The organism is Luteimonas endophytica, from assembly GCF_029887875.1.
Lineage (GTDB): Bacteria > Pseudomonadota > Gammaproteobacteria > Xanthomonadales > Xanthomonadaceae > Luteimonas > Luteimonas endophytica.
On the sequence record NZ_JARXRM010000035.1, the window covers coordinates 1 to 54677 of the forward strand.

Here is a 54677-nt window from a genome sequence, read left to right on the forward strand (position 1 = left end):
GGAAGCGTATGGCGAGGCGATGCTGGAGCTGCGCGCCCGAAAAAAATTGGCGTCCCTGTTGGGCAAGGACGAGACCTGATGGTCGCGATCCAGCATTACAGGCAGGTGCTATATAGGGTCGTGGACGCGGGTTCGGGTTTGGCTATGAACGGGGTGCCGGCCGCGATGTGGCCCACAGCCGCGTGTTCAGCTTCTTGGGCTACGCCAAACGACCGAGTCCACCGCGACCGCACTAACTAGGCAGTCCGGTGAGCGGGTCGACCGGCGGAGGCTAGGCTTGTCAAAAAAAGCACTGTGATTGCGGGCACATCATGACGGACTCTGCGGCGTTAGCCTTCTCGGTGAAGTGCGAACGAACATCTCGCACTTCTCTGGTCAATGAGAACGCTCACAGGCATCCTTTGGCGGCTACCCAATTCAGGTAGCAAGTACGCAGGAAGCTAAAAAGGAGATGGATTGATGAAAAGTCTATTTCTACTACTGATTATGGTTGTGGGCTACGGAATGGCGGGCGGGCTCCAAGCGCAAGATCCCTCCGCACCGAGACTGCTGGACGTCCTGGTGAAAACGGATGCTCTTTCGGCATCGGACAAAGCTTTCTTGGATAGACGGCGCAGTGACCACTCGATCCAGTGGGCGATACCGGTTACCGTCGAGCCAGACGCACTGAATCACAGTCAGCTTGACGTCTTTCTATACGACCGGCATGTCCGCATCATAAAGATCGAGGGCGCGGGCAACAGCAGGACAGGGAACGTGGAATGGCAAGGTTGTCTTGCCAGGAGATCCGCCGGGGTTTGATCCAGGGACCTTGCGTGAGGTACGTATCGTGCCTCTTAAAAGAGGAGGAATCTTCGCGACCATTCGGGTTGATGATTTCGTCTATCAGGTGGCTAGACTTTCTTCCGGCACTCAGGTTCTAAGCAAGCAGGATCTGTCGAAGCTACATCAGCCGCCAAACGACATTCTTTTCCCAGAACTGCGTATCGAGCCGAAAGCGGGGGCTCGACAGCGCAATGAGAAGTCCCCCGACAAGATTCGTCTGGTGATTGGATTCACAGCTGCGGCCGAGTCCGGAGCGGGCGGATATGCTGCTCTTGTTGATGAAGTCAGCGATGCCATCGCGAATGCTCATACGAGCTATGGCTCAAGCGACATAGATCTGGAACTTGAGATTGCCGCATTTGCGCGGCCCGCATATACGGAAAGCTCAGTTCATCAGGCTTTGTCGGATCTGTACTATGTCCAGGGTGGAATGTGGTTGCCTCATCAGGCTCGTGAATCTGAGTACGCTGATGTAATCGCCCTTGTGGTGGAGGCACCAGGTGACCCCGTATGTGGGCTGGCGGCTTCGCTCGGTTCGGTCAAAGAGACTGCCATGTTCGTGGTGCGGCGCGGTTGTTTTGCATCGCACGTGTTTGCGCACGAGCTCGGGCATCTCATTTGGGCCGACCACAATCCTGAAGATGCTTCCATCCCAGAGCCGATTATTCCCTTCGCGCATGGATATCGCCGAGAGGCGGAACCTGGTGTTGCTGGTTGGAGTACTGTGATGTCCGTTACTCAGAGCTGTCAGAGCTCTTGTCCCCGCCAGAACAAATGGTCGAGCCCGGTACATGAGCACAACGGCGAGCCGAGGGGTACGGCGCAAACGCATGACAACGCGCGTGTGCTAATCCAACAGAAGTCTGTCGTAGCCGGCTTCTATCCCGATCCTCCAGCTACCCAAATGGAACACACCTCTGGTACGCCAAAACTCTACACACCACACGGCCGCTTGGAGACCGCTCACTGGTGATGTCTATTGCTGCTAGAACGAGTCTGCATAATTCGCTTAACGATTAAAGAGGCTAGCGCGATTAGTAGGCTTGAGTACGCCGGACGATGGGTTCATCCGAATGAGGATTTTTGAAGAACGGCGTCAACTGTCGCCGTTTGTCCTTTATGCTGCGGTTCTCAGAAGCGTGCCGGGCGCGAGACCTTCGCAACGGCTGACAAGCTTGGCAGCACTGAAAGGCTGCTAGCGTTTAGCTAGTCGATCGCCGGCCAAACGCGGTGCCAATCGCTGGCCGAGGGCACGCTGACGATGCTGGGCGATGCGATCTTCGAAGAGGCCGAAACCGCAAGCGATCTCATGGACAAGGTGGCCGGTCAGACGCTTCCCGATGCGTCCAGGCGGCGAAACCGCGTACGCGAGGAGCGGGTCGTTTACGGCTCGCCAGCCGGGCGGAGTTTGCGTTAGATGCGGCCATTCCGATGCTGCCGTCGCCCACGGATGCGGGCTGGCGCCCGCAGGCGGCCACTCGCCACTGATCGAGCAGGGCGCGGTGCCGGGCTCGGTCACGATCCCTGGCACCGCGTCCGCGCGGATCGGTGTCCGTTTCAGCGGGGCAGGTTCATGGCCTCCAGGCGCCAACACAACGTGCGGAGATCAGTCGCCGCCGGTCCCGGAATGCCCGCGGACCATCGATCAAGACCGCAATAGCTGGTGCAGCAGCTTGCGGTGCGTTTCTTTCATCCGGTCCACGTCTTCGGCGGCGGCCTCGCCGAAGACCAGTCTTGCGACCGCCGCGTACACGACCGGGGTCATGGCGAAATGGAAGTGATCGGTGAGCGGACCGCGCTTCATCCGGCCCGCCGCCACCTGTTCGTCGATGGCGGCCTGCCGATTGGCCCGGCCGCTAAGATTGGCTTCCTGCCATTTGGCCAGGATGCCCGGAACGCGGTGCCCTTCCGCGATCGTCATCCGCAGGACGGCCAGCGCCTCGGGCGTCAACGATGCGTAGCTCGCATCGATCAGGTTGTCGATGAATGCCGGGACATCCTGCGCGGTCTCCAGCCGGGACCAGTTTCCCTGCGCTTTTCCCACCGAGGATAGCGACTCGAGCAAGGTCTCGAAGATCTCGTTCTTGCTGGAGAAATGAACGTAAACGTTGCCCTTCGAGATCCCAACACGCTCCGCGATCATGGCAATGCTGGTGGCGGCAAAGCCCTGCCTGCTGAACTCGACCAGCGCCGCTTCAAGTATCTGCTTGCGGCGGACCTCGGGGGACAAGCGGGTTCTTTTCCTCGTCTCGCTCCCGGCTTGCGGCTTCTTCTTTGCTTTTTTTGCCGTCATGGCTGCCTCTTTCGTTCTGGCGGTTACAGGCGGTTTCGGGCCCGGCCCGACGGAACCACGCCGTGCCGGCGTTCCGCTGCCGAGTGTATCGCCGGCATCGCCGGTGCATGCCGCCGTGCCCCCGGGACCTGATCCCCCGAGCCACGCTCGGTACGGTCGGCTCAGCACCGGTGACCATGAACGGCGACTTACCACTGCCAGATCTGTAATGACCGTACGGTCATTATAGCGATAGGATCGTGCTGTCCGGCGGCTCAGTAGCGCTCTCCCCACTCCGGACACAGCAGCCGGCGGCCGCCTGCGTCGGGACAACGACATCAACTTGCCGGTTGGTTCGCGACCGGCCCTACGAGGATCTTGAAGATGCTTCAGAAGGAATTTCAGCGTCGGTCGCCGAATGCGGTTTTAGCGTGGGTCGGAGCACTTTCCGTCGGCCTGGCGGCTACGCTGCCGGTCCGGGCCCAGGAGGCCGAGGTTCCGGAGGCGGAAACGTCGCGGTGGGGAATCGGCCTGGGTGCCGCGGTGATCGATCGGCCGTATCGCGACTACGACAACGAAACCAAGGGGCTGCCGATCCTCTATTTCGGGAACCGCTGGATCGAGATCAACGCCGGCCGGGTCGATTTCAAGATCAACGACAGCGACGTCCTCGACTTTCGGGTCCGGGCGCGCTACGCGCTGGATGGCTACGATCCCGATGACTCCGATTACCTGCAGGGAATGCAGGAACGCGACGACAGCGCTTGGGCCGGTGCGGCGGTTGCCTGGAACACGTCGATTGCCGAGGTCTCTGCCGAATACTTGGTGGACGTCATGGACAACAGCGAAGGCGCTCGTGGGCGGGTCCAGGCCGAGCGTCGCTTCGGCATGGGCCGCTTCGGGCTAAGTCCGCGCATCGCCGCGGAATGGGTCGACGACAAGTACGTCAGCTACTACTACGGCGTTCGCCCTGAGGAAGCCACGCTGGACCGCCCCGCCTACGCCGGCGACGCCACGGTCAATATCGAGGCGGGCCTGCGCCTGGACTACAGTCCCGCGCAACGGCACATGTTCTTTCTGGATGTCGCGGCAACCGAGTTTGGAGACGAGATCGAGCAAAGCCCGCTGGTCGAACAATCCCGGCAGACCAGAGTCTCAGCCGGCTATCTGTTCCGCTTCTGACGGCGCATGCCCCACGCACGTGCAGCTGTTCCCCGTCCGGGGATCAGCTCGCGTGCGTGGTCTTCAATCGCTGAATGCTCACTGGGCGGGATTCGCGCTCGATGCGGCCATGCCGAGGCTGCCGCCGCCCGCAAATGCGGGCTGGCGCCCGCAGGCGGCCACCCGCCACTGAGGGGCAAGACGTGGCACCGGGCTCGGTCGCGATCCCCGGCGCCGCGTCCGTGCGATCCGTATGCGTTGGTGCAGGTGCAGTTGGAGCGGGGCCGGAGCCGTCAACGCCTTCGCCACCGCTGGCGGCGGTTGTAGGGCCGATCCGGAGGAGAGGGGTAGGATGGCCGCAGATCCAGCGCAGACACCGTCCCCATCGGAAGGCAAGGTCATGTCCCAGCGCATCCTGGTGTTCTACGGTTCCTATCGCTCCGACCGCATGGGCATCCGCCTGGCGGCCTATTGCGTGCGCACGCTGCAGGCGCGCGGCATCGACGCCGAGTTGATCGACGCCAGGGCGGTCGGCCTGCCGATGCTGGACCGCATGTACAAGGAGTATCCGCAGGGCCACGCACCGGAGGCAATGGAGGCGCTGGCCGGCAAGATCCGCGGCGCCGATGGCTTTGTGTTCGTCACCGGCGAATACAACTGGGGCATGCAGCCGGGCCTGAAGAACCTGACCGATCACTTTCTGGAGGAGTGGTTCTGGCGTCCCGCCGGTATCGTCAGCTATTCAGCCGGGCGCCTGGGCGGTGCGCGCGCGAATGTCGCCTGGCACGGCACCCTGTCGGAGATGGGCATGGTGGTGATCTCCAGCACGGTGGAAGCCGGGCCGATTGCAAAGACCCTGGACGACCAGGGCCAACCCCTGGAAGCGGCCGGCAAGTCGCTCGAACGCAGCTTTGCCCGCTTCGCCGATGACCTGACGTGGTGGGCCGAAGCCGCGCGTTTGCAGAAGGCGCGGCGGGCGCCACCGTATTGAGTAGGAAAAACCGGGGTCGGGTTCGCTTTTCGGACGGCCTCGCCTGGCGAGGGGGAGGGCGCGCGGCCGCGCAGTACGCGGCGCCCTGGGGCTGACCCGTTTTGGCCACTTCGATCGGCCGTCCCGCGGCGGCGCGCGACCTCCTCGGCCAAGTGGAGGGCGGGCGCCCCAGGGGAGGATAGAAAGCCTCGCCGCCGCCGGTCGATCCGGTGGGGTGGTAGGGGCGCCAGATTTCGGATAATTTCAAGTGCGGCTGGAAGCCGGACTCAGGGAGAGGGCGATGGCAAGGATGTGGATCGTGGTTGGGGACGCGACCTCCAGCGGTGGGCGGGTCATCACGGGCTCGCCCTTCACCGATATCGACGGCAAGCCCGTTGCCCGCGTCAATGATCAGGCCATCTGCCCGCTCCACAAGGGCGCATTCCCGATCGTCGACGGCGATAGCACCACTATCATCGATGGACAGCCAGTCGCGCTGCATGGCAGTTCGCTTGCCTGCGGGTGCAAGGTGCTTGCCGTGCAGCAGAGTCGCGTTTTCATCGACACCGGCGCCTCCGGCGCGGCCGCTGTGGCACAGGTGCCGCAAGCGGTGCCCTTGCGTGCGGCTACCGACACGGCAGCAGACTACGACGAGGGGTTCGTGCTGCGCTCGTCGTTGACCGGTCAGCCCCTGGCCAACCGAAACTATAGGGTCTTCCACGCTGACGGGCGCTGTGAGACGGGTACCACAGACGCAGAGAGCGCTACCCACATCGTCAAATCGAATTGCTGCGAGACGCTGCGGATCGAACTCGAGGAGGAAGGCCCATGAGCGCTGCCACGCAGCGGTTCGTCGAGGTTGGTAGCAGCCAGACGTCAGACGTCGCCAACACCCGGCGCGCCGAGGTTTCAGTCGACCCGTACGTTGGCGAGAATGGCTACGTGCAGAACGCGGGGTTTGTGCACCGGTCCATTGCAGCGCTGGAGAAGGGTGACATGACCGGTCCGGTGGCAATCGTGCTGCATAGAACTGAGGGCGCAAGCGTCGAGGGTGCGTTCAGTACCGCAAGATCTGGGTTCGGCACCCACTTCTATGTTGATAAGGACGGTACTGTGTACCAGGCCGCAAGCCTCCACAAACGCACTTCGCACATCGGACGTATTCGCTCCCGCTGTTACGAGGCTGGTGATTGCCCCGTGGATGAGATGGAAACGATTCGTGGATTCGGCTGGGCGCCCAAGCGCGTCTACGACCATGAGAAGGTCAAGTCGTATCCCGCGCGATATCCGCTCAACGAAGACAGCGTCGGCATTGAGACGGTCTCGCGGTGCATTAAGAACTGCGGGCCGGAGGACAAGGGAGTGCCAGAGTGGGAACCGGCGACTGCGGAGCAGATCGAATCGATCGCAAACATCATCACGATACTGCAATCGGCCTATTCCATCGGCGATGCCGACGTCTACGAGCACGACCTGATTTCCTACAAGACTGAGGGCGAGGGTGCTGGCCTGTGGGCCGGTTCCGGGAATGAATGATATGACTTCCTGCCGTTGCAGTTGTGCTGGTTCAACTATTCCCGCGCTGATCGTCGCGATTTCGCTGACGGCTGCCTGCGCCGGGGTTCCTGCTGGCACCCCAGGTGACGGAGCTTTACGGGTGACAGACGTGGCGCCTGCCGAGTATCACGGCGCAGCGGGGCATCCGCTCGAGGAAGCCTGCCGCACTTGGGGATTGTCGCCTTCTCAAGTGCAGGCGTTCTTCCGTTTCGCCGATGCGTACGAAGACAGGCCTTACCAGCGTTTCTACCAGGTGGGCTGCAGCATCAGCGGCCATTTGCAAGCCGAGGGGCGCGACTGGCGTTTCGCGATCAATGGCGGTGGTGTCGCCACTTGGCAGGATGGCAGCACGACCCGGCACTTCGGCTGCTCGGCCAAGGAGTGCGAAACATTGGTGTTGCTGCCGACAGACGGGATGGAACCCGAGTGACCGCTGGCCTCGGACTGGACCATACCCTGCCCATGCTAGGTCTGGCGACGATGGCGCTCCTCAGCTCCGCATGCCATGGCAGCGAGATACGCATCCAAGATTTCCAGATTACGGAAACGACCGGTGTCGAGATCGAGCGGGCGTCTTCCGCGCCGGAATATGCCGAACAATGCAAGCAATGGGCGTTGGACGCGGAATCTGCCGCGGCGTTTTTCTCGATGAGTACCCGACTCACGCCGCGTGAGTATCATCATGACTTCGATACGGCGCCATGCAGTGTGGAAGGTGTCGTTCGATATGACGGGATCGATTGGCGCTTCGAGATCAACGGCGCGGCGAAGGGTACGTGGACACACGACGCAGAGACCATCTACTTCGGATGCAATCAGGAGGCGTGCGCCCGGCTCGTCATGTGGGAGCATGTGCCGATCGATTCGGTCGATTGATCCGGCATGCCCTGCCCATGCTGGGGCAGGCGATATCGCGGTCAGTTCAGCTCAATTCAATCAAACCGGGTCAGGTTGGGCTTTCTCAGGTCTCGTTGAGTATCGCCGCCGCTCTCCTCGGTCGCCCCATCTTCCCCGGTACTGAATGGTCCCGTACGCGCGTACGGGAGAACCAACCCGAATCTGTTGCCTAGCGACCCGTGTCTTCCTGGCTGGCGACGATGCGGCAGGCATCGCCGCCGACCACGGCTTGCGCCTCGGCATCGGTGGCGACAACCCGTGGGCGCCGCGCGGGGTCGAGGGACGTGAGGTCGAGCACGCCGTCGGGATCGACCAGCACCACCGTGCGGCGGTCTGCGTGCAGGCGTCGCAGGTTCTCCAGCAGCATGCGCGTGGCGACATCGTTGAGCGAATGGGTGTGCAACTGGGAGAGGATCACCGCGGTGGCTTCGCGATGGTGGCCGGCACCGGCATCGTTGGCATCGCCGAGGTCGTGCGCCAGTGTGCGCGTCAACAGTTCGGCGCCGCCAAACAGCACAGCGCCACGCAGTTCGTAGACCGGCACGATGGCATCGCCCGTGCGCCCCTTGCCGCCGGCCAGCGTCACCACCAGCTTGCGCACGACCGCGCGGCCGATCTGGCTGACATCCATCATGTGCAGGCCCATGTCGCGCGAGAGGCGTTCGCAGACAGCCACGCCACGTGCGCTGTTGCCGTGCGCATCGAGTTTCGGCGAGAACACGGCGAGCCCCAGCTGGCCGGGCAGGGCACCGATGATGCCCCCCGCCACGCCGCTCTTGGCCGGGATGCCGACGTTGGAAACCCAGTCGCCCGCGGCGTCGTACATGCCGCAGGTGGTCATCACCGACAGCACCTGGCGTACGCCATCGCGATGGATCACCTGGCGGCCTGTAAGCGGCTGCACGCCGCCGTTGGCCAGGGTGGCGGCCATCAGGGCGAGATCGCGCACGGTGACGTCGACCGAGCACTGTCGCACGTAGCCATCGACGATGGTCTCGGCCTCGGCGGTGATGATGCCGCCGGCGCGCAGCATGTGCGCCAGCCCGCGGTTGCGGTGCGCGTCACGCAGTTCCGCCTCGTACACGGCTTCGTCGTAGCCGAGTTCGCGACCGGCCATCGCCGACATCAGCGTGCGCAGGCGCTCCACGCGCTGCGGGCCGCTGGCATCGGGGCCGGCGACCAGTGCATGCGTGGCGAGCGCGCCGGCGTTGATCATCGGATTCATCGGCCGATGCGTGCCGTCCTCGAGCGAGAGCTCATTGAAGGCATTGCCCGACGGTTCCACGCCGATCCGCGCCAGCACCGCGTCCAGGCCCACGTCTTCGATGGCGGCCGCATAGGCGAACGGCTTGGAGATTGACTGGATCGAGAACGCCACATCGCTGTCGCCCGCCGCATAGACTTCGCCATCGACGGTGGCCAGCGCCACGGCGAGCCGTGAAGTGTCGGCCTTGGCCAGCACTTCGATGTAGTCGGCGGGCGCGCCATCGTCGATCGAGCGCACGGCGTCGAGCACGTCGACGAGGTAGTCGGGGACGGGAGAGCGCATGGGGTGGTCCGGATCATGGGGCTGCCATCCAACCGCAGCCTGGGTGCGGATTCAACCCCCTGGCAGAGCAGGGGTCAGGTTCGACTCGACCCATACGTTGGCGAGAATGGCTACGTGCAGAATGCGGGGTTCGTGCACCAGCCCATCGCAGCGCTGGAGAAGGGGGCGATCTCCGGTCCGGTAGCGGTCGTCCTGCATCGAACGGTGTCTGCCGCGCCGGTCAGCGCCCTCGCCCCCCTTTCAGGCGACATCGGCACCCATTTCCTGATCGACAAGGATGGAACGACCTACCAGACGGCAAGCCTGCGCAAATACACTGCCCACGTGGGTCCGATCAAGTCCAGGTGTTTGGCTGAGGGCACTTGCGAGGCCGAAGAGGCCAAGCGGCTGCGCCATGGGGCCGCGCGCTGGTCACGACCATGAGAAGGCAGAGCCCTATCCTGACCATTACCCCAAGAACGAGGACAGTGCCGGTATCGAGGTCGTCGCGATGTACCACGAGAGCTCGGAGTCGTGGGACGCACCTACGCCAGAGCGAACGAGTTCCGTTCGTACCTTGATTAGCTTGTTGAAGCGTTCTACAGCTTTGGAGACACAGATGTCTGTGCTCATGGCACCATCTCCAGAAAGACTGCTGGCGAAGGCCAAGGTCTCTATGTTGGCGATGGCGCTCCTCAGCTCCGCATGTCATGGCAGCGGGATACACATCCATGATTTCGAGATCACGGAAGTTGGCGCTGTCGAAACTGAGCCGAAGTCTTCTGCGCAGGAGTTTGCCGCGCAATGCGATGACTGGGCTCTGGACCGCGTATCACGGCGAACCCGGGCATCCGCTCGAGGAGGCCTGCCGGACTTGGAAATTGTCGTCTTCGCAGGTCCAGGCGTTCTTCCATTCGGCCGATGCCTACGAAGACAGGCCCTACCAGCGTTTCTACCAAATGGGCTGCAGCATCAGCGGCCATTTGCAAGCTGAGGGGCGCAACTGGCGTTTCGCGATCAATGGCGGTGGTGTCGCCACATGGCAGGAAGGCGGCACGACCCGGCACTTCGGCTGCTCGGCCAAGAAATGCGAGTCATTGCTGTTGCTGCCGACCGACGGGATGGGGCCCGAGTGAGCGCTGCCCCTGAGCTGGCGAGCATACCCAGCCCATGCCGCGGCAGGCGACTACCATGCCGGACGGATGAATATCAGGGCGATGGGCCCTCTGCGCAGGCGCACGCATGGGCGCCCGAGGTGGGCCTGGGGCGAGCTGGCCGATTGCCTGGCGGGCAGGCCACCATGGAGAGCCGGGGTTTGGTTTCTAGCGCCTCACCAGATCACCGAACGAGATTCCATCGGAATCGCAGATCCACATGTCGTTGGCATCTCCAGAGAACACGACCATTGCTCTGCATCTTTTTCCCGGGAAGATGTCAAGCGCTTCGATTTCGATAGATGCGATCTCAGAGCGCCACTGCGGGTACATGATGAAGCCCTGCTCTTTGAGTTGTACGTACGCCCGGTCGAATCGCTCCGGATCTGAGGAGACTCTTGCCATGATCAGATCGAAGCACTCGCTCACAGCGGGCTTCTCTCCAAAGGCGCGAATCTTCAAAGCCTCCACGCTTCCCCAACCTCTATGGTCGTCTGAAAGATGGGGGCGGGATCATCTTCGCTGGTTGGCAGCTCGGACTCGGCTGGGAGGGAATATCGCTTGGCCGTACTCCGGTGATGAATGTAGCTGAGCAAGAAGTGACCAGCGACGACCAGCAGCATGCCCGGGATCCATACTGATCCAAAGCCGAAAGCAACTGCTGCCGCTAGCGCGCATAGAACAGAATACCTGCCGTTCGCGGCAGCCAGGTCCAGCTCCTCTTGTTGCAGCTTCCGCGAGGTTTCGATCTTCATGGTTGGAATACCCTGCGTTCAGCTTAGTCGGCGACTCGGAACCAACCAAAGACTGCTGGGTCAGGTATCCGCTGTAGATGGATCTGTAGCTGATTCCGGAGCAGGCGCCCCTTCGTCCACAGGCCCGGACCACCAGACCCAGCCATCCTCGCGCAGTGGGATCGCCACCTCGCGGGTCTCGATGCCCTCGACATCACGAGCCGCGCCGGTGCTATCCCAGTCGCGAAGTAGCTTTTCTACCGAATGCCGGCTCTGTGCAGCGATGCCCAGATTGCGGTGGGGCTGCCAGCTTTTCCCGGTGCCCGCCTGGTGCCGGTGCGGCGTGCCATAGCTGCACCGCATGCAATAGTGGTGCACGGTTTGTGTCCAGTCTTCCACGTAGCCGATCCCCGGGGCGGTCGCCTCGAGCAGTGGCCGAAGCGCCTCTGGTCCATTGCAACGGAGGAACACCACGAATGTCTGAAAGTCCGACGGGGCGATCCGGACCAGCTCATTGAACACCGGTACCTCGCGCTCGCCGTCGTGGCGGTGGCCGGTGGGCGCGCCGTCGTGCAGGACGATGTCGCCGAAGCGGTGGCCGCTTTCTGGGAGCGGCACATTGAGTAGCCGCGCGCGCACGGGATCGATACGGCGCATGAACACGGTCTCGCCTCCGTGCCAGGGGTTGAGGCGCACCACGGCGACGCCATAGTCGCCTTCGATGGCGCCGCTTCCTTCCGGCACCTGGATGCCGCACGCGGACCACAGGGCTCGCACGCGCTTCCAGTCGCTGAGCGCGGTCGCGGCGATGGCGGCGTTCCAGTGCTCGGCCTCGCCGAACTCTTCGGCCAGCTCGATGGCGCGCAGGTTGTGCTGCAGCGAAGCCGGCCACTCAAGCAGGTACTTGGATGCCAACCCACGCATGTAGTGGTAGTAGCGGTTGTCAGGCTCGCGCAGGAGCAGAGCGCCGAAATCCTGTGAAGCCTCGGCCAGCGATCCGCGGTCCATTGCGGCGTATGCGCGCTCGTGCAACGCCTTGAGCTCGTCGTCGTCCGTCATGCGGTGGGTGGGTGGGTGGGCGGTGGAGTTTGGGGATGATGGCATGTATTCCGCGCCAAGCGACGGAAGCGCAGCGGCGCAGGCATGAGCCACGGCCCCAGCTGGCGTGGGTGACGCGTGGGCGGCGGGGTACGGCAAAGCGCCGGATATTGGCCTCCACCATGGTGATTGATCTGCGTGACGCTTCGGGGCTCGGCCGCACGAACGGTGTAAGGATGATGCCAGGTGCACCGGGCTGTATCTTCGCGGAAGCCGCAGGCGCGGCCCCGCGCGACCGAAGGCGGCGCCCTTCAATAAGGATGGGGGGAGGTGAGTTCAGCGCTGGCAGTCGAAAGTGCTTCTGTCGTCACGAAATAGGGCTCCCGTTCTTCATACCATCACGGCTGGTCTCAAGGAAGGAGTACTACGATGGGGAAGGGGATCTTGTTGTTTGCAATGCTGCTGGCCACGGGGATCGCCCAGGCTGCGCCATACAAGCTTTTTCTCTCTGCAACCGGGCATGACAGCAACAGCGGCCTCACGCCAGCCGCGTCGATCAGGACGTTGCAGCGGGCCAATCAGCTGCTGGAGAGTGCCTCGCCGGCAACGCCGGTCGAGATCCATATCGCACAGGGGGTCTACCACGACCAGCAGGTGGACTGGACGTTCACCAATGGACAGTTGATCACCTTCACCCCGATCAACTTCACGAACGATCGCCCCGTCTTCGAGGGCAATGGTGCTGCATTGTGGTTCAACTACCGCGGAACGGACGGAACCAGCCGGCTCAACTTCCGCTACCTACGCGTTCAGAACTACAACACCGCGATGTCGTTCAGCGGCAACCGTAACGACATCAACGCGTGGAACGGTGGCAACAAGATCCAAGGCATGTACTTCTACAACATTGGCGGGGTCTACAGCATCGGCGGCTACTCCACCGCGGCGCTGCGACTGGTCAATTCCAGGAACAACCACATCGTCAACAACCATTTCGTCAACGTGCTCAACCACGCGGGGGACGGCGCGCACATCCACGCGATCTACGCCGCGCATCATTCCAGTTCCAATCTCATCGAGCGCAACAAGTTCGTCAATTCGAATGGCGATCCGATCCGGATTCGGGACGCGTCCGATTTCAACCAGATCCTGGACAACCGATTCTTCGATACCGGCCTGGGGGCATTCTATTCGGACTGGTATTGCACCCACGACCGGACCGATTGCACCAAGCCCACCCCGGAGTGCCCCTCCATCGGCAACGAGTTCCGCTACAACGAGTTGAACGACGGCTACGAGGGGTGGATCAGCGTCTTCAAACTGTATGGTCCGGACAACGCCTGCGGGGTGCTGGCCCAGCCTCGATTGAGAACTTCCGGTAACTATCGGCCTGAACCGCCGGCGCCTCCCGGTCCGCCCGTGGAGCCGTGCCCCCCACCCGATCCGGACACGCTTTGCCAATAGTCTGGAAGCCTTCGACTTGGGTTGCTGAAGGAGTGGTATCGTCCAACGGCGTTTGCTGTCGGAACCATGCTCGGCGGCTGGCCGCGCGGCGCGCTGGCCGGCCGCACCCTGACCATGATGCCGCAGTAGGTCTTCGACGGTGCAGCGGCGGCGCGCGATCTCCTGGGCCAAGTGGAAGCGCAGCGGCTTGGGACGGGCCGCGGGCGCGAGGGTCACGGATCCCACTCTTTCAGACTTCTCCTACCCGTCGCCGCGGCATTGCCCTACTGCTGGCGCATCCCGGACGGAGCCAGGGTTGCTCCGTCAGCGGCGCCCGATCCATTCGTTCGGCCTCGCCCGCCCCGCGCGTGTTCCTGGGGTGCGCGGCCACCGGAGGTGGGGGCGCCTGTTGACACTCCCAACGTTCAGGAGAACAGCAATGAAACGACAGATCAGCAAGTTAGCGGCAGTGGTCGGCCTCTGCCTCATGTTGGGCGCCGCCAGTGCAGTTGCTCAGCCTGCCCAGCCCTGCCAGTGGGAGGGGCAGATCGGTCACACCCTCGAGCCCGATGGCTGGCACGTGTGGCAGTGCGAGGCCGGTTCCTGGCAGTACCTCGGCTACTGCGGCCAGTACATCTGCATCGTTTAGCACCTGCTAGCGCAACCGGGGGCAGGTTCGCTTGCTGCTTGACGTTGCACGAAGCGAAGTGGGCCTGGCCCCGTTAGCCGCGCTGGCAGCGCAGCAGGTGGGCGCCCTGCATGACCGGGTTGATCTCGCCGAAGCATTCGTTGCAGAGTGGCGAGGATGTCCTCGCCCCCCACCTCGAAAACGACATCCGGGCCGGTTCCGGCATCGCCTGCGATCGTGGGCACGTGGCGCCTGGTGTCCTATGACGTGGAGGTCCGCTCCACGGGCGAGCGGTTCCCGGCGATGGGCGACCACCCGGCGGGCTACACCATCTTCAGCCCCGAGGGCCGCGTGTGGTTCATGCTGACCGGCGATGGCCGCCAGCCGGCCCAAAGCGACCGGGAGATGGCGCAGCTGCTGGAGACCCTGATCGCCTATACCGGCCGCTACCGGCTCGAGGGCGACGATTGGGTCACGGCGGTCGACGTGGCCTGGAACCCGGCCTGGGTCGGCACCGAACAGCGCCGCCAGTTCGCGCTCGACGGCGACCGGCTGCAGGTGCTCACGCCCTGGCGGGTGATGCCGAACTGGGCGGACCACGGCCAGACGCGCAGCATCATCACCTTCGAACGCGTGGCCGAGGGCTGAGGGGGCGATCCCAGGGCACGATTCGGTTGCGCCGCACGGGTGTCCGGCGGCTGACCATCCAGGCATCGTCGGGTACATTTCTCCGCTTGCTCCGGTCACCGCCTGGGAAGCGGCCGGGTCGAACCCGTAGCAGCCGCTCCAGCACGGAACCCGGACAGGAGAACCACGAATGCGCAACGATTTCGACCCTGCCACGGTCGGGCCCGATGGCCGCCCCCCGGCGCGGGAGAGGCTGTTCGATCCCGCTGCCGAGGGACCTTGGCGCGGCTCCATCGAGGGGGTCGCCATGGGCGGGGCGGTCACGGTGCTGGCCTACGGCACCGACACGCGGGGCGAGGGCCCGCGCCTGCATGTCCATCCGTACGACGAGACGTTCATCGTCGTCGCAGGGCGGGCCCGGTTCTTCGTCGGGGAGACCACCATCGACGCCGGCGCCGGGGAAGCCGTCCTTGGCCCCGCCGGCATTCCACACCGCTTCGAGAATCTCGGGCCTGGCCGGCTCCAGACGATCGACATCCATCACTCGCCGCGCTGGATCCAGACCGATCTGGAGTAGGCAGGGGCGGGCCCGGGCTCGAAGTTCAGCCCTGCGCAGGCTTCCAGTCCGCCGCCGGCACCGTGTTGACCATCCACGGCACCCCGAAGCGGTCGACCAGCGATCCGAAGCCCGGCGACCAGAAGGTCTCTTCGAACTTCATCACCTGCCTGCCGCCTTCGGACAGCTGCTCGAACCAGCGCCTGGCCTGGTCGATGTCGTCGGTGTGCAGGGTGACGTCGAAGCCGTTCTTGGGCTTGTCGACGTTGGGCGCCCAGTCCACGTCCATGTCGGCCCCCATCAGGGACTGGTCGCCGACATCGAGCCAGCAGTGCATGAGCCAGGTCTTGTGCTTCTCGTCGCTGATCGGCATGTCCGGCGGCGCGTCGGCATAGGGAATGGCCGCGGTGATCTTGCCGCCCAGCACCTTGGCGTAGAACTCGAACGCTTCGCGGCATTGCCCGTGGAAGCTCAGGCTGGTCACGATCTTCATGTCATCTCCTCGTTGGGTGGGTCGGGGTGGACGGGGGCGCGATGGGCTGCGGACGGGCCGCGACTGTGACAAGGGTAGCTGCCGTGGCAACTCTCGCCGTGACAGAGCACACGCGCCTGACTGTGCGACGAACGACGGATCGGAGATTCGACACCAGCCCAGCGCGCCCGGGCGGCCACCATGCCGCGGCACAGATAGGACAAAGGGCTCCTGGTCGGGGGGTGGATACATCGGCGGGCCTGGCCGGCATGTTCTGGCCACGCAGCGGCTGCCGTGCGCCGCCCCGGCACCTGCTTCCGCTTTCGGCGCCACACCTGTAGTTTTGCTTCCTGGTACAACCCCCTTGCGCGCTTGTAGCGGCGCTATCCACCATGGCTGAAACCCGACAAGCAGCAGAACTGGGCGAGGCTCGGTGCCCTGAAATGAAATCCATCGATTGCTTCATAGCAGCTGTCATTTGCGGGTGTGCGTTTCTGATTGGCTGCCAGGAAGGAGAAGACGCTCGCACAGGGACTGTGGCTTCAGGCGAGGTAGCCGACGCAGCGCCGAACGAGGGCAATCGCCCTTCCGACTCGCTTCGTTACGAAATGCAGAAGCCGGATGTCGAGGACTTTCTTTGCCAGCAAAGCTGTGGACAGAACCGATGGCGGCTGGCGCGCACCCCGGAGGAAGCCAAGTGGCTCATGAGAAACGGATTTCCAAGCCAGAACGAGGTCGATTTGTTCGAAAGCATGAGCGCATACCAGCTGGGAAGGCTGGCAGCCGGGGGCTCGATTGTCGCCCAGGCTGAGTATGGGCGCCGCCTGGCGGCGAGCGGTGAGCTTGCAAATGGCTTGCTCGAGCTGAAGAAGGCCTCGGATCGAGGCAGCATCTATGCCTACTATCTCATCTCGGAAGTCCAGCTTCGCAACGCGAACGATCGCCTCAGCGCTGCTGCGTTCCTGCGCGTCGCCTACTTGCTTGGCGATACCCGCGCTGGCGATATGATGGCCGGACTAGATCTTCATGTGGTCGAAAGTCGGGTAGTCGACCAGCGGGCCGCTGCATTGCTTCAGGCGTTTGCTGGTGGGCAGCGGCCAGATCACCGGCCAGTTCAGATGTGGGATGAGATCGCTACCGAACCTGCCGGTGCGGCGATGGGTCGTCAGTGAACGGGCGCAGGCGCGTGCCGCACCGGTCCGCGGGCTTCGCAGGCCGGGAAGTCGATAGCAGCTCGACGCAACCGGCAACCGGCGTGCGGCGGAGCAGAGGGCGACGAAGCGGCTTGAGCTTCCACCGCACCCCAGGGACCCACGTGAATCGCCCAGGCCTTGCGGCTCGGGGGCTGGACGGGCTTCCCGGTGCTCCCACAGCCTCCGACTCCGGCTAGACTTCCGCCATGCCCACCCCAGACCAGGCCAGGCTCGACCGCATCGTCGCCGAAGCCCGGCGCAACGCCGAGCGGCGCGCCAACGACTACCGCGAGCGTGCGCTGAAGTTGTACCCCTGGGTCTGCGGCCGCTGCGCGCGCGAGTTCACCCGCGCCAACCTGCAGGAGTTGACGGTGCACCACCGCAACCACAACCACGACGACAACCCGGCCGACGGCAGCAACTGGGAGCTGCTGTGCGTGTATTGCCACGACAACGAGCACTCGCGCCAGGGCGACTACACCGGGGTCAGCGCACTGGAAGCCGAAGACAAGCACGCGGCGGCCAAGTCCAGCCCGTTCGCCGGCCTGGGCTCGCTGCTCAAGCGCGAGGACCCCTGAGCGTTGGGACCGTTGCATTCTCGTGCCACCAGATAGCCAGGGGGCTGCGCAAGGGGGGTAATGATGCAGGATCGTCCACGCCGCAGGCCGGCATGGCTGCTGGCGCTAGTAGTCGCGAGTGCTGGCCTGGTGGTCGTCTATTCGCTGGTCGATCCCTGGCGGCAATCGCCCGCACCGCGGGAAGTCTCGTCGCAAGCCGTGGAATCTTCCGAATTGCAGGCAATTGCCGAGCCGGGACCAGCGACTCAAGGTTCTGCGGGAGCCGCGAGGCCACGCCCAGCTCCGAGGGCTTTCGCGATCTCCCAGGTCCGCCTGGGGGACACCTTGCATGAGCCAAGAACGCAGGCCGAGGTTGACTGGTTGAATCGGAATGCGTTTCCTTCGCGCGAGACTCTGGTCGCTGCAGGGGAAGTCGAGCCCGACCCCAGAAACTTGGATGTCTCGAAAGGGATATCGCCCACGCAGATCATCCATGCTGAGAACATTGCGCTTACCCAGCCGAGGTTCCGCGAACAGGCAATGGCCTACCTGAACCTTGCGGCCGTTCAAGGTTCGATTTTCGCGCTCGAATCTTTGGGCAGCGTGTACTCGAACTCCAATCCGGTGAGATCCGAAGCGTACTTCCGTGCCGCCGCCCTTCGAGGCGACTGGAAGGCGTCGCTGAGAATGAGGGCCCGGCTGAGCCCTGAACAGGACTATCTATCGGAACTCCTGTCCCACCAGATTGCTTCCCGTATCAATCAAGATCGTATCGATCGCGGGTTGCCTCCACTCTCACCGGACGTTCGTCCAGGCCTGGATGACGCTTTGCTTGAAGTTTCCGAGCATGGAGTTCTCTACTAGCTGGGCGTATCACCGTTGCAGAAGAGAAGGCCTGCAGTGCTCTCGGTTCTTGTTATCTAGGAAGCGGCTTGCGCCTGCGCGCTCGTGTCGGGTCTTGTGCCATCCAGTGCGGCTCACAGCGTGGGCGGGTTCTTCAGTTCCAGGGTCTGCACCCAGGTCCCGAAGCCGGTACTCAGGTGTACCACCTCGCCGAGCAGCTGCCCGCCGATCGCCTCGGCGTTCACGAACACGCTGCCGTTCCGGTACTCGTCGATCGAATATTGCGGACGGCCCTGCACCATGGTGCGGGTGGCGTTCACGTACTGCAGGCCGGTCAGCACGATGTTCCACTGCTGGCCGTTTGCGCTCAGCGTTGCCGCCGCCGTCCCGCTGGCGACGCCGCCGTTGACATAGGTCAGCACCGCCTGGTTGATCGCGTTGGTCAGCGTTTGCCAGGGGATGTTGAAGATCACCGTGCTGGTGTGCGCGTTGGGGAAGTTGCCGAAGCGCTCGAACGCGGTCTGCGCGGCAACCTCCGGGATGTCGGTCGGATCGTAGTGCTTGTCGAGGAATTCGAATTCGTTGGCCATGGACGGCTCCTGGGTAGTGGCGGTGGGCGGCGTGGCGGTGGGGCCGGTACCGGCCCGGGTCGCCGGTGGCGGCGGGCGCGACAGCCCGCGCAGTAGCAACAGCAGCTCGAGGGGGTGGAGGGCCAAGCAAGACCGGTCTTCTGCGCGGGTACACACCCGAAAACGCGGGGGCGGGCCGCTTGTGAAGGCGGGCGCCAGAAGCCGGGGTCGGCCTGGTCGTTCTCGGGCGTTGCCGGGTTCGGCAGTGCTGGCCACGCCTGGCGGGGCTTCTCCCAGGAGCGAGTGCGAACGCTTCGCGGCCTAGTCCTTCTTTCCCAGGTGGTTGACACCGGCCAGGTGCGGTTCTGCCCAGGCGCCCCATTTGTCGTGCGGACCAGCCCGGTACGAGCACCGCATCAGTCGGCCGTGGCGAGTCTTTCCCGCAGGCGGGGTGTTGCGTAATCCAGGAACGCGCGCAGCTTCAACGGCAGGCGGCGCTGGCCGCTGTACACCAGGCTGGCGGGCATTGCCGGCGGCTCGAACTCGCGCAGTGCGGTCTGCAGCTGCCCGCTGCGGGTCCACTCTTCGATCTGGTACGACAGCACGCGTGTCACGCCGACCCCGGCGAGGGTCGCATCGATCGCGGCTTCCGCGGTGTTCACCACCAGTACCGAACGCACCGGTACCGCCACCTCGGCGCCGTCCACCGGGAAGGTCCACGCGACGGTCGAATTGATCGCGTCGAAGGTGATGCACCGGTGCTCGGCGAGGTCGCGCGGCACGCCCGGAAGCCCATGCGTGGAGAAGTACGCCGGGCTGGCGCAGACCACGCGACGGATGGTGCCGATGCGCGCCGCCGTCAGCCGGCTGTCGGGCAGCTCTCCGACGCGCACGGCGAGGTCGATCTGCTCTTCCATCAGGTGGGCGATGCGGTCCCCCTGGATCAGGCGCACGTTGATCTCGGGGAAGGCCGCCATGAATTCGACGACGACCGGCAGCACGTGCATCCGGCCCATCACCAGCGGTGCGGTGATCACCAGTTCGCCCCGCGGCTCGGAGAACTCGCCCGCCGCGGCCCGCTCGGCCTCGGTCACGTCTTCGAGGATGCGCTTGCATGCGGCGAGGTAGTCGCGGCCGGAGTCGGTCAGCGTGAGCCCCCGGGTGGAGCGATTGAGCAGGCGCGCTTTCAGGTGCGCCTCCAGGTCCGACAGCTTGCGGCTGACGGTGGCCAGCGGCATGTCCAGCTTGCGGCCGGCGGCAGACAGGCTGCCGTGCTCCACCACGCTCATGAAGACGCCCATGGCCTCCAGGCGATCCATGTTTGTTCCATATTTCGGAAGACTGATTCCATTATTTACACACTAGTGCCGAAATATGGAAGCACCTAGGCTTTCTCTCGGCGGCGGATGCCGAGGCCATTCGCCCACCGCCCGCGACCTGCGCCCTCCCTCCCCGTCGAGACGCCGACCATGGACAGACCCCCGCTGCCGCCCTTCACCCGTGACACCGCCGCGCAGAAGGTGCGGCTTGCCGAGGACGCATGGAACACCCGCGAGCCCGCCCGGGTCGCGCTGGCGTACACGGCCGACAGCCGCTGGCGCAACCGCTCGGAGTTCCTGCAGGGCCGCGACCAGATCGAAGCCTTCCTGGCGCGCAAATGGCAGCGAGAGCGCGAGTACCGGTTGACCAAGGCGCTGTGGGCCTTCCACGAGCACCGCATCGCCGTGCGCTTCGCCTACGAATGGCAGGACGCGCACGGCGCCTGGTTCCGCAGCTACGGCAACGAGAACTGGGAATTCGACCCGCATGGCCTGATGCGCACGCGCATCGCCAGCATCAACGACCTGCCGATCGGCGAGCACGAGCGCCTGTTCCGCTGGCCGCTCGGTCGCCGCCCCGACGACCAGCCCGCGCTCGGTGAGCTCGGGCTCTGATCGCGCCACGCACTCCACCTTTCCCCTCGAGGACCATCGACATGGCAATCAAGCTCCATCGAAACCCGCTGTCCGGCCATTCGCACCGCGCGCAGCTGCTGCTCTCGTTGATCGGCTTGGATGCCGAGCTGATCGACGTGGACCTGAAGAACGGCGCGCACAAGCAGCCGGAGTTCCTGCGGATGAACTGCTTCGGCCAGGTCCCCGTGCTCGAAGACGGCGGCGAGACGGTGGCCGACTCGAACGCCATCCTGGTGTACATCGCCAAGAAGTACGGCGGCGGCCAGTGGCTGCCCGAGGACCCGGCGGGCGCGGCGCGCGTGCAGCGGTGGCTGTCGGTGGCCGCGGGGCAGATCGCTTTCGGCCCGGCCGCCGCGCGCCTGGTCACCGTGTTCGGGGCGAAGCTGGATGCGGACGCGCTGGTCGCGCGCAGCCACGCCTTGCTCGCGGTGGTCGATGGCGAGTTGAGGGACCGCCGCTTTCTGGCCGGGGACAAGCCGACCATCGCCGACGTGGCTGCGTATTCCTATATCGCCCACGCGCCGGAAGGCAACGTCGCGCTGGACGAGTACGCCGGCGTCGGCGCATGGTTGAAGCGCATCGAGCAGCTGCCGGGCTTCGTTCCGATGCAGGCGACGAGGGTGGGGCTGGCGGCGTAGGCCGCCGGACCCTGGCGAGCCACCGGCGATGTCGGCCGAACCGTCCCCATCCCCGTTCCACGCAGGCGAACTGGCGATCCAGCGGCAGCTCGGGGTGGCCGAGCGCGTGGACGCCTTCGCCAGGAAGGCGGTGCGCGACCACATGCCCGACCAGCATCGGACGTTCTTTGCGCAGCTGCCGTTCCTGGTCGCGGCGAGCGTCGACCGGCAGGGCGACCCGGCGGTCACGCTGCTGGCGGGCCGGCCCGGCTTTGCGCATTCCCCCGATGCGGGGTTCCTGCAGATCGACTGCGCGCCGGATCCGTCGGATCCGGTGGCGGAAGGCTGGGTGCCCGGCGAACCCGTCGGCCTGCTCGGCATCGAACTGCGCACGCGGCGACGCAACCGGATGAACGGCACTCTGGTGCAGACCGGGAGCGGGCGCCTCGGCGTGGCCGTCGGCCAGTCGTTCGGCAACTGCCCGCAGTACATCCACACGCGCAGCATGGCATTCGTCCGCGATCCGGCGCAGCCCTGGCATGGCGATGTCGAGTCCGGGCAGGCGCTCGATGAGGCGGCGCGAAGGATGATCGCGGGTGCCGACCTCTTTTTCGTCGGCAGCCATGTCGAACGGGGAGAGCGGGGCGCGCGCTCGGTGGACGCCTCCCATCGCGGCGGCAAGCCGGGTTTCGTGAGGATCCGCGGCAACCGGCTGAGCATTCCGGACTTCGCCGGCAACCTGCACTTCAACACGCTCGGCAACTTCCTGCTCAATCCCAGGGCAGGCCTGGTGTTCGTGGATTTCGCCACCGGCGACATGCTCCACCTGTCCGGCGACGTGCTGCTCGATTTCGGGGCCGAGGAAGCCGCCACGTTCCAGGGCGCGGAGCGGCTTTGGCATGTGGACGTCCGGCGCTGGACCAGGCGCAAGGGCGCGTTTCCGCTGCGCGGCCGGGGCGGCGAGGCGTCGCCGAACGCGCTGATGACCGGCTCCTGGGAGGAATCCGACGCGCGCCGCGAGGCCGAGCGCATGCGCGGGCAGTGGCGCGATTTCCGCATCGCGGAGATCGTGCAGGAGTCGTCCGTGGTCAAGTCGTTCTGGCTCGAGCCCGTGGGCACACCGGGGCCGTGGCTGCACCAGGCCGGCCAGTACCTGCCGGTGCGGCTGAAGCTGCCCGGCGATGAGCGCCACACCTCGCGCGTGTACACGGTCTCGGCCGCCCCGTCGGACAGCCGCTATCGCATCAGCGTCCGGAGGCAGGGGGCCTTTTCCACGCACCTGCACGATCACTGCCGCGCCGGCGACACGATCCAGGCGCAGGCGCCGCGCGGCGGATTCGTCGTCGATGCGCTGCAGCCGCGCCCCCTCGTGCTGATCTCCGCCGGCATCGGCATCACGCCGATGGTCGCGATGCTCAGGCACGTGGTCTACGAAGGCGTGCGCAAGCGCCGTGTCCGACCGACCTGGTTCATCCACGGCAGCCGCAGCGTGGCCGAGCGCGCGTTCGCCGGCGAGCTGCAGCAGCTCGCGGAAGCCGCCAACGGCGCCGTGCGCGTCGTGCAGGTGCTGAGCGATCCTGGCGGGGGCGGCATCGAAGGCCGCGACTACCACGCCAGGGGCCGCGTCGACCTGGCGCTGCTGCAGGCTGTGCTTCCGTTCGGCGACTTCGATTTCCATCTGTGCGGCCCGCCGGATTTCATGCAGTCGGTCTACACGCAGCTGCGCGGCGTCCACGTGCCGAACGAGCGCATCCACGCCGAGGCGTTCGGCCCGGCCGGCATCCGCCGCGACGACCGGGCCGGCATGCCGCCGGCCGCGACCGGGCCGGTGCAGGTGCTGTTCGCGCGGTCGGGCAAGGAAGCGCGGTGGACGCCCGGCGCCGGCAGCCTGCTCGACCTGGCCGAGGCGCGCGGGCTCGCCCCGCCGTATGCCTGCCGCTCGGGCACCTGCGGGAGCTGCAGGCAGGTGCTCGCGCAGGGCTCGGTCACGTACCCGAGCCAACCCCAGGCACCCTGCGGCAGCGACGAACTGCTGTTGTGCCAGGCGCTTCCGATGCAGGGCAGCGAGCCGCTGGTCATCGAAGCCTGACCGAACGAGGAGACACCATGGCGAGCATCATCGCGTTCATCCGGGGCATCGCCGCGCGACTGCCCGGCCGGCGCGCCGCTTCCCGCGCGCAAGCAGGCGGCTGCGCCGAACGACACGACCCCTCCGCGTTGATCGAATCGCTCGCCATGCCACGGCAATGGATGACGGGGGGCGAGCTTGCGGATGCGTACCGGAGCGGCTGCGGCGGCTCAGCGTGATCCCAGCGCAACCCGGGACGACCAAGACGGGAACCTCGTCTCTACACGCTGGGCTGCGGCCACGTCGACTTCGAGCGGGACCGGATGCCCGACTTCAACCGTTCCCGCGGCGAGGCGCTGGCGTCCATGGGCCGGATCAGGCGGATCCTCCGGAATACCCAGGGCCGTCTGGTGATCCAGCACGAACCCAGGGACATCGCGGCGATGCCCAGGATTCCCGCCTATCTGGATTGATCGGGGCCTCGGGGGAGGGCCGCCACCCATCGGTCAAGCTGCATCGCGAACGCCTGCCGGTCCCGTGCGCCGAACGCGGCCGGCCCGCCGGTCTGCACGCCCGCCCCGCGCAGCTCTTCCATGAAATTGCGCACCGATAGCCGCTCGGCGATGTTGTCCTGGGTGAAGCGCTGGCCGCGGGGATCGACGGCTTCGGCGCCGCTGGCGAGTACGCGCGCGGCGAGCGGGATGTCCTGGGTGACCACCAGGTCGCCGGGCCCGGCGCGTTCGGCGATGGCATCGTCGGCGGCGTCGAAGCCGCCCTGCACCTGCAGCGCCCGGATGAAGCGCGAGCCCGGCGTGCGCAGCCACTGGTTGGCGACCAGGGTCAGCGGCACCTGCGCGCGCTCGGCGGCGCGGAACAGGATGTCCTTGATCGGGCCGGGGCAGGCGTCGGCGTCCACCCAGATCCGTGCGGGCGGGGTATCTGCTGGACTCGTCATCGTCTGCGCTCCATTGCCGGTCGAGGATAGCCCGGCCGGCCCGGGGCAGACGACGCGCTCCGGGTTCGCTCATCGAAGCGTGGGCCGTGGGGCGGTCTTGCGGGTCCTAGTCGGCATCCTCGACGCGGGTATCGTGCGCGATCCAGTTGGTTTCCCAGGTGCGGCCGCCATCCTCCGAGAACGCCTGTTCGAAGCGCGCCGAGTCGTGGGTGATGTCCGAAATGACGAAGCGCACCAGGATCGCCCTGCCATCGAGATCGTCCTGGCCGTAGAACTCGCCGCGACCGTCCCGGAAGCCGCCGAAGATCGGGCGGCCCATGGCGCCATTGCGCGCGCTGGCGTAGTGCAGGCTCCACTGCCTCGCTTGCGGATCGTAGAGCCGCAGGCTCATGCCCTCGATGCGCCCGGCAGGGCCTTCCACGCGCAATTCGACCAGGTTGGCCCGGCCATCTAGAACTTTTCGCACGACGGTGGTACCGGTGTACTGGTCCCATTCGCTCGATCCCGACAGCGGCCTCGCCAAGCGGCGCAGTTCGGTCTTCCAGGTGCCGATTTCCCAGTCGAAGTCGTGCTGGCCGGCCACCGGGGCAGCGCCGGGAGCGGCCTGCGCCGACGCTGCCGGCGAGGCGATGCCCAGCAGTGCCGCCAGCAAGAGCACGGCGCTGAGTCGGCGTGCGGTGTTTTGCATTGTCCCTTCCCGTTTCGCATGATGCGGGCAGGATGCGAGGACGAGGCGGCCATGCACAAGAAGGCACCTGCAGGTAACCATGCGCGGCTGGAAGGTTGCCCGCTGTCGGCTGCTTTCGCGGCCATCGGCGGCAAATGGAAGCTGACCATCCTGTACTGGCTCGCCCACGGCGAATTGCACTTTGCGGGGCTGCGGCGGCGCGTCGCTCCCATCTCCCGCAAAGTGCTGGCCGAGCAGCTGCGCGAACTCGAAGCCGATGGCATCGTCGGCCGGACGCCGACCGGCCCGGCGCCGGCGCCGGTGATCTATCGACTCACGCCTTACGGGCAGACGCTGCTGCCGATCATCGAATCCGTGCGGGTCTGGGGCGAGAGCCATCTGCTGCGCTCGTCGGTGCCCCGTGCAGGAGCAATGGCGTGCCGCATGCCCATCAACTAGTGGCTGGGCTGAGCGCAAGGGGGGCGGGCAGGAATGGGGCCCGGGAGCGGATCGGACACTTTCATTCGAACGGACCATGCTCAACGACGACCACGCCAGAGGCTTCGCCGCTCAGGGTGTCCTGCGGCTCGAAGGTGTCCTCGACAAGCGCCAGGTCGCGCCGCTCGCACGGCGGGTGCTTGGCGAGGTGAAGCGCCTGCAGGCCGCGGCGAGTTGGCGTGCGCTGCGCGACCTGCCGGTGTTCCAGCAGATCGGCCGGCTGTCCGGACAGGTGGCGGTGCCGCGTCTGCACCAGACGCTGGCGACCACCGAGCTGCTGGCGGCGATCGCCGGTCTGGCCGGGCGAAAGCCGTCCGCGGTCCAGCCGGCCCAGTTGCTGCTGTCGCCCCCCAGCCAGGGCGAGTGGACGCTGCGGCAGCTCAGCTGGCATGTCGACGTGGCCGCCACGCCCGGCCGCCTGCCGGGCATCCAGGCGTTCTTCCTGATCGACGACGTGGCCCCCCAGGGCGGCGCGACGCTCGCATTGGCCGGTTCGCACCGGGTGGAACGGAGCGATGCGTCCGCGGTCCGTCAGTTGCTCAAGCGCTCGACCGATCCCGAACCCGAACTCGCCCAACGCGGGTTGGCGATCGTGGAGATGAGCGGCCGTGCCGGCGACGTGTACCTGATGGACATGCGCCTGCTGCATACCCCGTCGGTCAACGCCAGCCGGCACCCGCGGATGATGGCGACATGCCGGTGTCTGTTCGCCGACTAGAAAACGGGGTGGATGAGCACTTCGAAGCGGGGTCGGGTGTCGAGATGTGCCGCCGCCGTTCGTCGCTGGAGTGCATGCCATCCCGCGGCCGGAGCCGATGCCATGGCCGCCGGGCGCATCCTCCGATGCGCGCCGACAAGCGACCCACGACCGGAGCACGCCGATGTCCCTGACCAGGATCCACAATCTGTCGATCTCGCTCGACGGGTTCGCCACTGGCGAACCGCAATCCAGGCAAGCCCCGTTCGGCCATGCCGGCGAGCGGCTCCACGAATGGATGTTCGCCACCCGGTTCTGGGCCGGGGCCGGGGGTGCCATCGGCGCCGACCACGCCTTCGCCGCGCGCCACGAGGCCGGCATCGGCGCCGAGATCATGGGCGCCAACAAGTTCGGCCCGCCCGGCTGGCAGGACGACCCGGACTGGAAGGGCTGGTGGGGGCCGAATCCGCCGTTCCATACGCCGACCTTCGTGCTCACCCATCGGCCGCGGCCGCCGCTCGAGATGGCAGGCGGCACCACGTTCCATTTTCTCGATGCCGCCCCCGCCGAGGCGCTGCAGGCCGCCCGCAAGGCCGCCGGCGGCCAGGACGTGCGCATCGGCGGCGGCGCCACGGTGGTCCGTGAGTTCATCGCCGCCGGGCTCGTCGACCACATCCACCTGGTCCAGGTCCCGATCGTGCTCGGTCGCGGGGTCCGGGTCTGGGACGGCCTGGAGGCGCTCGAGCGGGACTACGCGATCGAGGCGGTCTCGACCCCGAGCGGCGTGACCCACCTGACCTTCATGAGAAGGGCGGACGGGGCGGCGCGGGCTCGTCCGGCAGGGGGATGAACTCGGCATCGTCGGCATCGGGCAGCTTCATGCGGCCGGCCTTCCAGTCCGCCGCGGCCTGCGCCAGGCGCTCCTTCGACGAGGACACGAAGTTCCAGTAGAGGAAGCGCTCGCCCACCGGCTCCCCGCCAAGCACCATCACCGTCGAACGCGCGACGGCCCGCAGCCGCGAGACGTCCTTGCCCAGCACCAGCATCCTGCCGGCGGCGTAGGTGGCGCCGTCGAGCTCCACCGTTCCGGTGGCGACGTACGCGGCGCGCTCGGAGTAGCCGGCGGGAATCTCCGCCGTCGCCCCGGGGGACATGTCGAGGTGCGCGTAGAACTGCGGCGAATGGGTCGCCACGGCCGCGGTGAGGCCGTAGGCGCTGCCGGCGATGAGCTGCCCGTGCACGCCGCCGTCGCTCCACTGCGGCAGGTCGGCGCCGGCGTGGTGCGAGAAACCCGGATCCACCTCCTCGTACTCGGCCGGCAGCGCCACCCAGGCCTGGATGCCATGCAGGCGATCGCCCTGCGCCCGCGCGCGCTCGAGCCGCTCGCTGTGGGTGATGCCGCGGCCGGCGGTCATCCAGTTGACTTCCCGCGGGCGGATCGCCTGCGCGTAGCCCAGGCTGTCGCGATGCACGATCTCGCCCGAGAAGAGGTAGGTGACGGTCGACAGCCCGATATGCGGGTGCGGCCGCACGTCGACGCTGCGGTCGGTGCCGGCAGGCAGGTCGAGCGGCCCCATGTGATCGAAGAAGATGTAGGGGCCGACCATGCGGCGCTTGGCGAAGGGCAGCACGCGGCCCACTTCCATTCCGCCGCCCAGGGCGCGGCGGCGTTGCTCTATGACCAGTTCGACCATGTCGTGTCTCCCGTCTGTGTGCGCCGGCGCCGGGCGAGGAATCCCGGGCGACGAAAGGACTCGCCGCCGAAACTGGGAACTCAGGCAAGAACAGAATAAAAGATTACGCCCCGATTGACTTGTTCTTAAGAAAGTTGGGAGCAAGGTTGCCGCGAGACGGGCTCTTCCTGTCTCGAACGAGATCCACCAGGAAATCATCAAGGAGGAACGTCATGAGAAAGGCCTTGTTCGTTGCCGCGGTCGCGCTTGTTTCGGCTGCTGCCCAAGCAGGATCCCCCGCCTTCGTCATGCAGGCACCGCAGGACATTGCGGATAGGCTCGGAGAAAGGGAACTGCTGGAGCGGGAGCTGGCGTACGAGTTGGCACCGGTGAAGTCGGAAGCCGACCTGAGAAGCCTGCTGGTGGAGGGGGCCGAGGGAACGCCACTTGCAGCCCTTTCCCCCGGAGCTCAGCAGCGATTCCTGCAGAGCCTCGTTTTCAGCGAGGCCGGGTTGGCCAGCTTCTACTACGAGGATCTTCGTGCGGAACTCTCTCCGACCCAGATCTATCGGCTACTGTCGCTGTTCGGTGCCCAGAGATCGACGCCGTCGATTCCGGGGCTGCGCGTCAAGTCCAAGGCGGACGAGCTTATCGTCACGCCGCAAGCGGATGGCGGCGACCATCAAGGGTACTTGTGTCATAGCCCGGGTACCTGCATGGAATCCAGAAGCTTCATATGCACTCACAACTGCTGAGCGTCTGGCGGTGAGACGCGATCGGTGCGCCCCTTCTCCGGCCAGGGGAAGGGGCTTGATGCGGATACTGTACTTTCAGGTTGGAAAAGGACTATGACCAGGCGCTTCGTGGAGGTCATGGCGGGATTGCTGGCGATGGGCATAGCGAATGCTGGCGCCGGAATCGCGCAGGAGGAGCAGCAATACAATCGCTTGTACGAGGCCGAGCAGGATACGTTCGATCTCCCGTCTCGCCAGCGCGCCAGGGCGATCGAAGAAAAGTATGGGGAGCTCTTCCCCAGGCGCACCGTCGATGAGATCGAGGAAATGAAGGACGGTGACCTGGCTTTCGGGTTCAGGGCAGCATTCACCGCGCTCTTCTATGCGCGAAGCCGGCCGTATCTGGAGGTGATGAGCGACCATCTGTCCGAGATGGAGCGCCGCGGCATCGCCCAGGACCAGATGCGCGAGGATTTCTATCGCGGGCTGATCGGGCTGCGGGCGTTCGACGAAGCCGCCGCGTACCTGTCCAGGCACCCTGGCCTCCAGGTCGAACCGGTGCCCGCGATCGCGCCTGCGGGCAGCGGCGCGGATCGCGGCCCGATGGTCTATCGAACCGATCCGGATGAATTCAAGCTGTTGCGCGAGCACATTCGGATCGACCAGGGCATCGCGGTCGTCGCGGTCGTTCATCCCTTGTGCAATCCTTCTCGACGGGCGATGGAAGCGATCCTGAAGGACGTCGAGCTGCTGGATGCGATGAAGACATCCGTGCATTGGGTCGCGCCACAAAGCGTTCGTCTGAACTTCGACGCGGTGCAGGACTGGAACCGGGAGCATCCGGACATCCAGATCGGGATCGCCCACGATACGCACCAGTGGCCCGGTATCGACGACTGGTCGACACCGCATTTCTACCTGCTGCGCGATGGAGCGCTGCTGGACCAGTTCATGGGCTGGCCGGGCGAGGGCGGCAATCGCGCACGGCTGGTCGAACTGCTGGAGCGGGGCGAGCTTCTCCGGAGAACCGGAGCGACGGGGCCGGCGATGGCCGGGGCCGGGTTCTCCCGGCCCCGTTTCGCTAGCGGCCCGGCTGCACGAACGCGACCGGAGCGATCTTGTAGTTGAGCGCGCTGGTGGTCCCGCAGGTCACGTCCAGGGTGACGCCAGTGATCCGGGCGGCCATGTCGGAGGCCAGGAACACCGCAGCGTTGGCGATGTCGTCCGTTGCGGACAGGGCCTTGAGCATGGTGTCGTCCCGCAGCTTGTCGATGAACTCGGCAGCGCGGTCGCCGCCTTGCTCGATGGCCTCGCGGAAGACGCGCGAATCCGGGGATCCGGCCGAGCGGAGGTTCACGACCCGCACCCCGTGCGGACCCAGTTCGCTGGCCAGATTGCGGGAGAGGCTTTCGATGGCGCAGCACGCCGGGCCGAATCCCCCGACATTGGGGTAGCCGGTGCCGCCCGGCGTCGCGGTCAGCGACAGGATCACGCCGCTGCCCTGCGCCTTCATGTGCCGGCCCGCTGCAGTCGCGGTGATGAACTGCGATTGCATGGCGATCCGGATCGGGCGCAGGAAATCCTCCAGCGGCATGTCGACCAGCGGGATGTCCTGCACGTCCTGCAGGCCGATGGCGTTGAACGAGATGTCGAGGGCGCCGTGGCGGCGGACGATGCCGTCGACGTGCGCATCGACGGCGTCCCGGTCGAGCGCGTCCACCCGGGCGGCCTGCGCGTCGCCACCGGCGGCGCGGATGGCGGCGGCCACGCGCTCCACCGGATCGAGCTGGTGGCCGCTCAGCACCAGCCTGGCGCCCTCGCGCGCGAGGGCGCGGGCGACGGCGGCGCCCAGCGAGCCGCCGGCGCCGTAGATCGTGGCGGTCCTGTTCTGAAGCAGCATGCGCGTTCTCCTGTCGTTCGGCGGGCCCGTTCCGCGTCCGCAGGGCTTGCGTATGCGCCGGTGGCCACCCTCACCCTCACGACGGGCGAGGGGAGGCGGGATCGACAGGGTTCGGCGACGGCCGGCTTCGCTTTCCGGGCGGGCCGGTGTTTCGCCGCCGGTGTGGCGGGCGGGTGCCGGCAGGGCGGCGCGTCCCGGCTTCGTCGATGGCGCGGATACCAGGCCCTGGAGAACCGGCCGCTAGAGAACCCGGCAGCTCACCAGCGCGTCGAGACGGGAGCGGTCCACCGGCGGGGAGGCGCTGCCGTCGAGCGCCAGCGCGGCCGGGCCGTCCGTGCCGTTGGTGGCGGCGGAGGGCGCCGCATTCTGCTCGCGGGCGCAGGCGGACAGCGCGAGCGCCAGCGCAAGGATGAGGAAGAGGACTCTCGAGGGGGATGGACTCACGTGCACGCTCCGGCCGGGGGGCATCAGGACGAAAGGGGCCGCGCGCGCCGGCACCGTGGGCGGCGCGGCCCCGGGGGGCCAGGATTACCGGGCCGGGATGGGAAGAGCGGGCCCGATCGCCGCCCGCCGCGGGTCTCCCTGCCTGCGGAACCACGCCGGCGCGCCGCCTTCCGGCGCTCCCGGAGCGGTCGATCGCGCCTGCCGAAGCCGGGGCATCGGATCCGGCGAAGGCCCGCCATCGACCCGGATCTCGGCCGTCGCGGTGTTGTTGCCGAGGTCGCCGTCGGGATTGCTGCTGCTGGCAATGGCGGTGGCGTGAAGCGGCTCGTCGGGCGCGGCGCCGGGTGCCTGCACCTCGATCCGCAGCGCCACCGAGGGCCTGCGCGGGTCGCGGCCCGGGCGCAGCTGGCCGTCGCGGGGCGTGCAGGCGATCGAGGTGCCATCGCGCGTGCACTCCCACGGCGCGGTTTCGCTTGGTTCGTGCAGCACCTGGATGGCGCCGATCGCCAGGTGCGGGGAAAGCGCGATGTCGACCGCGGCGTCCTCGGCGGGCATGGGGCCGAGATTGGCGATCGTCAGTGCGTAGTGGAACCGCGCTCCCGGCGCGACCCGCGCGCGCGATGCCTGCATCCTCACCGCCAGGTCCGTGGTGGGCCCGGAGCCGGGCACGAAGAGCTCGGCGATGGCCAGCGGCGCCTCCCAGGGGCGTACGCCCCCGGCGACCAGCACGCGGCCGTCCTGCAGCAGCGCGGTGGCGGGCCGGGCCCGCCCGAGCGTCATGTCGGCGACATGGGAGAAACGACCGGTCTGCGCGTCGTACAGCTCGGCGCTGGCGAGCGGCGCGTCGCCATTGCCGGCCACCACCAGGACGCGGCCGTCCGGCAGCAGCAGCTGGCCATGGTCGTGGCGCGACATGTTCAGCGCTCCGGTGACGGAAAAGGCGCCGGTGGCCGGGTCGTAGATCTCGCCGAACGGGCGCCATGCGCCGTTGTCCAGGCCGCCGGCGACCAGCACCCGCCCGTCCGGCAGCGGGCTGGCGGTGGCCATGAAGCGCGGCGCGGCCAGGCCGCCGGTGGCGCTGAAGGTGCCGGTGGCGGGGTCGAACAGTTCCGCCGAGGCCAGCTCGTAGGGCGCGTCCGTGGTCAGCCCGCCGGCGATCAGCACCCGGCCGTCGGCCAGGCGCGTGGCGGTATGGGCGTTGCGGTCGACCGTCATGTCGCCGACCGGCGAGAAGCGGCCAGTGGCCGGATCGAAGAGCTCGGCGCTGGCCAGGCGGTCGTCCGGCCCCCAGCCGCCGGCGATCAGCACCCGGCCGTCGTCGAGCAGGGTGGCGGTATGGAACATCCGCGGGCTGGCCATGTCGGCGGCGGTACGTTCGAAGCGCCCGGTCGCGGGGTCGTAGATCTCGGCACTGGCCAAGAGCGCGCGATCGCCGTCGACGCTCTCCGAGGTGCCGCCGGCGAACAGCACCCGCCCGTCCGCCAGCACGGTGTGGGTGGCGTTGCCGTCGCGGCCCTGGCGCATGTCGCCAGTGCGGGCGAAGCCGCCGGTGGCGGGGTCGTAGAGCTCGGCCTCGTGCAGCGTGTAGCCGATGCCTTCGGCGTCGATGCCGATCCCGCCGGCCACCAGCACCCGGCCATCGGGCAGGGTCGCGGCCATGCCCATGTCGCGGCCATGCAGCAGCTCGCCGGTGCGTTCGAACTGCGAGCCCGCGGCCGGCAGGGCCGACACCAGCAGGCAGATGCACGCGACTGCGGACAAGCGCCGGTGCAGGGGGCGATGGGAGGGTGGCGTCATGGATCCGGACCTCGCTGGCAGGCCGCCCGGCAGAGGGGTCGGCGATGCTCCAGCAAAGCCGGGGCCGTCCGTCGAAGTCATTCCCGGCGCGCTACGGATCCATTCCTGTTGCGTTGCCGGAGCGGCCCGGCTGCGTAAATATCAATAACCGCACAATTCAACCGTGATCGCTGCATACAGCGCCTGGTATCGGGGCGCGGGGCGCGCCTGTTCCGCCGGCGCTTTTCGCGCCGCGCATGCGTCCCGGCCCGGGTGCGGATCGATCGTCGGCCATGGCCGCCGATTGCGCCCGGCGTGGCCGGGTCGCCTGCAGGGTCTTGTCCCGTTTTCGACTCGTCGATGTGTGCGCGTGGTCGAAAGCGGGCAACCTGGGGTGAACCCCGATGGTGCGGTCGGGACCTGCGCGCCGAAGCTGCGATCCCCACTGCCCGTCACCAAAGGATGGCTGCCATGAGCGGCGAGATCACCTACTCCGGTCCAAGCTTCCGCGATTCCGCGCTGGTCACCCTGGACGAGTTGCGGGCCGGGGCGGCCCAGGCACCCGCAGGCACCACGGCCTACGAAGTCAAGCCGGGCGACAACCTCACCAGGATCGCGCAGGAGAACGGCTACCCGGACCTGCAGGCGCTGCTGGCGAACAATCCCCAGTACGCGCAGCGCAATCCCGACCTGATCTACCCGGGCGAGGTGGTCTTCGTGCCGGCGGCGCCGGACCCGCAGGCCCGGGCGGAAGCCGCCGCGAAAACGCATGGCGAGCGGGTCGCGAACGGGGATCCGAACGTCGACGGCTCCGACCAGAAGCACTACAACCAGGCGGCCTCCCACGCCGCCGGCCTTGCGCGCACCACGGACGGGGCGGCGCGCGCCTGGGTCGATGCGAAGCAGGCGGCGCAGTCGCACGGCACCCGTGTGGCCAATGGCGAACCGAACGTCAGCGGCTCCGATCAGCACCACTACAACCGCGCCGCCAGCGGCGCCGGCGCCGACTTCGACGCCGCTGCGCAGGCGGAAATCTCGCTCGGCTCCCGCACCTTCGCCGCCAGCAACAGCCCCGGGGATCGTGCCGACGCCGCGATCCAGGCCGGCGAAGGGATCGCCCAGAGGTTGGAGGCGCAGGGGCTTTCCGAAGCCGCCGCGCGGGTGCGCGAACTGGCGCAGCAGCAGGCGCAGCAGCTCCGCACCGAGGGCTGACGCCTTGCGCCTCGCGCCCTCCCGGCGAGCGGGAGGGGGCGAACCGCACCCGTATTCCGGCTCGGCCGGGTTCGGTCCTTCGGGCAGGGCGCGGCCCGCTTGCGCGGGCCGGTCCAGGCTGACCTGAAAGCCGCCCAGAGCCCGTTGACCACGAGGACCGAAGACGGTCTACGGCGGCGGGGCGCGGGCCATGGATCACTCCCAGTACTCCGTGGCCGCCACCGAGGACCTGGTCCGGCTGCGGCGCCGGATCGCCCGCGCCGGTGTGCCGGCGAGGCGGACCGATGCCAACGTCATCGTCGGCACCTGGAACATCCAGAAGTTCGGCGGCTTCCACGCCGGCTGGGCGGAGAATCCGGGCAGCCCCAAGCGGAACCTGCGCGCGCTCGCGCTGATCGCCGAGATCGTCCGCTGCTTCGACGTGATCGCCCTGCAGGAGGTGCAGCGCGAGACCGCCGCGCTGCGCCACCTGATGGCCGAGTTCCTCGGCCCGCACTGGGCGGTGCTGCTCACCGACGTGACCGCCGGCGACAAGGGCAATTCGGAGCGTCTGGCCTACCTCTACGACACCCGGCGGGTGCTGCCTTCCGGGCTGTCGGGCGAGATCGTCCTGCCGCCCGCGCCCGCCGGCCTGCCCGAGCAGTTCGACCGCACGCCCTATATCGCCGGCTTCCGTGCCGGCGGCGAACACTTCACCCTGCTCACGGCCCATATCCGCTACGGCGAGCTGCCGGCCGATCGCCTGGGCGAGCTGCAGCGCTTCGCCCGGCACACCGCGCACGAGCTGCGCGCGCGCACCCGCAGCGGCCAGAGCCGCGAAGAGCCGAACCTGCTGGTGCTCGGCGACTTCAATATCGACAAGCGCCAGGGCAACCCGCTGTTCGATGCCTTCGTCGCAACCGGCCTGTGGGTGCCCGAGGCGCTGCAGGCGGTCCGCACCACCACCGGCAAGGTGGCCAAGCACTACGACCAGATCGCCTGGTTCCGGGGCGAGGATTTCGGCCTGCGCCCCAGCGGCCGGGCCGGCACCATCGATTTCGCCGGCGCCGTCTACCAGGAGGTCCCCCAGAGCCAGGTGTCGCCCCGCGTCAGCGACCACCTGCCGCTGTGGATCGAGTTCGCTACCGACCGCAGCGACGAGGCGATGGCGCGGGTGCTGGGAGCGGACCCGGACAGCCCGGACCCGTTCGCGGGCGTACCGGAGTAGACGCAACGCCGGTCCACCCCGGGGGCGGGGCCCGGGCGACTCGAGGGCTCCACCCATGCCCGAGGGGTTTCCCGCGTTCGCCCGTAGGGGCTTTCCTACACCTTTCGGATCAATCACTTGCGCTCCCGGGCGCTGGCCGTCGCGGGTGCGGTTCGGGCGTTAGGAGTGTTCGGAAGCGGCGAGCGTGCGCGGATGGTTCCCGACGCGGGAGGCTGCAGGCGCTTCTTCCATCCCATTCGCTGATACCGCACAGGAGCACGTCATGAAGAAGAAACCACAGCAATCCGCGCAGACCGGGCCGGAACCGGTCTCCGTGGACCAGGCGCTGAAGCAGCGGCGCGAGGATCTGACGATCAAGGACAAGGGCGAGGTGCTGGTCGGGCCGGAAGGCGAGTACGCGCGATTCTTCCAGCGCGTGCGCGTGAGCTCGTTCAAGGACCTGCAACGGATGTCGTTCGTGCCGGAGGGCCTGGACGAGAAAAAGGCCATGGACGCCATCGCCCGCGACAACGACGCCGCCTTCGAGGCGGCGCTGCGCGCGCCGGACGAGGGCGATCCCGACTGCGGCTGCGATTGCGACGGCAGGCACGATGCCGAAACGCCTGCCTCGCGCCCGGCGGGCCGCGCTGCGATCTCTCCCCTGCGCGCACGCTACTCGCGCCTGCGCCGAAACTTCCATCCGCAGCTGGCCCGTGCCCTCACCGAGGTCTACCGGCGCGACGTGCAGTGGGACCACATGGTGGCCACGCATGTCCATCGCTGGATAGATCGACTGGTGGTGGCGAAGGAGTTCGACCTCGGTTCGATCCTGTTCCGCGACATCGTGGTCGGCAAGAACAGCACCTTCAACGTCGCCGCCAGCACCCAGATCCTGTGGGCGAACGACATCCGCATCCACGTCGGCGGCAAGATCCGCACGCTCGGCTCGTACATGAAGGTCAAGTGCGCGTCCATCCAGGGCAACCTCGCTTAGGCGCCCTCCGCGATTTTCCATCCACGACCGAAACGAAAGGAAACACGAACATGGCAAACATCATCGCGAACGGAGCCGCCGGCAACGCCGGGTTCCAAGGGGCGGACGGCAGCAATGGCGGCGCCGGCAACAATGGCCAGAAGGCGAACTGCAACTGGATCGACGACGACTGCGCCACCCGTGGCGGCCCGGGCGGACCGGGGACCAACGGCGGCGAGGGCGGGCCCGGGGGGCCGGGCGGCCACGGCGGCACCATCGTGCTCGAGGCCAACAATCTGCTGCCCGGGGTGCTGATCCAGGCGCGCGGCGGCGCCGGAGGCGCCGGCGGGCGGGGCGGCAACGGCGGCCACGGCGGCAAGGGCGGCAAGGGCGGTGCCGGCGACGACTGCGAGTACGGCCGCACCGGCGGCGACGGCGGGCGCGGCGGCAACTCGGGCAAGGGCGGTCTGGGCGGTCCGGGCGGCAACGGCGGCAGCATCATCGTGACCGTCAAGGTGGACGGTTCACTGGGGACCAGCCAGCCGCTCGACGCGTCGGCCGGCGCGGGGGGCCAGGGGGGCGTCGCCGGCACGCCGGGATCGCCGGGCGCGCCCGGCGACGCCGGTGCCACGACCGGCGTGTTCTCCGCCAGCAGCGATTGCTCGAGCCCCGGCCCGCAACCGAACTGGGGCGGCAATGGCGAGACCCCTACGCCCGGATCCTATGGCAATGGGCCCTCGGGCAGTCCGGGGTCGGCACAGATGTTCGTGACCGGCCCGTAGCGGGCGAACATCGGCGATCGGAGCATCGATCCTTCATGCGCGCCGCCCGGGGCCGACGCCCCGGGCGGCAGGCGTGCGCTGCAGGTGTTCCCCGAGCGCATCGAGCATGTCGGTCCAGCCGGCGCGATGGCCGTCGGAATCGTCGCTGCCGTCGAGATAGGCGCCCTGCTCGGTGAGCAGCATGCGGCATTGCCCGCCGGCGTCCTCGAACTCCACCGTCACCAGTCCGGCGAATCCGAGTGCGCCGCCGCTGGACAGGGTGGTGGTGTAGACGATCCGCTGCTGCGGCAGGATCTGCTCGTAGCGGTTGCGGTTGGTCCACACCGGGCCGGCCTCGGGGCCGAAGCGGCACACGTCGGTTCCGCCGGTGCGGAAATCGAAGGCCTCGTATTCGAAGGTCCAGCCCGGTCCGGGGGCGCACCAGTCGAGCACGGCATCGCGCCGGCTCCAGGCCGCGAACACCGCGGCGGACGGGACGGGGTAGGTGCGCTCCAGGCGCACGCAGGCATGGGGCAGGGGCATGGCGGTTCCTCGGGGTCGGCGCGGACGCGATCGTCCGCGGGCCACACGCTACGGGTCGGCTTGGGCGGCTTCGAGAGAGGTTCTGGACTAAAACGGGGCATTCGTGCCAACGTCGCGGCATGATTTCCGAGCCGCGGCATGCCGAACCGGTCAGGGTGGCGATCCTGGCGCTGCCGGAGACCACGCCGATGGCGGTGTATGGCCTGTACGAGGTGTTCTCGGCGGTGGGCTGGATGTGGGAGCGGCTGACCGGCGAGCCGGTGGCCGCGCGGCGCATGCGCCCCCAGATCGTGGCGATGTCGCCTGCGCCGATCGGGTCGGCGGTGGGCACGCCGATCCAGCCGCAGGCGGCCATCGCCCAGGTGCCGGCCTGCGACATCGTGATCGCCACGGATGTCGAGCTGCCGCTGGCGCCGGGCGCCGCTGCCGGCTGGGCGCCGGCGGCCGGCTGGATCCGGAGCCAGCTCGAGGCCGGCGCCATCGTCTGTTCCACCTGCAGCGGCTCGCTGTTGCTGGCCGAGGCCGGGCTGCTGGACGGGCGCGATGCCGCCTCGCACTGGAGCGCGGCGGATCTGTTCCGCGACCGCTACCCGCAGGTGCGCTTGCGCCCGGAGCGGATCCTTTGCGACAGCGGCGCCGAAGGTCGCCTGATCACGACCGGTGGCGCCTCGTCCTGGCAGGACCTCGCGCTCTACCTGATCGGCCGCTGCTGCGGACCGGCGGAAGCGGTGCGGATCGCCAAGATCTTCCTGATCGGCGACCGCGCCGACGGCCAGCTGCCGTTCGCGGCGATGACCCGGCCGCGCCAGCACGGCGACGCGGTGATTTCCGCCTGCCAGGCCTGGATCGCCGGGCACTACGACGCGCCCAGCCCGGTGGCGCGCATGGTGCAGCGCTCGGGCCTGCCGGAGCGCAGCTTCAAGCGCCGGTTCCGCAACGCCACCGGCTACACCCCGGTGGCGTACGTGCAGGCGCTGCGGATCGAGGAGGCCAAGCAGATGCTGGAGTCCGGCGAGGCGCGGATCGACGCGATCGCCGCCGCGGTGGGCTACGAGGATCCGGCATTCTTCCGGCGCCTGTTCCGGCGCACCGCCGGGATCACCCCGGCCCGATATCGCCAGCGCTACCGGACGATGAAGGACGGCGGGCGGCGCTGAGCCGCCTTCGGGCCGCGGGCGTACCCACGCGCGTGGGCCGCGCCTTCCTGGTCAAAGCACCGCGCGCAGGATGAAGAAGAAGAGCACCGACAGCACCGCGCCGGCGGGCACGGTGACCAGCCAGGACAGGAAGATGTTGCGGATCACGGTGAGGTTGATCGCCGAGATCCCGCGGGCCATGCCGACGCCCAGCACCGCGCCGACCAGGGTGTGCGTGGTCGAGATCGGCAGGCCGGTGCTGGAGGCGAGCACGATGGTGCTGGCGGCCGACATTTCGGCGGCGAAGCCGCGGCTGGGCGTGAGCGCGGTGATCTTGGTGCCGACGGTGCGCATCACCTGCCGGCCGTAGGTGGCCAGGCCGAGCACGATGCCGCCGCCCCCCAGCAGCAGCACCCATGGCGAAACCGCCGACTGGCCCTCCACCATGCCCGTCGAGGCGACTGCGATCACGGCGGCCACCGGGCCGACGGCGTTGGCGACGTCGTTGGAGCCGTGCGCGAACGCCATCGAGCAGGCGGTGATGACCATCAGCACGCCGAAGATGCGTTCGACGGTGGCGAAGCGGAACTTGCTGTCGGCGGCCGGATCGACGCGGATGCGGTCGATGATCAGCTTGCCTGCGATCGCAACCACGATCGCGATGACGACCGCGATGGCGAGGTTCTGCCGGGTCGTCAGCTGCAGCCCGACGTGGGTGAGGCCTTTCATCAGCGTCATCATCACCACCATGAAGGCGGCGACGAGCATGTAGACCGGCACGTACCGGCGCGCGCGCTCGATCGGGTCCTTGCGATCCAGGATCAGCACCTGCACGGTGCGGAAGATCAGGAAGGCGATGACGCCGGACACCAACGGCGACACCACCCAGCTCATCACGATCTGCCCGACCTTGCCCCATTGCACCGCCTCCATGCCGATGCCGACGGCGGCGAAGCCGACGATGGCGCCGATGATGGAATGGGTGGTGGACACCGGCCACCCCAGCTTGGATGCCAGGTTCAGCCAGACCGCGGCGGCCAGCAGCGAACCGAGCATGCCGTAGATCATCAGTTCCGGCGTGCCGGCGAGCAGGCTGGCGTCGACGATGCCGCTGCGGATCGTGGAAGTGACGCTGCCGCCGGCCAGCACCGCCCCGGCGAACTCGAACACCGCGGCGATGATCACCGCCTGCTTGAAGCTGATCGCCTTGGCGCCGGTGGAGGTGGCCATCGCGTTGGCCACGTCGTTGGCGCCGATCGCCCAGGCCATGTACAGGCCGAAGACCGCGGCCAGCACGATATAGAGGGTCATCTGGTCCATCGGCCGGTCCTCAGCGGGCGAGCAGGCGCTGCAGGCGGCTGCCCACGCGCTGGGCGTAGTCGCCGACCTCGCCGATCCACTCGATGGCCTTGTACATGAACACCACGTCCACCGGCGGCAGGTCCTGCTCGCGCACGAACAGCGCGGCGCGCACCTCGGCCTGCAGCTGGTCGGTATCGTCCTCGATCGCGTCGAGCTGGCCGATCATCTCTTCCACCAGCTCCACTTCGGCGCCGCGGAAGCCGGTCTCGAACAGCTCGCCCAGCTCGTTGACGCTGCGCTCGGCCTGGTCCACCGCATCCACGCAGCGGCGCACCAGCTTCATCAGCGCCTCGCCGATCTCGGCCGGGAACGCCATGCGCCGGCCGATCACGATGCCCGAGACGTCCTTGGCGGTGTTGGCCACGCGGTCCTGGATCATCAACAGGTCCAGCAGATCGGCGCGGGCCACCGGCATCCACAGGTTGTCGGGCAGGTTCAGCCGAACGTCCTTCTTCAGGTCGTCGGCGGCCTGCTCGCGGGCGACGATGCGGTCGCGCGCGGCGGACGCCGCTTCCCAGTCGCCGCGCAGCACCGATTCCATGAACGGCTTGAGTTCGCGCGCGCAGGCGGCCGCTTCCTCGAAGTGCTTCTGCAACGGGCGCACCGGCGAACGGCCGAAGAGATTGGCGACGAAGCTGTTTGCCATGCGGGACTCCCTAGGTTGGTTGCCGGGCGGGCGCGCGACCGTCATCGAGGCGTCATTATCGACGAAAGGCCGCCGGATGGAATTCCTCCGCCGGTTTTCATGCCGCCTTTATGCCGCGCAGGTCAGGGTGGGGCTTGCGTTCCCACGGGATCCCGATGCCCAGTACCTCGCCCATCTTCGACGAAATGGGCTGGCCGGACGCCATCCGGCCGCCGTATTCGCTGATCGACGCCTGGCTGAAATCGGCCACGGCCGAGCAGCTGGCGCTCAAGCGCCGCGAGGCCGAAGTCCTGTTCCGGCGCATCGGCATCACCTTCGCCGTCTATACCGAGGGCGGCGACGCCGAGCGGCTGATTCCCTTCGACCTGATCCCCCGGGTGCTGGCCCAGGCCGAATGGCAGCGGCTGCGGCAGGGGCTGGAGCAGCGGGCGAAGGCGCTCAACGCCTTCCTCCACGATGTCTACCACGACCGCGAGATCATCCGCGCCGGCCGGATTCCCGAGCGGCTGATCCTGCACAACGCCGAGTTCCGCCCGGAAATGAACGGCCTGGACCTGCCGGGCCGGATCTATTCGCACATCTCCGGCATCGACATGGTGCGTACCGGCCCCGACGACTACTACGTGCTGGAGGACAACTGCCGCACGCCGTCGGGCGTCTCCTACATGGTGGAGAACCGCGAGGTGATGCAGCGGTTGTTCCCGGATCTGTTCCGCCAGGCCCGGGTGGCGCCGGTGGCGCACTACGCCGACGAGCTGCTGGAAACCCTGCGTTCGGTCGCGCCGCCCAACTGCCACGGCGAGCCCACCGTGGTGCTGCTGACCCCCGGCACCCACAACAGCGCCTACTACGAACACGCCTTCCTGGCCGACGAGATGGGCATCGACCTGGTGGAGGGCGCCGACCTGCTGGTGCGCAACGACGTCTGCTACATGCGCACCACCGCCGGGCTGGAGCGGGTGGACGTGATCTACCGTCGCATCGACGACGACTATCTCGACCCGCTGGTGTTCCGCCCGGAGTCCGCGCTGGGCGCGGCCGGGCTGCATTTCGCCAACCGCGCCGGCAACCTCACCATCACCAACGCGGTGGGCGCGGGCATCGCCGACGACAAGGCCGTGTACATGCACGTGCCGGAGATGATCCGCTTCTACCTGGGCGAGGAGCCGCTGCTGTCCAACGTGCCCACCCACGACTGCAGCAAGCCCGACGAACTCAAGTACGTGCTCGAACACCTCGACGAGCTGGTGGTCAAGGCGGTGCACGGTTCCGGCGGCTACGGGATGCTGGTCGGCCCGCACGCCAGCAAGCAGGAGCTGGAGGATTTCCGGGCGCTGCTGAAGGCGAAACCCGAGACCTACATCGCCCAGCCGACCCTGGCGCTGTCGACCGTGCCCACCTTCGTGGAATCGGGGGTGGCGCCGCGGCACGTGGACCTGCGGCCGTTCGTGCTGTCGGGCAGCGACAAGGTGCGCGTGGTGCCGGGCGGGCTGACCCGGGTGGCGCTGCGCGAGGGCTCGCTGGTGGTGAACTCGTCGCAGGGCGGCGGCACCAAGGACACCTGGGTGCTGGAGCAATGATGCTCGCGCGCACCGCCGACGGCCTGTTCTGGCTCGCCCGCTACATGGAGCGGGCCGACTACGTGGCGCGCCTGTTGCAGGTGGCCGGACACATGAACGCGGTGCGGGTGGACAGCAACCGCAGCAGCGAGTGGGAGTCGGCGCTGGTCGCGGCCGGCTGCGCGGAGAGCTTCGGGGCCGGCGACGCGCCGGTCGACGAGGCCGGCGTGATCCGCTTCCTGGCCTTCGAACGCGCCAATCCCTCGTCCATCGTCAACTGCATCGAGATCGCCCGCCGCAACGCCCGCGCCGTGCGTACCTCCCTGACCACCGAGATGTGGGATGCGGTGAACCAGACCTCGCTGGAGCTGGCCGACTTCACCCGGGAGCCGCTGGATGCCGATCGCCTGGCCGAGTTCCTGGACTGGGTGAAGGCGCGGGTGGGCCTGTTCCACGGGGTCTGCTCGAACGGCATGCTGCGCCGCGACAGCTACCACTTCATCCGCGCCGGCCAGTTCCTGGAGCGGGCCGACAACACCGCGCGCCTGCTGGACGTGAAGTACCACGTGCAGCTGCCGGACGTGAAGGACGTCGGCGGCGTGGTGGACTACTACCAGTGGGTCGCCATCCTGCGAGTGGTCGGCGCCCGCCGCGCCTACCGGGTGCTGTTCAAGGGCCGGGTGCAGCCGGCGCACGTGGCCGAGCTGCTGATCTCCCGCACCGTGTTTCCGCGCTCGCTGGCGTTCTGCTACGAGCAGATCACCCAGCACCTGGACGCGATCGAGGCGCAGGACCCGCAGCTGGCCGCAGCCGCCCGCCGCCAGGCGCACGTGATGTACGCGCAGCTGCGCTTCGCCAGCATCGACCGGGTGATCGAGGAAGGCCTGCACGAGTACCTCACCGACATCATCGACCGCACCCGCGACCTGGGGGCCGAGATCGCCAAGGGACACCTGTTCTGATGCTGCTCACCATCGCCCACGACACCCGCTACCACTACGGCAAGCCTGCCTGGCTGGTGGTCCAGGCGCTGCGGCTGTGGCCGGCCCCCAGCGAAAGCCAGAAGGTGAAGTACTGGCGCGTGGAGGTGAACGGCAAGCCGTTGCGGCCCACCGGCGTGGACGGCTTCGGCAACCCGGTGGCCACCCACGCCATCGATCGACAGGTCAGCGACCTGCACCTGGCGGTGCATGCGCAGGTGCTTACCCACGACCGCAGCGGCGTGCACGGCGACGACGCCGGCGGGCTGCCGCCGATGTTCTTCCTCAAGCCGACGCCGCTCACCCAGCCGTCGGCGGGCATCATCGCCCTGGCGGACGCCGCGGCGGGCGAGGGCGAGGCGCTGGAGCGCCTGCACCGCCTGGCCAACGCCGTGCGCGACAAGGTGGACTACGTCAGCGATACCTCCGACGCCTGCACCAGCGCCGGCGAGGCCTTCGAGGCCGGCACCGGCGTCTGCCAGGACCACGCGCAGGTGCTGATCGCCGCCGCCCGCCACCTGGGCTATCCGGCCCGCTACGTCAGTGGCTACCTGTGCCCGATGGAGGCCGGGTTCCCGGCCGCCAGCCACGCCTGGGCCGAGCTGTTCGTCGACGGGCTGGGCTGGGTCGGGTTCGACCCGGCCAACCGGGTGTCCCCGGACGAGCACTACGTGCGCGTGGCCTGCGGCCGCGACTACCGCGACGCCGCGCCGGTGCGCGGCATGCGCCGCGGCGGCGCCGAGGAAACGCTGAAAGTGGATGTGAACATCACCCAATCGGTGCAGACTACCCAGTAGAGTCCACCGTTTTGCGGAGATCCTGAGTGACCTACTGCGTTGGCTTGCTGCTCGACCAGGGCCTGGTGATGCTGGGCGATACCCGCACCAATGCCGGGTTCGACAACATTTCCTGCTTCTCGAAGCTGCAGAAATACCACGTGCCGGGCGAACGCCTGATCGCCACCCTGAGCGCGGGCAACCTGGCGATCTCCCAGGCCGTGCTGAACCTGATCCAGGAAGGCCTGCCGGATCCCGAGACCGGCCAGGTGGAAACCATCTACACCGCGCCCACCATGTTCCGCGCCGCGGCCCTGGTGGGGGAGGCCGTGCGCCGCGTGCACCGCACCCACGGCGAGGCGATGAAGCAGCAGGGCGTGGGATTCGACGTGTCGATCATGCTGGGCGGGCAGATCGCGGGGCGCACGCTGCGGCTGTTCCACGTGTATGCCGCCGGCAACTTCATCGAAGCCACCACCGATACGCCCTACCTGCAGATCGGCGAACACAAGTACGGAAAACCGATGCTGGACCGCGCCATCACCAGCAACACCAGCCTGATCGAAGGGGTCAAGCTGGCCCTGATCTCGATGGATTCCACGCTGCGCTCGAACCTGAGCGTGGGCATGCCGCTGGACCTGCTGGTCTACCGCAAGGACAGTATCGACGGGGTGGTGGAGCAGCGCATGGACGAGGGCGACGAGTATTTCGCCATGATCCGGGAGCGCTGGTCGAAGGCGCTGAGCGAGGCGCACCGGCAGATCCCGGCGCCGGACTGGCTGTCGCCCTAGGCCGGAGCCGCGCCGGCGACCGGCCGGTCCGAGAAGTGAACCGGCGTCCGCGCCGCGACCTCGGCGCGGGTTTTGACGCGGGTTTCGCCGCTGCTGCGCTTCAATCCAGCGCGCGTCGCCGCGATCCGGCCGCGGCGCCGGGCCGGGGGCCGTGCAGTCTGCGGTCGCAGTCGCATGGCTGGCGCTGCAACTCCACCTCCGTTCGTTCCGAAGAGGAATCTACGTGCTCACCTTCGTCCTGTTGGCCGCTGGCTTGGTTGCGCTGGTACTCGGCGCCGAGCTGCTCGTGCGTGGGGCCTCCCGGCTCGCCCTGTCGCTCGGGATCTCGCCGCTCGTGGTCGGCTTGACCATCGTGGCGGTCGGTACCAGCTCACCCGAGGTCGCCGTCTCCGTGGGTGCGGCGGTGGGGGGCCAGACCGACATCGCGGTGGGCAACGTGGTCGGCAGCAACATCTTCAACGTCCTGCTGATCCTCGGCCTTTCTGCGCTGATCATCCCACTGGCGGTGAACGCGCAGATCGTGCGGCAGGAGGTGCCGATCATGATCGGGGCGTCGCTGCTGTTGCTGACCTTCGGACTCGACGGCCGCGTCGGCCGGGTGGAGGCCGGGACGTTGCTCGCATTGCTGGTGGCCTACGTCGGATTTCTCATCGTGCAGTCGCGGCGCGAGCAGCAGGCGGGCGCCGATGCAGCGGCCGCGACCGGCGCGATGCCCGTCGACAAGCCGGCCACGCGCAATGTTCCCCTGCAGCTGCTGTGGATCTGCGCAGGTCTCGGGCTGCTGGTGCTGGGTTCGAACCTCCTGGTCGATGCGTCGATCGCGCTGGCTAGCGCGATCGGCGTCAGCGACGTGGTGATCGGCCTGACGATCGTCGCGGCGGGCACCTCCATGCCCGAAGTCGCGACGTCGATCATGGCCGCCCTGCGCGGGGAGCGCGACATCGCGATCGGAAACGTCGTCGGCAGCAACATCTTCAACATACTCGGCTGCCTGGGTCTCGCCGGGGTGGTGTCGTCCGCGGGACTGCCGCTGGCGCCCTCGTTGCTGAATTTCGATCTCTGGGTGATGCTTGCGGTGGCGTTCGCCTGTCTGCCGGTATTCCTCACCGGACGCACCATCGCCCGGTGGGAAGGCGCGATATTCGTCTTTTATTATGTGGCCTACGTGGCCTATCTGATCCTCGCCGCGCAGCAGCACGATGCGCTCGAGGCGTTCAGCGGCGTGATGCTCGGCTTCGTGGTGCCGATCACCGTGATCACGTTGGTGGTCGCGGTGTCCAGGCCTGCCGCGCGGCCGGAGTAGCGCTCCCCCCTTCGGTGCGACGTTCGGCTCCGCCGGCGCCGGGCTGTCGCAACGCACGACCGGCCAAGGCCTTCTTCGCACGTCCGCGTCCATATGAGCTCGTTGGCGATACGCACGCCACCGGTATCGAACGTTGAACGAGGCCCAACAGCGCTGCCGTTCGTTCAGGAGAAGAGGGGCGATTTCATGCTGTCTTGCAAGGCCGGTGGTTAGCGTAGGGAACTCCCCCAACCCGGAGACCGCCGTGAACGCATTTCCAGATATCCGAATTCGCGCATCGTGCCTGGCCGCTTGTGTCGGCTTGGCGTTGCTGGCCGGCTGCAGCGAGCCGGAGCCCGTTCAGGATGCCGGCCTCGACGAGGCCCCGCCGGCGGCCGAACGCGAGGTCGCCGAACCCGGAGACAGCGCGGACGCCGACGACGCCGCCGTGGGGGCCGTGGTGATCGCGCCCATGCCGCCGCCACCCGCCGAGACGGACACGAACGAGATTCCGGTCGACGTCATCATGATCACCCCGGCGCCGCACCTTGGACAGGCGGTGACCGGCACCGTGGAGGTGGCCGAGGTCCCGTTCGATCGCGGCTTCTGGATCGAGAAGAACGGGCAGCGGATGTTCGCCATGATCGCGCAGTCGCCCAACATGGAGGACGAGGTGCATGTGGAGGCGGGCCAGACGCTTCGGCTGGCCGGCGTCGTCTACAGCAGCGAGTTGGCGTCCGACATCGCAGGCGAGGTCGAGCCGGGTGCGATGGAGGCGATCGCCGGCCAGCCGGCCTTCCTGCTCGTGGACGCCCGCAATATCTCGGTGATCGACGCCCCGGAGCGTTGAGTCGTTCCGCGGAACGTGCCCGGCCGGCGTGGGTGCCCGCTTGGCGCACCGTTCCCCATCGAACTCAACTCAGGAGTCCCAACATGACTATCAAACGATTCGCAAGCTGGAGTTCTGCCGTGATGCTGTGCGCATCGGCCGGCATCGCCGCCGCGCAAACGCACAAGGAGATCGAACCTGTCGTCCCGGTTGGACCGCCGGTCACTCCGGTGGCCGAGGTCCCGACCGGCCCGACCGTGCAACCCGTGGTTCCGGTGGAAAGCCTGCGCGGGGTAGACACGGTGACGCTGGATACGCCACGCGGCCCCGTGGTCGTGGTGTCGTGGCCGACCTCGGCCGGCCCCGCCGCGCTGAGCCCGGACAACAACATCGAGTTCGGGCGCGTGGATAGCAACGATGACGGCTACATCACGCGTCAGGAACTCACGGCCGCCGCGCCCGGCAGCGCCGCCGCCGGGCGGCTGGCCAATCGCTTCGAGGCGATGGACACCAACCGCGACGGCAGGCTCGATACCCAGGAGATTCTGGTCTGGGTGCATCGCTGAGGTCCATGGCGCGCTCGATGCGCGGTAGGCGCCTTTGGGCGGGTCACCCGCCAGGCGCCCGGAACGGCCACTCCAGCGTGGCCGTTTTTTTTGGCGAAGCGGCGCGCCGAGGCTTCCGCGTTCACCCGCACCGGTCGTTCCCCGCGGTGCCGGTGACCCCGGTCACTGGCACTTCGGGAAGGCAACCAGGATCGACCCGGTTTCCGCGACAATGGGCGTCTCCTGGGCCCTCTTTCACCGATCCTCATGCTCCCATTGCGCGTGACGCTGATGTCCCTGCTGCTTGCGGCCAATACCGTGCTGCACGTGGTGCCCTTGCTGGTGGTGGCGTTGGTCAAGGCGGCGTTGCCGCTCGATCGCCTGCGCAAGGCCAGCAATCCCATGCTCACCGGTCTGGCCGAAAGCTGGATCGGGGCGAACAGCTGGATGGTGGACCGCTTCAGCCGCGCGCACGTCCAGGTGCAGGAAGACGTGGCGCTGCAGCGCGATGGCCATTACCTGGTGCTGGCCAACCACCAGAGCTGGGTGGACATCGTGGTGCTGCAGAAGGTGTTCAACCGGCGCATTCCGCTGCTGCGGTTCTTCCTGAAACGGCAGTTGTTCTGGGTGCCGCTGCTGGGGCTGGCCTGGTGGGCGCTGGATTTCCCGTTCATGGGCCGGCACACCCCGAAGCAGATCGCGCGCCGCCCCGAGCTGGCCCGGCGGGACATCGAGGCCACCCGCCGCGCCTGCGAGAAGTTCCGCGAGATCCCGGTGGCGATCATGAATTTCGTCGAGGGCACCCGGTTCACGCCGGCCAAGCACGCGCGGCAAGGCGCGCCCTACCGGCACCTGCTCAAGCCGAAGTCGGGCGGTGCGGCGTTCGTGCTGGACGCGATGGGGCAGGGGCTGCACGCGATCCTCGACGTCACCATCGCCTATCCCGGCGGGCGGCCGTCGCTGGTGGACCTGATGGCCGACCGTGTCCCGGCGATCCGCGTGCACGTGCGCCAGCGCCCGATCCCCGCGGAGCTGCTGCACGGCGACTACCAGAACGACCGTGCCTTCCGGGTCCGCTTCCAGCAATGGATGAACGGGCTGTGGCAGGAGAAGGATGCGGACATGGCGCGGCTGCTGGGCGGCTGAGCGCCTTTCCGCGCACCGTCAGAACCTGAGCCGCACCCCGCCATTGACCACGAAACCGTCCGACGGCGCCCATGCGTCCACCGTCCATCGGCCATCGGGCGCGGGCCGGGGCAGGGTCATGGGGTGGTGCCGGGTCTGCCGGACGTCGAGGATGTTCTCGAGATTGAGGAACAGGCTGGCGCTGCCCAAGGTGATCTCGCCGAGGGCGCCGAGTTCGACGTACGAGCGGCCGGTCGGGCGGTAAGGGTTGCCGTCCAGGGTCTGACGGCCGGTGTAGTACGCCTCCAGCCCGAGGCGGCCGCGCCCGTGCCGTTCCCACATGGCGACCAGCCCGGCGGTGTGGCGCGGGGTCAGGGGCACGCGGCGGCGACCGGCCTCGGAGGGATCCGGCTCGGTCGCGTCGGTGTACACGTAGCTGCCGGTCAGCACGTAATCCCGCCAGCGGTAGCGCAACAGCAGTTCGCTGCCGCGGGTGCGGGTGGTGCCGGCGGCGTTGACCAGGCGCACGCGCTCGCTGCCATCGGCCGCCGTGATGGGCTCGAGCCGCACGGCGCCGTCGATGGCCGAGGCGAACAGGGTGACCCCGGTTTCCAGCCCGCCGACCGCATAGCCCAGGTCGAGAGAGCCCGTGGCGGCGGTCTCCGCCTCCAGCCCCGCCAGCGGTTCGAGCCGCGACAGCCCGGCCGCTTCGATCTCCTCCACGAACGGGGTGGGTGCGTGGAAGCCGCGGCCCATCGAGGCGCGGAACGTCCATCGACCAGGGCGGTAGAGCAGGGACACGCGGGGGCTGAAATGATGCCCGTATTCGCTGTGGCGGTCCCAGCGGGCGCTGCCGGCGAGGGTGAGCTGGTCGCCCAGCGCGTGCTCGGCCTGTGCGAACAGCGCCGGTACCGTGTAGCGGTAGTCGAACGCCCCGAAGGTGCGCGAGCGGAAATCGTCGGTCTGCACGGCGGCGCCGGCGAGCCAGGACGTGTCTCCGGCCCACGAGGCGTAGGCGGCCTCGGCGAACCCGGTCCGGTGGCGGTCGTTTTCGACCACCGGGCCGAACCGGTGCCGGTGATCGGTCGTCATCGCCGAGGCGCGCAGGTGCAAGGTGTCGCTGTCTGCCACCGGCAGCTCGACGACCGTGCCCGCATCCAGGCGCGTGGTGTCCTGCGTCAACGGGAACGGCCTGCCGTCCGGCATCCGCGCGCCGGCGAGCGTGCCGCCCGCGCGGTCCTCGGTCATCGCGCCGAAGGTCACCAGCGCCTTGCCCCCGTCGGGGGCGTTCCAGAACAGCCGCGGCCGCACCGTCCAGCGGTCGAAGCCCGGCATGTCGATCCAGCCATCCTGGTCGAGGTCCTGGCGGGCCTGGTCGTGGAAGCCGCCGACCAGCGAGTAGCTCCAGCGATCGCCCAGCGGCGAGGCGGCGTAGGCGGTGATGTCGTGCCCGTCGCGGCTGGTGGTGTTGAAGAGAAGTTCGGTCTGGCGGCGTTCGCCGGGGCGCCGTGAGATCAGGTTGATGACGCCACCCAGTGCCGAGGGGCCATACAGGGCCGAGGCCGCCCCCTTGATGATCTCCACCTGGCCCAGGTCGGTGGGCGGAATCTGCAGCAGTCCGATCGACGAGGCCTGCCCGCCGTACAGCGGCAGTCCGTCCGCCAGCAACTGCGTATAGCGCCCCCGCATGCCCTGCATGCGGATGTTCGCCGCGCCCAACGCGGGCGAGGTGACCTGCACCCGCACGCCGCCGGTCTCGGCGACCAGCATGGCGATGTTGCCGGGGGTCATCAGCAGCTTCTCCTCGATCTCCTCCTGCCCGATCACCTCGACCCGGATCGGCTCCTCGGAGATGCGGCGGCCCGAGCGCGTGGATTGAACGACGACGGCGTCCAGTTCGACCGCGTCGTGCTCATGCTCGTCGTGGCGGTCCTGGGCGACCGCCGCGGAGGGGGCGGCCGAGGCGGCGAGCAGGCAGGCGGCGATCGCCAGCGGCGGTCGGGGGCGGAGCGGGGCGAGTCGATGCAAGGGTGCGTTCCATGGAGCGTGTGGGGCCGCGGGCCGCGCATTGCGCGCCCGGAATTGTACCGGCCCGCGGCCATTCAACGGTTCGGCGAATGGAAGGTGGCGGGTTTGGTCGCGGCATCGCGACTTCATCCTGGAGACCGGTATTCACCTGACCGGTCCGCACCCACCCGCATCGGAGAATCAACATGCGTTTCCCTCGCTTTTCCCCCGCAGCCGCCCTGCTCGTGGGCGGACTCCTGCTGTCGACCAATGCCCTGGCCGGGTCCCACAAGGCCTGGTACATCGATGACATCCACGGCCATTTCGAATACGGCGACCTGTCGGCCGGCAACACCAAGCTGACCATCCCGAACAGCGCCTGCGGCCGGCGTTGGGAGCTGCCGTCCTACTATCGCTGGGTCGGCCACTACGCCGACACCCTTTTCTCTGCGGACCTGTATTCCACCGTCGAGATCTGGGTGCCCAAGGCGGGCTGCCCGCACGAGAACGAAATCGTGTTCCAGACCCAGGCGGGGCAGGTCTTCACCCCGGTGGAGGGGACGCACTACCTGGAGCTGTATTCCAACTACGGCAGCAAATGGATCGGCGCCGATGGCAAGCACCTCTCGTGCCTGCCCGGTTGCGTTCCCCTTGGCGGCTGGAAGTACAAGGCCAACGCCCATTCGTGGGGCAACGTCGAGGCCTTGCTGTTGGACATCAGGCAGGCGTTGCCCGGTGGGGACGCGAGACGCATCGATGCGATGCTGGCCGAAGCCGAACAGCGCCTGCCCGCGTTGATCGAGCAGATCGGGGGCCGCATCCAGGAGCGGCGGCGAACCGATCTGGATGGGTTCGAGCGCACCATCGCCGACCTGGAGGACGCCGCGGGCAGGAGCCTGCAGCTGAGCAGGAAGCACTTGCTCGACTGCCGGGGCAACGTGGCGACCCGCTCGTCGCACGAGGCTTACGTCGACTGCAGCCAGGCACTGGATGCGCTCGAGCGTGCCGATGCGCTGTTCGGCCTCGCCGAGAGCGAGTGGTCCGATCTCTAGCCCGATCCGCTGCCGCGCTCGTTTTGCGGAGCGCGGCAGCTCGCCGGCGCGTACGCTATCGCTGGTCCAGCTCGTAGTGGATCAGGCTCACGCATTGCGACGCGAACAGCATCGTGGATCCCAGCGCGATCCTTTTCGCGCCCAGGCGCTCGAGGCTGTGGAAGGTCTTCTTCGGCATCGGGATGTGGTCGGTGAGCAGGAAGCACGGGTTGCCGGCGAACGCCTGCTCGCGGATCGCTGCGCCTTTACGGTCCATGACGAACAACTGGTGATCCTCGGCCAGCGCCTGCACCAGCCGCTCGAAGCTGGTGGTGCGCACCGCCACGCCCGGTTCCACCGGCCGGGTTTCGTCCTTGCCCATGCCCCTGGACGCATCCAGCGCGTTGGCGATCCTGCCCAGCAGCGCCCTTTCGTCGAAGCCGCCGATGCCCTGCATGGCGTTGGCGTCGAAGCTGATGGTGCGGGAAAAGTCCCGGGTGCTTTCCAGCACCAGGTGGACGGCGACGTCCGGGCGATGCGACTGGGCCACGAAAATCGCGTTCATCAGGGCGTGCGCGAGGATCTCGGGATGCGCCTGCTTGCCCACCGACGCCAGCAGGGCCTGGCTGTCGGTGGGGGCGGCGCGCGCTCTGAGGACGAAGGTTCGCATGGGTGTCCTGGGGGCTGGGCGGTGCACGCCACGGAACGTGCGCGCCCATTCTCCCTGCAAACCGGGGCCGGGGTCGACGCGTCGCGGCTCCTGCCTAGCGAGGGTCCGCGTGCCCGCCGTGCCGTTCGGCCAGGCGCCCGATGAGCCAGACGAACGGTTCGACCTGGCCACTCAGCACGCAGCCGCCCTGGATGACGCTTTCGAGCAGGCCCTGGGCGTCGGACGCACACAGCGCGGAGATCGCGCGGTCGTCGGCGAGCAGCAGCGAGCAGGCCGGCGTGCGGGGGTTGGCCTGGGCCGGTGCGACGTTCCGGCCATCGATCCGCATCGTGACCGGGGCTTCGCCGTCAGGGAGCCCGATCGAGACCGCCAGGCTCGGCAACGGGCCGGCCAACGATGCCGGTGCGGCCCGGAGGGAATCGCCGAAGGCCCCGGCCCAGGCCTCGAGGCCGGCGCGCCGCGGGTGGGGGCCGGGGGTGGCAGCCGCACCCATTCCCGTGGGTCCGTCCTGGGCCCCGGGGCCGTCGGCGGGCCCATCCGGGCGGTTCGCCTGCGACCCGCTGGCGCCGGCCGCGCGACCGAGCCGGGCCCGTCGCGACGGGCCGGCTTCCCGCTCCACTTCGATCTCCACTTCGCTCAGCGCCTGGAGCGTTCTGTCGACGTCGTCGCGCGTGTGCGAGGCCGAGCAGATGAACCGCAGGCGGCCGCGCCCGCGCTCGACGATCGGATACGTCACGGGCGTGGTGTGGATGCCGCGCGCATGCAGGCCGCGCGCGATCGCATACAGCGTGTCGCTGTCGGAGAAATGCGGGGTGACGATGGGGCCATCGCCGGTGCCCAGGTCGTAACCGGCTTCCGAGAAGCGCTGCCGCATGTAGCCGGTGGTGTCCCAGAGCCGCTCCCGGAGCGCCTCGTCCGTGCGCAGCCGGCGCAGGGCGGCGAGCGCGGCGGCGATGTCGGCAGGCGTGATGGTGGCCTGGAACACATAGGCCCTGGCGGAGGTCTTGAGCAGGGCGACGTGCTCCTCGCTGGCGGCGATCGCGCCCCCCAGGCTGCCGAGCGCCTTGCTGAGGGTGGTCATGATGAAATCGACCTGCTCGGTGACGCCCTGGGCCGCGCAGATGCCGGCGCCGCGGGGGCCGTAGAAGCCGAACGAGTGCGCCTCGTCCACCAGCACGAGCGCGCCGTGGCGTTTGGCCACCTGTACGATCTCGCGCACCGGCGCGGTTCCTTCGCCCATGCTGTAGACGCCTTCGAGCACCACCAGGGTCGTCCGGTAGGGCGAGGCTTCCGCCTCCAGCACCGCTTGCAGGTCGGCCGCGTCGTTGTGCTTGAAGGTCCTGATCGTCGCGCCGCTCAGGCGGGCCCCGTCGACGATGGAGGCGTGGCAGAGCTGATCCATCACCACCGCGTCCTTGTCGCCCAGCAGGCCGGCGATCACGCCCAGGTTGGCGGTGAATCCCGTGGAGAACAGGCAACCGGCCGGCTTGCCCACCAGTTCGGCGAATTCCTTCTCGAAGTCCAGGTGCAGATCGGTCATGCCGGATGCGGTCGGCGAGGTGCCCATGCCGGTGCCGAAACGCTCCAGCGCGGACCGGGCCTGGGCGATGACGTCGCCGTCGCGGTTCAGGCCCAGGTACAGGTTGGTGCTCCAGATGATGGCCTCTTGCGCTTCCCCGGTATGCACGTCGGCGACCGTGCCCCGGTGCCCGCTGCCGGTGCGGACCAGCTTGCTGTACGGCTCGTGTCCCGAGCGTGCCAGCAGGCCCTTGAGTTCGCGGATGAGCATGCCCTTGTCGGTCGCGGACCACGCCGGCGCCCGGGCCGCCAGGAACGGCGGATGGCCGGACTGGAGCTGCGCCTGGAAGCGGCCCAGCGGATCCGCGGCGCCGGCGCTCGCAGGCGCGCGCGAGCGGTCCGTGGGGCCGCTTCCCAGGACCTCGAACAGATGCTCGGCCACGGCGGCGGGGGTGGGGTGCTCGACCAGCGTCGATGCGGGCAGCTTCAGGCCCAGCACCGTGGAAAGCCGATGGCTCAGCTCCACCGAGTCCAGCGAGTCGAGGCCGAGCGCTTCCAGTGCCTGCCGCGGCGGAACCCGTTCAGGATCGCCAAGGCGAAGGAAGCGGGCGATTTCGCGCCGGACGACCGACAGCAGGGCGGCATGCCGCTCGTCCTTCGGCAGGCCGGCCAGGCGGTGCGCCAGGCCCACGGCATCGCCGGCGGCCACCGGGTCGGCATGCGCGCCGGGCGGACCG

General features: G+C 67.8%; 60 protein-coding genes (1 of these 60 running past the window's edge). 40 read left to right on the forward strand and 20 right to left on the reverse strand.

What is annotated here, in order from left to right; genetic code table 11:
- Positions 1–811 precede the first annotated feature (811 nt).
- Entirely contained in the window at positions 812–1798 is a 987-nt protein-coding gene (locus QFW77_RS11155) for a zinc-dependent metalloprotease family protein (RefSeq protein WP_280574754.1), read from the forward strand.
- Positions 1799–2470: 672 nt separating this feature from the next.
- Here QFW77_RS11155 and QFW77_RS11160 read toward each other — a convergent pair.
- Complete coding sequence (locus tag QFW77_RS11160; RefSeq protein ID WP_280574755.1) at positions 2471–3118, reverse strand: TetR/AcrR family transcriptional regulator; 648 nt, start codon at positions 3116–3118, stop codon at positions 2471–2473.
- 363 nt (positions 3119–3481) lie between these two features.
- Here QFW77_RS11160 and QFW77_RS11165 point away from each other — a divergent pair, with 363 nt between their 5' ends.
- The 6 genes from QFW77_RS11165 to QFW77_RS11190 all read left to right on the forward strand — a co-directional run bounded on the left by QFW77_RS11165 (position 3482) and on the right by QFW77_RS11190 (position 7661).
- The gene (locus tag QFW77_RS11165) at positions 3482–4279 is read left to right on the forward strand and encodes a MipA/OmpV family protein (protein ID WP_280574757.1); all 798 of its coding nucleotides are present in this window, start codon (positions 3482–3484) and stop codon (positions 4277–4279) included.
- A gap of 379 nt (positions 4280–4658) precedes the next feature.
- Complete coding sequence (locus tag QFW77_RS11170) at positions 4659–5249, forward strand: NADPH-dependent FMN reductase (RefSeq protein WP_280574758.1); 591 nt, start codon at positions 4659–4661, stop codon at positions 5247–5249.
- Positions 5250–5529: 280 nt separating this feature from the next.
- Positions 5530–6060 (forward strand): PAAR domain-containing protein, encoded by a 531-nt coding sequence (locus QFW77_RS11175; RefSeq protein ID WP_280574759.1) that lies wholly within the window; start codon positions 5530–5532, stop codon positions 6058–6060.
- Positions 6057–6764, forward strand: coding sequence for an N-acetylmuramoyl-L-alanine amidase (locus tag QFW77_RS11180; RefSeq protein ID WP_280574760.1), 708 nt, complete (start codon positions 6057–6059; stop codon positions 6762–6764). The genes QFW77_RS11175 and QFW77_RS11180 overlap by 4 nt, the downstream gene beginning before the upstream one ends.
- Positions 6757–7215, forward strand: a complete 459-nt coding sequence (locus QFW77_RS11185) for a hypothetical protein (RefSeq protein WP_280574761.1) — start codon at positions 6757–6759, stop codon at positions 7213–7215. Before QFW77_RS11180 ends, QFW77_RS11185 begins: the two co-directional genes overlap by 8 nt.
- Complete coding sequence (locus QFW77_RS11190) at positions 7212–7661, forward strand: hypothetical protein (protein WP_280574762.1); 450 nt, start codon at positions 7212–7214, stop codon at positions 7659–7661. The genes QFW77_RS11185 and QFW77_RS11190 overlap by 4 nt, the downstream gene beginning before the upstream one ends.
- A 190-nt stretch (positions 7662–7851) precedes the next feature.
- Here QFW77_RS11190 and QFW77_RS11195 read toward each other — a convergent pair whose 3' ends face one another.
- Positions 7852–9231, reverse strand: coding sequence for a glutaminase (locus tag QFW77_RS11195; protein ID WP_280574763.1), 1380 nt, complete (start codon positions 9229–9231; stop codon positions 7852–7854).
- 132 nt (positions 9232–9363) lie between these two features.
- Here QFW77_RS11195 and QFW77_RS11200 point away from each other — a divergent pair, with 132 nt between their 5' ends.
- Complete coding sequence (locus QFW77_RS11200) at positions 9364–9654, forward strand: peptidoglycan recognition protein family protein (protein WP_280574764.1); 291 nt, start codon at positions 9364–9366, stop codon at positions 9652–9654.
- Positions 9655–9962: 308 nt separating this feature from the next.
- Positions 9963–10346 (forward strand): hypothetical protein, encoded by a 384-nt coding sequence (locus QFW77_RS11205; protein ID WP_280574766.1) that lies wholly within the window; start codon positions 9963–9965, stop codon positions 10344–10346.
- A 186-nt stretch (positions 10347–10532) separates the two neighbouring features.
- Here the strand turns inward: QFW77_RS11205 and QFW77_RS11210 are convergent, their stop codons facing one another.
- The 3 genes from QFW77_RS11210 to QFW77_RS11220 are packed head-to-tail and all read right to left on the reverse strand — an operon-like array spanning position 10533 to position 12157.
- Positions 10533–10835, reverse strand: coding sequence for a hypothetical protein (locus QFW77_RS11210; protein ID WP_280574767.1), 303 nt, complete (start codon positions 10833–10835; stop codon positions 10533–10535).
- Positions 10823–11119 carry a hypothetical protein gene (locus QFW77_RS11215; protein WP_280574768.1) on the reverse strand — a complete coding sequence of 99 codons (297 nt, stop codon included), beginning with the start codon at positions 11117–11119 and terminating at the stop codon, positions 10823–10825. The genes QFW77_RS11210 and QFW77_RS11215 overlap by 13 nt, the downstream gene beginning before the upstream one ends.
- 60 nt (positions 11120–11179) lie before the next feature.
- Positions 11180–12157, reverse strand: coding sequence for a tetratricopeptide repeat protein (locus QFW77_RS11220; protein ID WP_280574770.1), 978 nt, complete (start codon positions 12155–12157; stop codon positions 11180–11182).
- A 408-nt stretch (positions 12158–12565) separates the two neighbouring features.
- Between QFW77_RS11220 and QFW77_RS11225 the strand changes: the two genes are divergently transcribed.
- The 4 genes from QFW77_RS11225 to QFW77_RS11240 all read left to right on the forward strand — a co-directional run bounded on the left by QFW77_RS11225 (position 12566) and on the right by QFW77_RS11240 (position 15411).
- Positions 12566–13600, forward strand: a complete 1035-nt coding sequence (locus tag QFW77_RS11225) for a right-handed parallel beta-helix repeat-containing protein (protein WP_280574772.1) — start codon at positions 12566–12568, stop codon at positions 13598–13600.
- Positions 13601–14018: 418 nt separating this feature from the next.
- Complete coding sequence (locus tag QFW77_RS11230; RefSeq protein ID WP_280574774.1) at positions 14019–14228, forward strand: hypothetical protein; 210 nt, start codon at positions 14019–14021, stop codon at positions 14226–14228.
- A gap of 216 nt (positions 14229–14444) precedes the next feature.
- Positions 14445–14855, forward strand: coding sequence for a lipocalin-like domain-containing protein (locus tag QFW77_RS11235; protein ID WP_280574775.1), 411 nt, complete (start codon positions 14445–14447; stop codon positions 14853–14855).
- Between the two features lie 169 nt (positions 14856–15024).
- On the forward strand, positions 15025–15411 hold the full coding sequence (locus tag QFW77_RS11240) for a cupin domain-containing protein (protein ID WP_280574776.1): 387 nt from the start codon (positions 15025–15027) through the stop codon (positions 15409–15411).
- Between the two features lie 25 nt (positions 15412–15436).
- Here the strand turns inward: QFW77_RS11240 and QFW77_RS11245 are convergent, their stop codons facing one another.
- Positions 15437–15883: a VOC family protein gene (locus tag QFW77_RS11245; protein ID WP_280574777.1), complete on the reverse strand. Its 447-nt coding sequence runs from the start codon at positions 15881–15883 to the stop codon at positions 15437–15439.
- 422 nt (positions 15884–16305) lie between these two features.
- Here QFW77_RS11245 and QFW77_RS11250 point away from each other — a divergent pair, with 422 nt between their 5' ends.
- The 3 genes from QFW77_RS11250 (at position 16306) to QFW77_RS11260 (ending at position 18476) form a co-directional block, all read left to right on the forward strand.
- Complete coding sequence (locus tag QFW77_RS11250; RefSeq protein ID WP_280574779.1) at positions 16306–17034, forward strand: hypothetical protein; 729 nt, start codon at positions 16306–16308, stop codon at positions 17032–17034.
- A 227-nt stretch (positions 17035–17261) separates the two neighbouring features.
- Positions 17262–17633, forward strand: coding sequence for a YajD family HNH nuclease (locus QFW77_RS11255; RefSeq protein ID WP_280574781.1), 372 nt, complete (start codon positions 17262–17264; stop codon positions 17631–17633).
- Positions 17634–17693: 60 nt separating this feature from the next.
- Positions 17694–18476 (forward strand): hypothetical protein, encoded by a 783-nt coding sequence (locus QFW77_RS11260; RefSeq protein ID WP_280574782.1) that lies wholly within the window; start codon positions 17694–17696, stop codon positions 18474–18476.
- A 113-nt stretch (positions 18477–18589) separates the two neighbouring features.
- Here QFW77_RS11260 and QFW77_RS11265 read toward each other — a convergent pair whose 3' ends face one another.
- Together QFW77_RS11265 and QFW77_RS11270 are read right to left on the reverse strand one after the other, a co-directional pair.
- Complete coding sequence (locus QFW77_RS11265; protein ID WP_280574783.1) at positions 18590–19171, reverse strand: hypothetical protein; 582 nt, start codon at positions 19169–19171, stop codon at positions 18590–18592.
- Positions 19172–19440: 269 nt separating this feature from the next.
- Complete coding sequence (locus tag QFW77_RS11270; protein ID WP_280574785.1) at positions 19441–20343, reverse strand: LysR family transcriptional regulator; 903 nt, start codon at positions 20341–20343, stop codon at positions 19441–19443.
- Positions 20344–20493: 150 nt separating this feature from the next.
- Here QFW77_RS11270 and QFW77_RS11275 point away from each other — a divergent pair, with 150 nt between their 5' ends.
- The 5 genes from QFW77_RS11275 (at position 20494) to QFW77_RS11295 (ending at position 24137) form a co-directional block, all read left to right on the forward strand.
- Positions 20494–20958, forward strand: a complete 465-nt coding sequence (locus QFW77_RS11275) for a nuclear transport factor 2 family protein (protein ID WP_280574787.1) — start codon at positions 20494–20496, stop codon at positions 20956–20958.
- A 41-nt stretch (positions 20959–20999) separates the two neighbouring features.
- On the forward strand, positions 21000–21617 hold the full coding sequence (locus QFW77_RS11280; RefSeq protein WP_280574788.1) for a glutathione S-transferase family protein: 618 nt from the start codon (positions 21000–21002) through the stop codon (positions 21615–21617).
- A gap of 28 nt (positions 21618–21645) precedes the next feature.
- Entirely contained in the window at positions 21646–23685 is a 2040-nt protein-coding gene (locus QFW77_RS11285; RefSeq protein ID WP_280574790.1) for a 2Fe-2S iron-sulfur cluster-binding protein, read from the forward strand.
- A gap of 17 nt (positions 23686–23702) precedes the next feature.
- Positions 23703–23903 carry a hypothetical protein gene (locus tag QFW77_RS11290; protein ID WP_280574791.1) on the forward strand — a complete coding sequence of 67 codons (201 nt, stop codon included), beginning with the start codon at positions 23703–23705 and terminating at the stop codon, positions 23901–23903.
- 84 nt (positions 23904–23987) lie between these two features.
- Positions 23988–24137 (forward strand): hypothetical protein, encoded by a 150-nt coding sequence (locus QFW77_RS11295; protein WP_280574793.1) that lies wholly within the window; start codon positions 23988–23990, stop codon positions 24135–24137.
- On the opposite strand, the gene QFW77_RS11300 is transcribed toward QFW77_RS11295, so the two are convergent.
- Both QFW77_RS11300 and QFW77_RS11305 read right to left on the reverse strand, forming a co-directional pair.
- On the reverse strand, positions 24125–24619 hold the full coding sequence (locus QFW77_RS11300) for a YaiI/YqxD family protein (RefSeq protein WP_280574795.1): 495 nt from the start codon (positions 24617–24619) through the stop codon (positions 24125–24127). The genes QFW77_RS11295 and QFW77_RS11300 overlap by 13 nt on opposite strands.
- A 106-nt stretch (positions 24620–24725) precedes the next feature.
- Entirely contained in the window at positions 24726–25307 is a 582-nt protein-coding gene (locus QFW77_RS11305; protein ID WP_280574796.1) for a hypothetical protein, read from the reverse strand.
- 51 nt (positions 25308–25358) lie between these two features.
- On the opposite strand from QFW77_RS11305, the gene QFW77_RS11310 reads away from it, so the two are divergent.
- The 3 genes from QFW77_RS11310 (at position 25359) to QFW77_RS11320 (ending at position 27331) form a co-directional block, all read left to right on the forward strand.
- Complete coding sequence (locus QFW77_RS11310) at positions 25359–25745, forward strand: winged helix-turn-helix transcriptional regulator (RefSeq protein WP_280574797.1); 387 nt, start codon at positions 25359–25361, stop codon at positions 25743–25745.
- 76 nt (positions 25746–25821) lie between these two features.
- Positions 25822–26502, forward strand: coding sequence for a phytanoyl-CoA dioxygenase family protein (locus QFW77_RS11315; RefSeq protein WP_280574798.1), 681 nt, complete (start codon positions 25822–25824; stop codon positions 26500–26502).
- 163 nt (positions 26503–26665) lie between these two features.
- Positions 26666–27331 carry a dihydrofolate reductase family protein gene (locus tag QFW77_RS11320; RefSeq protein ID WP_280574799.1) on the forward strand — a complete coding sequence of 222 codons (666 nt, stop codon included), beginning with the start codon at positions 26666–26668 and terminating at the stop codon, positions 27329–27331.
- Here QFW77_RS11320 and QFW77_RS11325 read toward each other — a convergent pair.
- Entirely contained in the window at positions 27282–28175 is an 894-nt protein-coding gene (locus QFW77_RS11325) for a pirin family protein (RefSeq protein ID WP_280574800.1), read from the reverse strand. The genes QFW77_RS11320 and QFW77_RS11325 overlap by 50 nt on opposite strands.
- A gap of 212 nt (positions 28176–28387) precedes the next feature.
- On the opposite strand from QFW77_RS11325, the gene QFW77_RS11330 reads away from it, so the two are divergent.
- A complete protein-coding gene (locus QFW77_RS11330) occupies positions 28388–28909 on the forward strand; it encodes a hypothetical protein (protein WP_280574801.1) in 522 nt (173 codons plus the stop codon).
- 93 nt (positions 28910–29002) lie between these two features.
- Complete coding sequence (locus QFW77_RS11335; RefSeq protein WP_280574803.1) at positions 29003–30016, forward strand: hypothetical protein; 1014 nt, start codon at positions 29003–29005, stop codon at positions 30014–30016.
- Here QFW77_RS11335 and QFW77_RS11340 read toward each other — a convergent pair.
- The 3 genes from QFW77_RS11340 to QFW77_RS11350 all read right to left on the reverse strand — a co-directional run bounded on the left by QFW77_RS11340 (position 29970) and on the right by QFW77_RS11350 (position 32993).
- Positions 29970–30788: an SDR family NAD(P)-dependent oxidoreductase gene (locus QFW77_RS11340; protein ID WP_280574804.1), complete on the reverse strand. Its 819-nt coding sequence runs from the start codon at positions 30786–30788 to the stop codon at positions 29970–29972. The two genes, QFW77_RS11335 and QFW77_RS11340, sit on opposite strands and share 47 nt — an antisense overlap.
- 240 nt (positions 30789–31028) lie before the next feature.
- On the reverse strand, positions 31029–31232 hold the full coding sequence (locus QFW77_RS11345) for a hypothetical protein (RefSeq protein WP_280574805.1): 204 nt from the start codon (positions 31230–31232) through the stop codon (positions 31029–31031).
- A gap of 84 nt (positions 31233–31316) precedes the next feature.
- Positions 31317–32993, reverse strand: a complete 1677-nt coding sequence (locus tag QFW77_RS11350; protein ID WP_280574806.1) for a tRNA wybutosine-synthesizing protein 4 beta-propeller domain-containing protein — start codon at positions 32991–32993, stop codon at positions 31317–31319.
- A 486-nt stretch (positions 32994–33479) separates the two neighbouring features.
- Here QFW77_RS11350 and QFW77_RS11355 point away from each other — a divergent pair, with 486 nt between their 5' ends.
- From QFW77_RS11355 to QFW77_RS11370, 4 genes are all read left to right on the forward strand, one after another.
- Complete coding sequence (locus tag QFW77_RS11355) at positions 33480–34220, forward strand: LysM peptidoglycan-binding domain-containing protein (RefSeq protein WP_280574807.1); 741 nt, start codon at positions 33480–33482, stop codon at positions 34218–34220.
- Between the two features lie 190 nt (positions 34221–34410).
- A complete protein-coding gene (locus QFW77_RS11360) occupies positions 34411–35427 on the forward strand; it encodes an endonuclease/exonuclease/phosphatase family protein (protein ID WP_280574808.1) in 1017 nt (338 codons plus the stop codon).
- A 262-nt stretch (positions 35428–35689) separates the two neighbouring features.
- The gene (locus QFW77_RS11365; protein WP_280574809.1) at positions 35690–36400 is read left to right on the forward strand and encodes a hypothetical protein; all 711 of its coding nucleotides are present in this window, start codon (positions 35690–35692) and stop codon (positions 36398–36400) included.
- A 50-nt stretch (positions 36401–36450) separates the two neighbouring features.
- Positions 36451–37161: a hypothetical protein gene (locus QFW77_RS11370; protein ID WP_280574811.1), complete on the forward strand. Its 711-nt coding sequence runs from the start codon at positions 36451–36453 to the stop codon at positions 37159–37161.
- A gap of 33 nt (positions 37162–37194) precedes the next feature.
- Here the strand turns inward: QFW77_RS11370 and QFW77_RS11375 are convergent, their stop codons facing one another.
- Positions 37195–37683, reverse strand: coding sequence for an SRPBCC domain-containing protein (locus QFW77_RS11375; protein WP_280574812.1), 489 nt, complete (start codon positions 37681–37683; stop codon positions 37195–37197).
- 119 nt (positions 37684–37802) lie between these two features.
- Between QFW77_RS11375 and QFW77_RS11380 the strand changes: the two genes are divergently transcribed.
- Positions 37803–38840, forward strand: a complete 1038-nt coding sequence (locus QFW77_RS11380) for a GlxA family transcriptional regulator (RefSeq protein WP_280574813.1) — start codon at positions 37803–37805, stop codon at positions 38838–38840.
- A 51-nt stretch (positions 38841–38891) separates the two neighbouring features.
- On the opposite strand, the gene QFW77_RS11385 is transcribed toward QFW77_RS11380, so the two are convergent.
- Both QFW77_RS11385 and QFW77_RS11390 read right to left on the reverse strand, forming a co-directional pair.
- Complete coding sequence (locus QFW77_RS11385) at positions 38892–40139, reverse strand: inorganic phosphate transporter (RefSeq protein WP_280574814.1); 1248 nt, start codon at positions 40137–40139, stop codon at positions 38892–38894.
- A gap of 10 nt (positions 40140–40149) precedes the next feature.
- Positions 40150–40827: a TIGR00153 family protein gene (locus tag QFW77_RS11390; protein ID WP_280574816.1), complete on the reverse strand. Its 678-nt coding sequence runs from the start codon at positions 40825–40827 to the stop codon at positions 40150–40152.
- 155 nt (positions 40828–40982) lie between these two features.
- Between QFW77_RS11390 and QFW77_RS11395 the strand changes: the two genes are divergently transcribed.
- The 8 genes from QFW77_RS11395 (at position 40983) to yihG (ending at position 48735) form a co-directional block, all read left to right on the forward strand.
- Positions 40983–42407, forward strand: coding sequence for a circularly permuted type 2 ATP-grasp protein (locus QFW77_RS11395; protein ID WP_280574819.1), 1425 nt, complete (start codon positions 40983–40985; stop codon positions 42405–42407).
- On the forward strand, positions 42407–43348 hold the full coding sequence (locus QFW77_RS11400; RefSeq protein ID WP_280574821.1) for an alpha-E domain-containing protein: 942 nt from the start codon (positions 42407–42409) through the stop codon (positions 43346–43348). The genes QFW77_RS11395 and QFW77_RS11400 overlap by 1 nt, the downstream gene beginning before the upstream one ends.
- Positions 43348–44163, forward strand: coding sequence for a transglutaminase family protein (locus QFW77_RS11405; RefSeq protein ID WP_280574823.1), 816 nt, complete (start codon positions 43348–43350; stop codon positions 44161–44163). The genes QFW77_RS11400 and QFW77_RS11405 overlap by 1 nt, the downstream gene beginning before the upstream one ends.
- A gap of 26 nt (positions 44164–44189) precedes the next feature.
- On the forward strand, positions 44190–44933 hold the full coding sequence (locus tag QFW77_RS11410; protein ID WP_280574825.1) for a proteasome-type protease: 744 nt from the start codon (positions 44190–44192) through the stop codon (positions 44931–44933).
- A gap of 223 nt (positions 44934–45156) precedes the next feature.
- Positions 45157–46236, forward strand: coding sequence for a calcium/sodium antiporter (locus QFW77_RS11415; RefSeq protein WP_280574826.1), 1080 nt, complete (start codon positions 45157–45159; stop codon positions 46234–46236).
- Between the two features lie 301 nt (positions 46237–46537).
- A complete protein-coding gene (locus QFW77_RS11420) occupies positions 46538–47065 on the forward strand; it encodes a hypothetical protein (RefSeq protein ID WP_280574827.1) in 528 nt (175 codons plus the stop codon).
- 83 nt (positions 47066–47148) lie between these two features.
- On the forward strand, positions 47149–47610 hold the full coding sequence (locus QFW77_RS11425) for an EF-hand domain-containing protein (protein ID WP_280574828.1): 462 nt from the start codon (positions 47149–47151) through the stop codon (positions 47608–47610).
- A gap of 246 nt (positions 47611–47856) precedes the next feature.
- On the forward strand, positions 47857–48735 hold the full coding sequence (yihG, locus tag QFW77_RS11430) for a 1-acylglycerol-3-phosphate O-acyltransferase, YihG family (protein WP_280574829.1): 879 nt from the start codon (positions 47857–47859) through the stop codon (positions 48733–48735).
- A gap of 18 nt (positions 48736–48753) precedes the next feature.
- Here the strand turns inward: yihG and QFW77_RS11435 are convergent, their stop codons facing one another.
- The gene (locus tag QFW77_RS11435; RefSeq protein WP_280574830.1) at positions 48754–50742 is read right to left on the reverse strand and encodes a TonB-dependent receptor plug domain-containing protein; all 1989 of its coding nucleotides are present in this window, start codon (positions 50740–50742) and stop codon (positions 48754–48756) included.
- A 185-nt stretch (positions 50743–50927) separates the two neighbouring features.
- Here QFW77_RS11435 and QFW77_RS11440 point away from each other — a divergent pair, with 185 nt between their 5' ends.
- The gene (locus tag QFW77_RS11440) at positions 50928–51773 is read left to right on the forward strand and encodes a hypothetical protein (protein WP_280574831.1); all 846 of its coding nucleotides are present in this window, start codon (positions 50928–50930) and stop codon (positions 51771–51773) included.
- 55 nt (positions 51774–51828) lie between these two features.
- On the opposite strand, the gene trmY is transcribed toward QFW77_RS11440, so the two are convergent.
- Positions 51829–52422, reverse strand: a complete 594-nt coding sequence (gene trmY, locus QFW77_RS11445; RefSeq protein WP_280574832.1) for a tRNA (pseudouridine(54)-N(1))-methyltransferase TrmY — start codon at positions 52420–52422, stop codon at positions 51829–51831.
- Positions 52423–52516: 94 nt separating this feature from the next.
- Positions 52517–54677, reverse strand: partial view of an amino acid adenylation domain-containing protein gene (locus tag QFW77_RS11450; RefSeq protein ID WP_280574833.1) — the 3' portion only. The gene runs 1643 nt beyond the window's last position; 2161 of the gene's 3804 nt are visible here — the last part of the coding sequence; its start codon lies beyond the right edge, outside the window; its stop codon occupies positions 52517–52519.

Excerpts from the sequence above, each read along its gene's own strand:
- QFW77_RS11160 (WP_280574755.1), bottom strand. The coding sequence starts at position 3,118 with ATGACGGCAAAAAAAGCAAAGAAGAAGCCGCAAGCCGGGAGCGAGACG.
- QFW77_RS11165 (WP_280574757.1), top strand. The coding sequence starts at position 3,482 with ATGCTTCAGAAGGAATTTCAGCGTCGGTCGCCGAATGCGGTTTTAGCG.
- QFW77_RS11170 (WP_280574758.1), top strand. The coding sequence starts at position 4,659 with ATGTCCCAGCGCATCCTGGTGTTCTACGGTTCCTATCGCTCCGACCGC.
- QFW77_RS11175 (WP_280574759.1), top strand. The coding sequence starts at position 5,530 with ATGGCAAGGATGTGGATCGTGGTTGGGGACGCGACCTCCAGCGGTGGG.
- QFW77_RS11180 (WP_280574760.1), top strand. The coding sequence starts at position 6,057 with ATGAGCGCTGCCACGCAGCGGTTCGTCGAGGTTGGTAGCAGCCAGACG.
- QFW77_RS11185 (WP_280574761.1), top strand. The coding sequence starts at position 6,757 with ATGAATGATATGACTTCCTGCCGTTGCAGTTGTGCTGGTTCAACTATT.
- QFW77_RS11195 (WP_280574763.1), bottom strand. The coding sequence starts at position 9,231 with ATGCGCTCTCCCGTCCCCGACTACCTCGTCGACGTGCTCGACGCCGTG.
- QFW77_RS11215 (WP_280574768.1), bottom strand. The coding sequence starts at position 11,119 with ATGAAGATCGAAACCTCGCGGAAGCTGCAACAAGAGGAGCTGGACCTG.
- QFW77_RS11220 (WP_280574770.1), bottom strand. The coding sequence starts at position 12,157 with ATGACGGACGACGACGAGCTCAAGGCGTTGCACGAGCGCGCATACGCC.
- QFW77_RS11225 (WP_280574772.1), top strand. The coding sequence starts at position 12,566 with ATGGGGAAGGGGATCTTGTTGTTTGCAATGCTGCTGGCCACGGGGATC.
- QFW77_RS11230 (WP_280574774.1), top strand. The coding sequence starts at position 14,019 with ATGAAACGACAGATCAGCAAGTTAGCGGCAGTGGTCGGCCTCTGCCTC.
- QFW77_RS11240 (WP_280574776.1), top strand. The coding sequence starts at position 15,025 with ATGCGCAACGATTTCGACCCTGCCACGGTCGGGCCCGATGGCCGCCCC.
- QFW77_RS11245 (WP_280574777.1), bottom strand. The coding sequence starts at position 15,883 with ATGAAGATCGTGACCAGCCTGAGCTTCCACGGGCAATGCCGCGAAGCG.
- QFW77_RS11250 (WP_280574779.1), top strand. The coding sequence starts at position 16,306 with ATGAAATCCATCGATTGCTTCATAGCAGCTGTCATTTGCGGGTGTGCG.
- QFW77_RS11255 (WP_280574781.1), top strand. The coding sequence starts at position 17,262 with ATGCCCACCCCAGACCAGGCCAGGCTCGACCGCATCGTCGCCGAAGCC.
- QFW77_RS11260 (WP_280574782.1), top strand. The coding sequence starts at position 17,694 with ATGATGCAGGATCGTCCACGCCGCAGGCCGGCATGGCTGCTGGCGCTA.
- QFW77_RS11270 (WP_280574785.1), bottom strand. The coding sequence starts at position 20,343 with ATGGATCGCCTGGAGGCCATGGGCGTCTTCATGAGCGTGGTGGAGCAC.
- QFW77_RS11275 (WP_280574787.1), top strand. The coding sequence starts at position 20,494 with ATGGACAGACCCCCGCTGCCGCCCTTCACCCGTGACACCGCCGCGCAG.
- QFW77_RS11280 (WP_280574788.1), top strand. The coding sequence starts at position 21,000 with ATGGCAATCAAGCTCCATCGAAACCCGCTGTCCGGCCATTCGCACCGC.
- QFW77_RS11285 (WP_280574790.1), top strand. The coding sequence starts at position 21,646 with ATGTCGGCCGAACCGTCCCCATCCCCGTTCCACGCAGGCGAACTGGCG.
- QFW77_RS11290 (WP_280574791.1), top strand. The coding sequence starts at position 23,703 with ATGGCGAGCATCATCGCGTTCATCCGGGGCATCGCCGCGCGACTGCCC.
- QFW77_RS11295 (WP_280574793.1), top strand. The coding sequence starts at position 23,988 with ATGCCCGACTTCAACCGTTCCCGCGGCGAGGCGCTGGCGTCCATGGGC.
- QFW77_RS11300 (WP_280574795.1), bottom strand. The coding sequence starts at position 24,619 with ATGACGAGTCCAGCAGATACCCCGCCCGCACGGATCTGGGTGGACGCC.
- QFW77_RS11305 (WP_280574796.1), bottom strand. The coding sequence starts at position 25,307 with ATGCAAAACACCGCACGCCGACTCAGCGCCGTGCTCTTGCTGGCGGCA.
- QFW77_RS11310 (WP_280574797.1), top strand. The coding sequence starts at position 25,359 with ATGCACAAGAAGGCACCTGCAGGTAACCATGCGCGGCTGGAAGGTTGC.
- QFW77_RS11315 (WP_280574798.1), top strand. The coding sequence starts at position 25,822 with ATGCTCAACGACGACCACGCCAGAGGCTTCGCCGCTCAGGGTGTCCTG.
- QFW77_RS11320 (WP_280574799.1), top strand. The coding sequence starts at position 26,666 with ATGTCCCTGACCAGGATCCACAATCTGTCGATCTCGCTCGACGGGTTC.
- QFW77_RS11325 (WP_280574800.1), bottom strand. The coding sequence starts at position 28,175 with ATGGTCGAACTGGTCATAGAGCAACGCCGCCGCGCCCTGGGCGGCGGA.
- QFW77_RS11330 (WP_280574801.1), top strand. The coding sequence starts at position 28,388 with ATGAGAAAGGCCTTGTTCGTTGCCGCGGTCGCGCTTGTTTCGGCTGCT.
- QFW77_RS11335 (WP_280574803.1), top strand. The coding sequence starts at position 29,003 with ATGACCAGGCGCTTCGTGGAGGTCATGGCGGGATTGCTGGCGATGGGC.
- QFW77_RS11340 (WP_280574804.1), bottom strand. The coding sequence starts at position 30,788 with ATGCTGCTTCAGAACAGGACCGCCACGATCTACGGCGCCGGCGGCTCG.
- QFW77_RS11355 (WP_280574807.1), top strand. The coding sequence starts at position 33,480 with ATGAGCGGCGAGATCACCTACTCCGGTCCAAGCTTCCGCGATTCCGCG.
- QFW77_RS11360 (WP_280574808.1), top strand. The coding sequence starts at position 34,411 with ATGGATCACTCCCAGTACTCCGTGGCCGCCACCGAGGACCTGGTCCGG.
- QFW77_RS11365 (WP_280574809.1), top strand. The coding sequence starts at position 35,690 with ATGAAGAAGAAACCACAGCAATCCGCGCAGACCGGGCCGGAACCGGTC.
- QFW77_RS11370 (WP_280574811.1), top strand. The coding sequence starts at position 36,451 with ATGGCAAACATCATCGCGAACGGAGCCGCCGGCAACGCCGGGTTCCAA.
- QFW77_RS11375 (WP_280574812.1), bottom strand. The coding sequence starts at position 37,683 with ATGCCCCTGCCCCATGCCTGCGTGCGCCTGGAGCGCACCTACCCCGTC.
- QFW77_RS11380 (WP_280574813.1), top strand. The coding sequence starts at position 37,803 with ATGATTTCCGAGCCGCGGCATGCCGAACCGGTCAGGGTGGCGATCCTG.
- QFW77_RS11385 (WP_280574814.1), bottom strand. The coding sequence starts at position 40,139 with ATGGACCAGATGACCCTCTATATCGTGCTGGCCGCGGTCTTCGGCCTG.
- QFW77_RS11390 (WP_280574816.1), bottom strand. The coding sequence starts at position 40,827 with ATGGCAAACAGCTTCGTCGCCAATCTCTTCGGCCGTTCGCCGGTGCGC.
- QFW77_RS11395 (WP_280574819.1), top strand. The coding sequence starts at position 40,983 with ATGCCCAGTACCTCGCCCATCTTCGACGAAATGGGCTGGCCGGACGCC.
- QFW77_RS11400 (WP_280574821.1), top strand. The coding sequence starts at position 42,407 with ATGCTCGCGCGCACCGCCGACGGCCTGTTCTGGCTCGCCCGCTACATG.
- QFW77_RS11405 (WP_280574823.1), top strand. The coding sequence starts at position 43,348 with ATGCTGCTCACCATCGCCCACGACACCCGCTACCACTACGGCAAGCCT.
- QFW77_RS11425 (WP_280574828.1), top strand. The coding sequence starts at position 47,149 with ATGACTATCAAACGATTCGCAAGCTGGAGTTCTGCCGTGATGCTGTGC.
- yihG (WP_280574829.1), top strand. The coding sequence starts at position 47,857 with ATGCTCCCATTGCGCGTGACGCTGATGTCCCTGCTGCTTGCGGCCAAT.
- QFW77_RS11440 (WP_280574831.1), top strand. The coding sequence starts at position 50,928 with ATGCGTTTCCCTCGCTTTTCCCCCGCAGCCGCCCTGCTCGTGGGCGGA.
- trmY (WP_280574832.1), bottom strand. The coding sequence starts at position 52,422 with ATGCGAACCTTCGTCCTCAGAGCGCGCGCCGCCCCCACCGACAGCCAG.